The organism is Serratia sp. Res13-Sevr-LER1-36-b, from assembly GCF_015673035.1.
In the GTDB taxonomy this organism is placed as follows: domain Bacteria; phylum Pseudomonadota; class Gammaproteobacteria; order Enterobacterales; family Enterobacteriaceae; genus Chania; species Chania fonticola_C.
Genome location: NZ_JADACK010000011.1, coordinates 1 through 57,671, shown reverse-complemented (window position 1 = coordinate 57,671; position 57,671 = coordinate 1). Strand labels below are relative to the sequence as shown.

41 protein-coding genes and 2 pseudogenes (1 of these 43 running past the window's edge) are annotated in these 57,671 nt (G+C 51.1%); 13 read left to right on the top strand and 30 right to left on the bottom strand.

Translation table 11 applies throughout. The features are described 5' to 3' along the window. Positions 1–570, top strand: partial view of a DEAD/DEAH box helicase gene (locus IMQ33_RS07305; RefSeq protein ID WP_196061672.1) — the 3' portion only. It extends 5,751 nt beyond the left edge of the window; only the last 570 of its 6,321 coding nucleotides appear in the window; its start codon lies off the left edge, out of view; it ends in the stop codon at positions 568–570. Positions 571–641: 71 nt separating this feature from the next. Here the strand turns inward: IMQ33_RS07305 and IMQ33_RS07300 are convergent, their stop codons facing one another. The 4 genes and pseudogenes from IMQ33_RS07300 to IMQ33_RS07285 form a co-directional block, all read right to left on the bottom strand. Beyond that, a complete protein-coding gene (locus IMQ33_RS07300) occupies positions 642–2,015 on the bottom strand; it encodes a restriction endonuclease subunit S (protein ID WP_196061673.1) in 1,374 nt (457 codons plus the stop codon). Further along, positions 2,012–3,601 (bottom strand): N-6 DNA methylase, encoded by a 1,590-nt coding sequence (locus tag IMQ33_RS07295; protein WP_196061674.1) that lies wholly within the window; start codon positions 3,599–3,601, stop codon positions 2,012–2,014. The genes IMQ33_RS07300 and IMQ33_RS07295 overlap by 4 nt, the downstream gene beginning before the upstream one ends. A gap of 77 nt (positions 3,602–3,678) precedes the next feature. Continuing rightward, positions 3,679–7,191 carry a type I restriction-modification system endonuclease gene (gene hsdR / locus IMQ33_RS07290; RefSeq protein WP_196061675.1) on the bottom strand — a complete coding sequence of 1,171 codons (3,513 nt, stop codon included), beginning with the start codon at positions 7,189–7,191 and terminating at the stop codon, positions 3,679–3,681. A 117-nt stretch (positions 7,192–7,308) separates the two neighbouring features. After that, positions 7,309–7,599: pseudogene (locus tag IMQ33_RS07285) on the bottom strand (DNA-binding protein); the annotation flags it as partial. Between the two features lie 406 nt (positions 7,600–8,005). Here IMQ33_RS07285 and IMQ33_RS07280 point away from each other — a divergent pair. Next, a complete protein-coding gene (locus IMQ33_RS07280) occupies positions 8,006–8,776 on the top strand; it encodes a hypothetical protein (RefSeq protein ID WP_196061677.1) in 771 nt (256 codons plus the stop codon). 191 nt (positions 8,777–8,967) lie between these two features. Here the strand turns inward: IMQ33_RS07280 and IMQ33_RS07275 are convergent, their stop codons facing one another. The 3 genes from IMQ33_RS07275 to IMQ33_RS07265 form a co-directional block, all read right to left on the bottom strand. After that, positions 8,968–10,074, bottom strand: coding sequence for a GTPase (locus IMQ33_RS07275; protein ID WP_196061678.1), 1,107 nt, complete (start codon positions 10,072–10,074; stop codon positions 8,968–8,970). 136 nt (positions 10,075–10,210) lie between these two features. Further along, complete coding sequence (locus tag IMQ33_RS07270) at positions 10,211–10,387, bottom strand: hypothetical protein (RefSeq protein ID WP_196061679.1); 177 nt, start codon at positions 10,385–10,387, stop codon at positions 10,211–10,213. 188 nt (positions 10,388–10,575) lie between these two features. Beyond that, positions 10,576–11,127 (bottom strand): SH3 domain-containing protein, encoded by a 552-nt coding sequence (locus IMQ33_RS07265; protein ID WP_196061680.1) that lies wholly within the window; start codon positions 11,125–11,127, stop codon positions 10,576–10,578. Positions 11,128–11,333: 206 nt separating this feature from the next. Here IMQ33_RS07265 and IMQ33_RS07260 point away from each other — a divergent pair, with 206 nt between their 5' ends. The 6 genes from IMQ33_RS07260 to IMQ33_RS07235 all read left to right on the top strand — a co-directional run bounded on the left by IMQ33_RS07260 (position 11,334) and on the right by IMQ33_RS07235 (position 24,173). Next, positions 11,334–11,768 (top strand): DUF1795 domain-containing protein, encoded by a 435-nt coding sequence (locus tag IMQ33_RS07260; RefSeq protein WP_196061681.1) that lies wholly within the window; start codon positions 11,334–11,336, stop codon positions 11,766–11,768. Between the two features lie 36 nt (positions 11,769–11,804). Then, entirely contained in the window at positions 11,805–16,067 is a 4,263-nt protein-coding gene (locus IMQ33_RS07255; protein WP_196061682.1) for an RHS repeat-associated core domain-containing protein, read from the top strand. Beyond that, entirely contained in the window at positions 16,061–17,092 is a 1,032-nt protein-coding gene (locus IMQ33_RS07250; protein ID WP_196067755.1) for a hypothetical protein, read from the top strand. The genes IMQ33_RS07255 and IMQ33_RS07250 overlap by 7 nt, the downstream gene beginning before the upstream one ends. A 365-nt stretch (positions 17,093–17,457) precedes the next feature. After that, positions 17,458–21,300 (top strand): hypothetical protein, encoded by a 3,843-nt coding sequence (locus IMQ33_RS07245; RefSeq protein ID WP_196061420.1) that lies wholly within the window; start codon positions 17,458–17,460, stop codon positions 21,298–21,300. A gap of 480 nt (positions 21,301–21,780) precedes the next feature. Next, the gene (locus IMQ33_RS07240; RefSeq protein ID WP_230326614.1) at positions 21,781–23,421 is read left to right on the top strand and encodes an RNA-directed DNA polymerase; all 1,641 of its coding nucleotides are present in this window, start codon (positions 21,781–21,783) and stop codon (positions 23,419–23,421) included. Continuing rightward, entirely contained in the window at positions 23,418–24,173 is a 756-nt protein-coding gene (locus IMQ33_RS07235) for a hypothetical protein (protein ID WP_196061415.1), read from the top strand. The genes IMQ33_RS07240 and IMQ33_RS07235 overlap by 4 nt, the downstream gene beginning before the upstream one ends. 296 nt (positions 24,174–24,469) lie before the next feature. Here IMQ33_RS07235 and IMQ33_RS07230 read toward each other — a convergent pair whose 3' ends face one another. Then, the gene (locus IMQ33_RS07230; RefSeq protein ID WP_196061414.1) at positions 24,470–26,191 is read right to left on the bottom strand and encodes a hypothetical protein; all 1,722 of its coding nucleotides are present in this window, start codon (positions 26,189–26,191) and stop codon (positions 24,470–24,472) included. 358 nt (positions 26,192–26,549) lie between these two features. Between IMQ33_RS07230 and IMQ33_RS07225 the strand changes: the two genes are divergently transcribed. Further along, complete coding sequence (locus IMQ33_RS07225) at positions 26,550–26,969, top strand: hypothetical protein (protein ID WP_196061413.1); 420 nt, start codon at positions 26,550–26,552, stop codon at positions 26,967–26,969. A 280-nt stretch (positions 26,970–27,249) separates the two neighbouring features. Here the strand turns inward: IMQ33_RS07225 and IMQ33_RS07220 are convergent, their stop codons facing one another. Beyond that, entirely contained in the window at positions 27,250–27,876 is a 627-nt protein-coding gene (locus tag IMQ33_RS07220; RefSeq protein WP_196061412.1) for a DNA-binding protein, read from the bottom strand. A 269-nt stretch (positions 27,877–28,145) separates the two neighbouring features. Here IMQ33_RS07220 and IMQ33_RS07215 point away from each other — a divergent pair, with 269 nt between their 5' ends. After that, a complete protein-coding gene (locus IMQ33_RS07215) occupies positions 28,146–28,328 on the top strand; it encodes a hypothetical protein (protein WP_196061410.1) in 183 nt (60 codons plus the stop codon). A gap of 11 nt (positions 28,329–28,339) precedes the next feature. Here the strand turns inward: IMQ33_RS07215 and IMQ33_RS07210 are convergent, their stop codons facing one another. The 8 genes from IMQ33_RS07210 to IMQ33_RS07175 all read right to left on the bottom strand — a co-directional run bounded on the left by IMQ33_RS07210 (position 28,340) and on the right by IMQ33_RS07175 (position 41,205). Next, positions 28,340–29,458 carry a hypothetical protein gene (locus IMQ33_RS07210; RefSeq protein WP_196061409.1) on the bottom strand — a complete coding sequence of 373 codons (1,119 nt, stop codon included), beginning with the start codon at positions 29,456–29,458 and terminating at the stop codon, positions 28,340–28,342. Between the two features lie 19 nt (positions 29,459–29,477). Beyond that, positions 29,478–32,876: a lysozyme gene (locus IMQ33_RS07205; RefSeq protein ID WP_230326613.1), complete on the bottom strand. Its 3,399-nt coding sequence runs from the start codon at positions 32,874–32,876 to the stop codon at positions 29,478–29,480. Positions 32,877–32,909: 33 nt separating this feature from the next. Continuing rightward, complete coding sequence (gene tssI / locus IMQ33_RS07200) at positions 32,910–34,814, bottom strand: type VI secretion system tip protein TssI/VgrG (protein WP_196061408.1); 1,905 nt, start codon at positions 34,812–34,814, stop codon at positions 32,910–32,912. A gap of 20 nt (positions 34,815–34,834) precedes the next feature. After that, a complete protein-coding gene (locus tag IMQ33_RS07195; protein WP_196061407.1) occupies positions 34,835–36,580 on the bottom strand; it encodes a type VI secretion system baseplate subunit TssF in 1,746 nt (581 codons plus the stop codon). 18 nt (positions 36,581–36,598) lie between these two features. After that, on the bottom strand, positions 36,599–37,627 hold the full coding sequence (gene tssG / locus IMQ33_RS07190; protein WP_021807332.1) for a type VI secretion system baseplate subunit TssG: 1,029 nt from the start codon (positions 37,625–37,627) through the stop codon (positions 36,599–36,601). Beyond that, entirely contained in the window at positions 37,624–39,366 is a 1,743-nt protein-coding gene (gene tssF, locus IMQ33_RS07185) for a type VI secretion system baseplate subunit TssF (RefSeq protein WP_196061406.1), read from the bottom strand. The genes tssG and tssF overlap by 4 nt, the downstream gene beginning before the upstream one ends. A gap of 24 nt (positions 39,367–39,390) precedes the next feature. Further along, on the bottom strand, positions 39,391–40,851 hold the full coding sequence (gene tssC, locus IMQ33_RS07180; RefSeq protein ID WP_196061405.1) for a type VI secretion system contractile sheath large subunit: 1,461 nt from the start codon (positions 40,849–40,851) through the stop codon (positions 39,391–39,393). A 90-nt stretch (positions 40,852–40,941) separates the two neighbouring features. Then, positions 40,942–41,205, bottom strand: a complete 264-nt coding sequence (locus IMQ33_RS07175) for a PAAR domain-containing protein (RefSeq protein ID WP_071682755.1) — start codon at positions 41,203–41,205, stop codon at positions 40,942–40,944. Between the two features lie 297 nt (positions 41,206–41,502). Here IMQ33_RS07175 and rhuM point away from each other — a divergent pair. Then, positions 41,503–42,170, top strand: a pseudogene (rhuM, locus tag IMQ33_RS07170) (RhuM family protein); the annotation flags it as partial. Positions 42,171–42,254: 84 nt separating this feature from the next. On the opposite strand, the gene IMQ33_RS07165 reads toward rhuM, so the two are convergent. From IMQ33_RS07165 to IMQ33_RS07135, 7 genes are all read right to left on the bottom strand, one after another. Then, complete coding sequence (locus tag IMQ33_RS07165) at positions 42,255–43,358, bottom strand: hypothetical protein (RefSeq protein ID WP_230326612.1); 1,104 nt, start codon at positions 43,356–43,358, stop codon at positions 42,255–42,257. Continuing rightward, the gene (locus IMQ33_RS07160; RefSeq protein WP_196061404.1) at positions 43,358–45,949 is read right to left on the bottom strand and encodes a fimbria/pilus outer membrane usher protein; all 2,592 of its coding nucleotides are present in this window, start codon (positions 45,947–45,949) and stop codon (positions 43,358–43,360) included. Before IMQ33_RS07160 ends, IMQ33_RS07165 begins: the two co-directional genes overlap by 1 nt. A 61-nt stretch (positions 45,950–46,010) precedes the next feature. After that, on the bottom strand, positions 46,011–46,739 hold the full coding sequence (locus tag IMQ33_RS07155; RefSeq protein ID WP_186531631.1) for a molecular chaperone: 729 nt from the start codon (positions 46,737–46,739) through the stop codon (positions 46,011–46,013). Then, positions 46,736–47,455 carry a molecular chaperone gene (locus tag IMQ33_RS07150; protein WP_196061403.1) on the bottom strand — a complete coding sequence of 240 codons (720 nt, stop codon included), beginning with the start codon at positions 47,453–47,455 and terminating at the stop codon, positions 46,736–46,738. Before IMQ33_RS07150 ends, IMQ33_RS07155 begins: the two co-directional genes overlap by 4 nt. Before the next feature lie 7 nt (positions 47,456–47,462). Next, a complete protein-coding gene (locus IMQ33_RS07145) occupies positions 47,463–48,023 on the bottom strand; it encodes a fimbrial protein (protein ID WP_196061402.1) in 561 nt (186 codons plus the stop codon). Then, positions 47,998–48,723 carry a molecular chaperone gene (locus IMQ33_RS07140; RefSeq protein ID WP_098929226.1) on the bottom strand — a complete coding sequence of 242 codons (726 nt, stop codon included), beginning with the start codon at positions 48,721–48,723 and terminating at the stop codon, positions 47,998–48,000. Before IMQ33_RS07140 ends, IMQ33_RS07145 begins: the two co-directional genes overlap by 26 nt. A gap of 44 nt (positions 48,724–48,767) precedes the next feature. After that, the gene (locus IMQ33_RS07135; protein WP_065683502.1) at positions 48,768–49,316 is read right to left on the bottom strand and encodes a fimbrial protein; all 549 of its coding nucleotides are present in this window, start codon (positions 49,314–49,316) and stop codon (positions 48,768–48,770) included. Between the two features lie 772 nt (positions 49,317–50,088). Here IMQ33_RS07135 and IMQ33_RS07130 point away from each other — a divergent pair. Then, positions 50,089–50,370 carry a FaeA/PapI family transcriptional regulator gene (locus tag IMQ33_RS07130; protein WP_196061401.1) on the top strand — a complete coding sequence of 94 codons (282 nt, stop codon included), beginning with the start codon at positions 50,089–50,091 and terminating at the stop codon, positions 50,368–50,370. Positions 50,371–50,426: 56 nt separating this feature from the next. Next, positions 50,427–51,023, top strand: a complete 597-nt coding sequence (locus IMQ33_RS07125) for a LuxR C-terminal-related transcriptional regulator (protein ID WP_161712985.1) — start codon at positions 50,427–50,429, stop codon at positions 51,021–51,023. A gap of 101 nt (positions 51,024–51,124) precedes the next feature. On the opposite strand, the gene IMQ33_RS07120 is transcribed toward IMQ33_RS07125, so the two are convergent. The 6 genes from IMQ33_RS07120 to IMQ33_RS07095 form a co-directional block, all read right to left on the bottom strand. Further along, complete coding sequence (locus IMQ33_RS07120; RefSeq protein ID WP_196061400.1) at positions 51,125–52,624, bottom strand: helix-hairpin-helix domain-containing protein; 1,500 nt, start codon at positions 52,622–52,624, stop codon at positions 51,125–51,127. Between the two features lie 30 nt (positions 52,625–52,654). Beyond that, positions 52,655–54,256 carry a PP2C family serine/threonine-protein phosphatase gene (locus IMQ33_RS07115; protein WP_196061399.1) on the bottom strand — a complete coding sequence of 534 codons (1,602 nt, stop codon included), beginning with the start codon at positions 54,254–54,256 and terminating at the stop codon, positions 52,655–52,657. Beyond that, positions 54,256–55,296, bottom strand: a complete 1,041-nt coding sequence (locus IMQ33_RS07110) for a TerY-C metal binding domain-containing protein (RefSeq protein ID WP_065683507.1) — start codon at positions 55,294–55,296, stop codon at positions 54,256–54,258. The genes IMQ33_RS07115 and IMQ33_RS07110 overlap by 1 nt, the downstream gene beginning before the upstream one ends. Before the next feature lie 95 nt (positions 55,297–55,391). Further along, positions 55,392–56,030 (bottom strand): VWA domain-containing protein, encoded by a 639-nt coding sequence (locus IMQ33_RS07105; RefSeq protein WP_161738807.1) that lies wholly within the window; start codon positions 56,028–56,030, stop codon positions 55,392–55,394. Beyond that, positions 56,027–56,671 (bottom strand): TerD family protein, encoded by a 645-nt coding sequence (locus IMQ33_RS07100; RefSeq protein WP_024484436.1) that lies wholly within the window; start codon positions 56,669–56,671, stop codon positions 56,027–56,029. Before IMQ33_RS07100 ends, IMQ33_RS07105 begins: the two co-directional genes overlap by 4 nt. A 20-nt stretch (positions 56,672–56,691) precedes the next feature. After that, entirely contained in the window at positions 56,692–57,330 is a 639-nt protein-coding gene (locus IMQ33_RS07095; protein WP_021807361.1) for a VWA domain-containing protein, read from the bottom strand. Positions 57,331–57,671: the final 341 nt, after the last annotated feature.

Sequence of the window (57,671 nt, the reverse complement as noted above, 5' to 3'; positions counted from 1 at the left end):
CGCTTCTGGGACATGCTGTTTAACGGCCATGAAGAAGCGCAGTCTCTGATGAAAAACAAACGAGTAACCCGCGTTCACTATACCGATCGTTATCTGCAAAATCCGGTGGCGTTGGCGCTGCTAGGAACATTACTGAAACCGCTTAAGCCATTACTGACTGATGACGCAGAACTGACGCTTGATACGCTGTTTAAGCCCAAAGCCCGCCTCGGTAACCGGCCATCCCATGACTGGATGAGCGAAGCGGATTTTCAGGATTTCGCCGACCAGTGGCTTGCGGCAGCGATGGGAAGAGCAATAGAACTGACGGTGTTCGACTCCTCACGTAATATTCCGCATCATCGTAAGCTGACTGTAACCTTTGAGGATGGTCAGACGTTGAAGATCCGCTTCGATCAAGGAATGGGATACTGGCGTATCGACTTCCCTTATGTTTGGCGTAATTTTGACTTTGCTGATGACGTGACCTTTCAGCTTGGCAAAATGGCGCAAGCCTGCCAGGAGGGAAAGGTGCTTAATAGCGAGGAAAGCTGGGCAACGGATGTGTTGGTAGAGGTGATGGAGCCTTAATGGATTAACGCTCCCAATCGGATATTGGGAGCGCTAAACATGCACGGTTCAACGACGTCCGAAAATAACGACTATGCTTTTTTACGTGCGTTTTTTTTACTGCCACTGGCGGCGCGTTCGGCCTTGATTTTTTCCAACAAGGCAGTCGCGCTGTTTTCTCCGCTGATCAAGTCCGGGTTTTCTGCCCGCCATTGCGCGGTGAGTTCACCACGGAACGCCTTCGCCAGGATTGACTGAGTCAGCTTGTTGACGCGGGCTAAGGCGTTGTTAACCTGCTTTTCAATGGTGTCGGCGTAGGCGAAGAGTTGCTCGACACAGCGGACGATTTCGCGTTGTTCATGTATCGGAGGTAAAAGTACCGGATATGATTCTAAATGCTTTTTATTAACCCCTGATTGGCCCGCAGTTCGATCAGAACCTGCTTCGATAAAATTATATAATTTATAATTTTGTAGAAACCAGTAAAGATAATCATTGTCCAGCAATTCTTCTTTGGGTACAGCTTTCATAAGAGCAACATTATAAGCACCCTCTAAACCCTTTAAAATTTGGAAAATAGGAGGCCCATAACGTCCTATCATGACATCATTTTTTTTGACAAACCTTTTGGCTTTGTTTAGTGGAATAAATACTTTGTAACTATCATTCTTATAATCACGAATTTGTATTAAGCGAATGTAACCATCTTGCATTTGATATTTGAATTCAGATTTTGGTGGTTGACTTCCACCAACAATTTTCACTACCTCACTGAATTTAAACTCTTTCCAATGATCTAACCCAATAACATCATGTGACCAAAAATCTTCTACATGTATAGATTTATATTCTTGACCTTGTCCTGTTAGTTTTCCACTGATGGAAGCAGAAAGCACCGCCTGACGAAAACGTTTCAGGATTTTTGGGATTTGCTCAAGACGGGCTTTGGTGCTGTCTACCTGCGCCAGCAGCGTGTCGACTTTTTCAGCGATGAATTTTTGTTCGGCAAGTGGTGGCAGGGGTAATTCGAAGGATTGGACATCACTAGATTTTGCCGCAGGGTATAATGCTCCCTGGACTAATCCTGAAATTGAATCAATAAAATGACGTGAACGAACCAACGCAAAAATATAGCAACTTTCTACTAGGATTGGCCTAATGACCTCAAAGCCGGTTGAGGCGATTTGTTCATCATATTTTTCGTTAACTAAAGCGACAGCATTTAGATTAGGTCTTGTTAGTGAAACAATGATATCATCTTTTTTAATTTCTTTTCTTGCTCGGCTTGGGGCATCTTTACCAATAAGGTATTGAGGGTTTTCAATTATCTTGAGTTCGCGATTTATGCTGCCGATATCAACATAAATGAATTGTTCATTCTCGTCAGGCACTCGTTGTGAACATTTAACTGAGATATTTCCTATGGTGGTGTTTACCCACCCCTCCGGCAATTTCCCCGCACTCATTCCTTCACCTCACCAAATTCAGCATTCAGCAACTGGCGCTGCGCATCCGCTTCATCGCCCGCGCCAAGCTCGCGCATCAGCGCATCCAGTTCACCTAGCGCCTGCACCAGTTCACTCATCGCTTCTGCCGCTAATACATCCGGCTCTGGCAGGTTATCAGCATCAATGCTGTCTTTATCTTTCAGCCAGGATATATCCAGCGAATCGGATTTGGCCGTGCGGATCCACTCGCGGCTAAATTTGCGCCAGCGGCTGGTGGCCAGCTGCCGATCGGTGTTTTTATTCTCTTCGCTGTCGGCAATTTCCGTCTCTTCTGCGTTAAAGCTCCACTCGCCTTCGGTGCGCGGGCTTAAGCCGTGTGGATCCTCGCCATAGACAGTTTCAAACGGCTGCAAGTGCTGTTCGGTAAACGGCGTGCGCTTGCCAAAGCTCGGCATATTGGTGCGCAGGTCATACACCCACACATCGTCGGTGCAGTTCTTATCCTGATTGGGATTCACCAGCGTGCCTTTGGTAAAGAACAGCACGTTGGTTTTTACGCCCTGAGCGTAAAAGATGCCGGTTGGCAGACGGAGGATTGTGTGCAGATGGCACTTGTCCATCAGGTCGCGACGAATATCCGTACCCCTACCACCTTCGAACAACACGTTATCCGGTACTACCACCGCCGCACGACCGCCAGGATGCAGCGTTTCGATAATATGCTGCATAAAGCACAACTGTTTGTTGTTGGTCGGGTGAACGAAAGTACGGGTGATGTTGGTGCCCGCGGCGCTGCCAAACGGAGGGTTGGTGGCGACAATATGTGCCTGCGGCAGATTTTCGCCGTCGCTACCTAGGGTGTTACCCAGACGGATCGCGCCGCCGTGGTCGAGGTTGCCTTCAATATCGTGCAGTAGGCAGTTCATTAGCGCCAGACGGCGAGTGCCGGGTACCAGTTCTAGACCGATGAATGCACGATGGATCTGGAAATCCTGGGTGTCGCCATCAAGGTCATCGAGATCGTTGGTCTGCGATTTAATGTAGCGGTCGGCTTCAATCAAAAAGCCCGCTGTACCCGCTGCTGGGTCCTGTACCACTTCGCGCGGCTGCGGCTTCAACAGATGGATAATGGTTTTGATCAGCGGACGCGGGGTAAAGTACTGACCCGCGCCGGATTTGGTTTCGTTGGCGTTCTTCTGCAATAGCCCTTCGTACATATCACCGAAGTCGTCGCGGGATTTTCCATGGCTGCCGTTGTACCAGTCCAGTGAATCCATATTGCTCACCAACTCGGTCAACTGCTTTGGCTGAGTGATGGTGGTGTTGACGTTCTGGAATACCGCCTGCACCAGCTTTTTCTCGTCTGCGCCCAGATGCACCAGCAGATTACGGTAGAACTGCAACTGCTCCTGGCCGATGCGGGATTTCAGGTCATCCCAGCGATAGCCTTCTGGCAGGTAGTCCGCTTCCTGGCCAGTCTCTTTGCACATCTTCAAAAACAGCAGCGAGGCGAGTTCATTGACGTAGTTTTGATAGGAGACGCCGCCATCGCGCAGGTTGTCGCACAGCTTCCACAGCTTGGCGACCAGATCGTTATTGTTCATTGTGGGTTCCGTGAATTAAGCAGCGGCCCCCATTTACCGGGGCCACAGAAGAGGAAATTGCTGGGGATGATACCTTGTCAGGCTAGTTCATCCCATATGTAATCACTGAATTTATCGAGCAGGTTGTCGAGATTATCGTCGAAGGCCCTCTGTAGCATTGCCTTCCCGCCGCGACGGTGAAAATTGCCGGTTTTGAACACATCGTCGTCAAGCACCACTTTCTCTTTCAGCGCGGTGGCTAAACGGTCGAGCCAGCTAAGCTGTTCGCTGTTCCAGTCGTTTTCGCCTTGAATGCGCACCAGCGCGTGATCGACACGATTCTCAAACGGCTTCAGTGCATCGCCGACCGCCGCACGGCGAATATGTCCAATCAGACGGGCGGCGATATCTTCATTGCGCGTCTCTTTCCACGCTTTGCGCAGGGAAGATTCCTCAAAGTGCTGGCGGTCAAACCACTCCTGTAGCTCGACCAACCCTTTTCGGGTGAGATCGCGCGGGTGATTGATTACTGCCTGTAATGCAGGCTGTGCGTTCGGGGAACGTTGCACCAGCGAATCAAAGGCTTCGAGGAAATCCTGCGGCGTGTCGTAATCACCGTACAGCGATTTAACGCTCACCACTTCATCATCAATATCGAGGAAGATCGGCGCATCGTTGAGGCTGTTGATATCTGTTTTCAGCTTTTCCAAACGGTCAATAAAGCCTGGCAGTTTGTTAAAGACTTCAGCGCTCCAGTGCGGCCCTTTTTCCCGCAGGCGCGAGGCGAAGCCGTTGAAGTTAACGCCCGCCGCGTCCTGGCAGAGTTCATCCAGGCGACGCACTTGTTTATCTATTGTTTCGCTGCGGTCACGGTTAAACGTTGCCAGGCCAATAATGCGCTGGAGCTTCGCCACCAGTTGTTCATGACTGTGCTCGGCAAAACTGCGACCGTCCGCTTCGGTGATTTTGTAGGTTTCAGAGTCGGTGATTTCATTCACCAGCGTCTGCAGTTCCACTTTCGGGCGCACCACTACCGGACGCATGGTGTCGACGCTCTCCAGCGTGCTGTAGATATCGACACAGTCAAAAATCTTAAAGCTGGTTTTCGCCACCGCCGGACACAGACGCGTAGCACGGCCTTTCATCTGCTCGTAGAGAATGCGGCTGCGTACCTTGCGCAGGAAGACAATGTTACAGATCGACGGAATATCAACGCCGGTGGTCAGCAGGTCGACGGTAACCACGATATTGGGCAGCCGCTCTTTGTTAAAGCGGGTGATCATGGTTTGCACTTTCCGCGTGTCTTTATCGGCATCACCGGTGATCTTGATGATCGCGTCGTGCTCCAGTTGCGGATACTTTTTCTTAAACGCGGTACGCAGTTCTTCCACCACCATATCGGCATGGGCATTGGTGACGCAGAACACCAGCGTTTTTTGCTGTCCGGTGGGGTCAAGATAGTTGGTGAGTTCGTTACAGACGGCGCGGTTAAACGCCGGGATCACCAGGCCACGGTTAAAGTCGGCTACCTCAAAATCCTGATCGTCTTCCAGAGTATCGTTAATTACTTCACCCTGTGGGTTGATACGCTCTACCTGCTCGCCTTTAGAGAGATAAACGCCCTCTTGCGCGTTGCGGGTGGTGATCTGAATCGGCGGATCCTGGTCGTTCAGATAACCGTCGATTACCGCAGTACGGTAGGTGTAGCGGTAAACCGGTTCACCGAAAATCCCCACCGTATGCAGCGCTGGCGTAGCGGTCAGGGCAATTTTTACCGCATCGAAGTGGTCAAGAATACGGCGGTAAGCAGAGACGTAATCAAGTTGGCTGCGGAATTGCAACTCGCCCTCGGTCTGCTCTTTATCGAGAATATAGCCACGGTGCGCTTCGTCGACGACGATACAGTCGTAACGGGCAACTGGCATCGGTTCATCCGATTGCAAAGTGCGTTTGACCAGCGACTGAACCGTGGCGACGTGAATTTTGGTGCTATCTTCCGGGAATTTATCCGTCATCCCTTTGATATCAAAAATGCTGTTGAAGGTGTCCCCATTAATACGCGTATCTTCAAACGCCCCAAGTGCCTGCTCGCCGAGCGAACGGCGATCAACCAGGAACAGGATGCGTTTGAAACGCTGGGACTGGATCAGGCGGAACATCAGGCCAATCGCGGTGCGGGTTTTACCCGTACCGGTGGCCATAGCCAGCAGGATCTCTTGCTGGCCATTGACGATAGCCTTTTCCACCGCGCGAACGGCATCTTCCTGATAATAGCGCAGGCCCAGCTCGCTCATCCCGGAGTTATCGGCAAACCACTGATTTTGTTTCTGCGGGTCGCTGCCTAGCATATCCAGCAGCTCTTCCGGGCGATGCCACTCCGGCAGCGCTTTCGACATGTAGGTCGTATGTCGCACGTCTCGATACCAGATGCCGCTTTTGGTCTTCATCGCCGCACGGTATTCACGCCCGTTGGTGGAGTAGCAGAAGGGGATTTTAAAGCTCTGTTTGCCGCTGGTATCCTGCCAGCTGATTTCATAAGTCGGTACAGCTTCGTGTACTTCGTCGGGAGCGTAGTGCTCCAGCAACGTATCGCGTAAGAACGCGTTATCGAAGTATTTACTGTAGCGATAAGACTCATTGAGTTTGCCGGGAACGTCGATATTTTTACGTTTCGCTTCAACCACCGCGATGGGCTTGAGGCCGACGAACAGAACGTAATCCGCAAAGCCCTGCTTACCGGTTTCATCTTTGCCGGTTGGCCACTCAGCAATTGCTTTATTAACACCCGGCTCCGGGCGTGCACCTTTGGCGAAGCGCAGCGCTTTACTGTCCGCCTGCCAGCCCGCTTTGCGCAACTGCGCGTCAATCAGGAAGCGGCTCTCTTCTTCGCTAAGGTTGATAGTACGCTTGATGGCCTGATCGGTGATCTCTTTATGGTATGCCTTACGTTCCTGTTCGGTCTGTTTCGCTAGCTCAGAGTCTTTTGCCGCGAGCTGGGCTTCCAGCGCGGCAACGCGAGCTTTAGTTTGCGCGTCGGTTTCCTGCTGCTTACCTTCAAGAATAGCAATGTAGCCGTTGAGTGCGACTAACCTCTGCTGCTGCGCTTCCAGTTCGGCTTGGCTGTGGGCTTTCTCTTGTGTCTTTTGTTCCAGTTGCTGTTTGAGCGACAGGACTTCGGTGTGATAGCGATCCTCACCGGGTTCAGGTAAAACAAAAACCGGAACCGGGAAGTCGTAATCTTTGGTCACCAGACGGTAGTACCATATCCCCAAACGGAAACCGAGCCGCAGGCACATCTGGGCGTCGTCAAGATCGTTATGGTACTCGTGTACCGCCTGGTTCCCAATACGGCGCAATTTGTGGAATACAGAAAGGATGTTGTCATCAACGAAGGCAATTTTGCCCAGTTCACGCAGAAGATCGTGTTGATTCTCACAGAGGGGGATATCTAGCAGCAAGCCAAGATGTTTAGCCGTCGATTCGCCAAACATACGCATTTTAACCAGCGTGGTGTTGGGATCATCCGGGTAGTTATTTTCCGCCGCACAGGCGATGGCATAGGTGAAGTCGTTGACGCCCTTCAGGAACTCAAAATTGGATTTAGTCATCATTAAGTATTGATCCATCGCTGTGCAGGCCTATCCATACATTTAAGCCCATAACTTTTTATCTTAGCTTTCCGCATCTTCCCGGGCAATGACCAACGTCACAGCAACTGCTAATTCTTAAACGCAAACAAATCGCCTGCCGTTAAACACTGCGCTTTCTTGACTGAATGGCAATTCATCACGCAGATCGGTAATCAGTTGCGAAGCTCGCACCAACAGCAAACGAAAAGGCAGTTCAAAATTTGTGGCGTAATCCACATTCAGCAACGCGATACGCAGACGCTCGGCACCTCCGGCTTTTATCAGACGACATTCTTCGATGACTTCAGCCCACTGCTGAGTAATTCTTGGCATTTCATTAACTTCCGCGAAGCTATAATTTTCGATCTGGTAATCAATACCTTCGACTATGCTGGTTACCCGTCGGTCATTTTATCAATGGCCTACGATAACCGGAAGCCAATTTGATGTTGGTCTTGAGGTGGCGCACTGCGCCAGAGCCACCACTGCAAGCTACCGGTCTCACCGCTTTATTATGGTAATTCGTTCAATGAAGGCCATCGACAAAATACCCCGCACTACACCTAACGCTAATAAGGCGTTAGCAGAATACCAGCAACTGCTTACCTGGTTGCTGAACCACTAGAACTCAACGATACGCCGTACCACGATCCGCAAGCTATCACCCAACAAATTGAATACGGAATGACAGTACGGGAAACCATCAACGGGGAGCAGGTCATGGGTACTATAAGTTGTCAATCGACATCACTGTGTATAGCTTATGCACTATAAATTAAGTGATAGGCGTTATGACATGGACATTAATGAATTTCCACCGGGGGTAATCGAACATCTTGGCTGGTATGTATACCGTCTGATTGACCCAAGGGACGGCAGTACGTTCTACGTAGGAAAGGGGAAAGATAATCGTGTATTTGCTCATATGCGCGGTGAGGTCGTAGCAGTTGATGATGAGTTACTTAGTAACAAGCTCAAGCAACTTCGAGAGATCAGATTAGCAGGTCTTGAGGTTATTCATGTTATCCATCGACACGGTATGGCTGACGAAAAGACCGCTTACGAGGTTGAAGCAGCACTCATAGACGCTTACCCCGGTTTGACTAACATCATGAACGGTGCTGGCAGTAATGAATTCGGTGCTGCACACATCAAAGAGTTAATCGCTACGTATCAGCCTGAAACAATTGTTTTCCAACATAAGACCCTGATGATATCCGTTAACAGGAGTTCAAAGGATATTGATCTCTATGATGCTGTGCGTTTTAGCTGGCGTATCAGCGTTGAACGCGCCCGTAAAGCTGAGGTTATATTGGCTACAGTAAGGGGAATCGTGAGGGGAGTATATGTTGCTGATGAGTGGCTCAAGTCAACCCGTGAGAATTTCCCAGAGATGCCTTCATGGGACGCAGACGATGAGTTTGAAGCTACTCAACGTTCCCGTTTCGGGTTCCGAGGTAGGGTGGCATCTCCTAAGATCACTCAGCTTTATCTCGGCAAGAAGATACCTGATGACCTCAGAAAGAAAGGCGCTATGTCTCCTGTAAGATATTCACCAGGATTTTGATTTCTGAATGAAGCAGGATTTCAGGTCATAGCTCTTTCTCGCTCATGATGCCCCTTGGGTGACGTCATGATTGGCACCTCAGTGCCATAACCTGACATTGAATATTAAAGTACTATTCTTAGGAAAGAAGAAAATTAATTTAATTTTCATTTTTAAAAAAATACGGCGTAAAAATACACGCCGTTTCAAAATTAGAATGATACCTTCGATTTTAGCAATTTAGCAGCCAGTTCAAAATCTATTTCTCCTGTTTCTGACTCAGTTGCAAGTGTGTAAAGAACTAAAGTATATGTATCCCCTAGCATCTTAGTGATTGCACTCGCAGTTGTTGCAGATATTGCGCCTCCTACAACACTACCAACACCGGGAATCATCTTAAGTAAACCAGTAACAATAGCCCGTCCAACAAAAACTGCACCGCCAGCACCAACTAATGACGTAACCATTGTAGTAAGAGCGGCTCTGGATACATCCATCCCGAACGTGTAACTAATCTTAGCTATCATCCCTACTTGTATGGGCACTAATGTAAATGCGTCTGAGAATGGTACAGGTATTGCAGCTGCGGTTGCAGCTAGAGCTGTGGCCGCTAATACCTCTTTACTAGCTTGCTCTTTTTTTATATCCAATGCCTTTTTATTTTTAATTGACAAAGCATTGGAGAACGCCTTTTTTTGAGCTTCGGGGATAACCTCGTAAGATACTTGAATCAACTCATCAATGCCTTTAACCTTTCTGATTCCTATTATCTCGTCCGTGTCATCGTCATCATAAATAACTTCTTCTATGGCTCGTGTAGAACAGACTGCATGACTGTAGTTTTTAAATGCTTTTCTAACTTCGTCAGTGAATTCGTTATTTTTAAATGCATTGGTTTTTGTCAGAACGACAATTACTGGTATACCTTTGCTAACAAGATATTTAGCTATATCTATTTCAGCCTCTTCGTATCTTTTTCCTGTGTCATTTATACATAACCATGCAAGGTGAACATAGTTTTCTGATAGTTCACTGCTGTTATTTTCATTAATATATGACTCTATATTAAATCTTGTTTTTTCATAATCAGCGACCTCAAGCCCTTGGGTGTCAATAATTTGCAAAGGAACGCCAGCTTTCTTAATAACTTTAATGTTGTCTGTAACTGGTTTGCCAACACCTGTTCTAGCAAAATTCCCTCTAAACACACCATTTATAAGAGAACTTTTGCCAACGCCTGTTTTACCTATCACTATAATGTTAGCTACTGGCATATCTTTTACTGCATCATTCAAAATGTTATTTATATCTATATTCACGATTGTCATCCTTCATCCAAAACTTTCTCAATCTTATCGTGCAACCACCAGATTGTGAAAAGATAAATAGTATTAAGGCGAAAAAATGTACTGCTATGTTAGCGTGATCTGGTAGTGATCAATCATTGTTTAACTTTTATGTCCGCTCTTCGCTCACAGCCTCCAGTAGGTTGCTGTTGGCAACTCCTGTACCACCTGCAAAACCTTCAGTTATGCCAAGGGATTTTTTATTGAGCTCCATCAAAATGAATTCCACTTTTTCAGTTGCTTTCTTCCTAAGTTCTTCCACATCAATTTTTTCTTTAGTAGCCATAAGTAACCTCTGTAAAATCTGTCGCTAGTGGGATAGGTAAGCTAGCAACTAGCATATTAAATTTAAACACTTTACGATGTATGAATAACCAGTAAATTTTTATGTTTTGTAACCTTTTGAATTTACGCTTATTGAAAATCCCCTCAAAATGTCATGCCTCCTTTTAATTTGGTGCATCAAGTTACACTTCAAACACCATAGCGCTTATTTCCTCCAGATGTAATACAGTAACGTCCGCCTCTGGGGCCTATACATACGTTGCCTGATGAGCAAGAACAGGAAGAGCTATAATTCTGTGGCTGCTGATGCCGAGGCGTTCTTGGTTGTTCAATTCGTTGTTGCTTTGGAATAGGCGTTGGTTGGGATGGGACTATTTTTATGTAACATTCTGAGGTTTCACATAAATAGCTAGTAGATACCCAGCGTTCTTCCTCTTGATCTATGCTTATCCTGCTCCATGAAGAAACTTGTTCATACACTCTTACCTGGGCTCCTCGCTTTAGAGATTGAATCGTATTCCCGTTAGGAGCATTACGCACTTTCAATGTGTCGGCATTAATATAATATTTTTTCGATTTCTCATCAGTAAGTATATTTGATGTTGAATTATGGGTGGTAAGAGTTGACGGCGGGTTAGATTGTGAGAGTGGTGTGGCATTGTTTGTTTGTATTTTGTCATTTTTCGCAAAAAGCCAAAAGAGAAAAAGAATAACCATGAATCCTACAGTTTTATTTTTCATTCCACACCTATCCCTCGTATGTGAAAAAATAATATACCGCAAACAGGTGTGCTAAAAATGTGTCGTTTGTCATACATTTTGTACATCGGACATCAAGTGAAACCTAAAGGTTTTCTAACGTTTTTTCCTCGTTTGACTATCACTTACCACTCGCATTGTGATAAATGTATGAGTCATTAATCAGGATTTAGCCATGGAGTACAAGGATGACCCAGGTTTCAGAACCCCGCTGTGTTTTCACCGAAGGCAGCATTACCTTGCCTGCCGGATATCGTGAGCAGACCGTCAACATTCTGATCGCGCCATCCGGACCATCGCTTAACATCTCCCGTGACCAATTGCGCCCCGACGAAGACTTTGCCACCTACCTGGTCCGCCAGCGTGAGGTGTTGCAAAAAGGCTTGCGCAAGTACCAGGCTCTCGACGAACAGCCCGCCGTATTGGGCGATGGCCTGTTCCACGGCATTACGCTGCTTTCCCGCTATCATCCGCAAAAGGGTCAGACGCTGCACCAACGTCAGGCTGTATTCCCTGTTACGGCTTCTAACGTGTTGATTTTCACGCTGGCGAGCTCCCAAGCCTTGACCGAGCAGGATGAAGCTTTCTTCTCAGCCTGCCTGAGCAGTTACCAACACCCGTAACACCCCACATTTCGTACAAGGACAGGAGCGAATACCATGCTGGAAGCTGCACGCGTCGGTGATGCCATCGGCCATTCGGGGGCTCTCGCCGGGTTGATTGGCGGCACGATCCTAGGTGGCCTGATCAACGTGGCCGGGGGTATCCTGGGCGGCATGTTGATTGGTGCCGGGTGTGCGTCTGCCTGTCTTGGCGTGGGCTTTTTGCTGATTGGTGCCGGGATCGCGGTTGGTATGGCTGCCAATGCTCTGGGGGAAAAGGCGCGGGATGCATGTGTCGAGGCAGGGGCCAGTTCGATGAGCCCCAGCGGGGACATCCGAACCGGGTCGGGCAATGTCTTTATAAATGACAAGCCCGCCGCCGTCGCTACCTTGAGCACCGTAGCCTGTGACAAGGATAAGGTGCAGCAGGTGGCGCAGGGCTCTTCCTCGGTGTTCATCAACGGCCAGCCAGCCGCCCGCAAGAGCGATAAAACTACCTGCGATGCGACCATCCTGGCCGGTTCCTCCAACGTGTTTATCGGCGGTGGCACAACGACTACGGAAAACATCAGTCCGGAAATCCCCGAATGGGCCTACACCGTTTCCGACCTGACGATGCTTATCGCCGGTCTGGTCAGTGCGAAAGGGGCTGTGGGGCGTGGGCCAGGTGCTGTAGAGCGTCTGATGAGCAAAATTCCGGGGGCCAGCAAGGTAGCCAAAGTGCTCTGTTGGCTGGGGCCGCTGGCGATAGTCGTTCCAGTGATCGGTATTCTGGCCAACCCGGTAGATGTGACTAGCGGGCAAAAATTCCTCAATGACGACGATGACCTGGACTTCACTCTCGATGGTGAATTGCCGTTGTTCTGGCAGCGCAGTTATCTCAGCAGCCATGCAGCGGAGAGCGTATTGGGGTCGGGCTGGAGCCTGTTCTGGGAAAGTGAATTGCGGCAAGTGGAAGAGGGTATGTTGTGGCGTAACACCTACGGGGATTTTATTCCGTTCCCTGAGGTGCCGGTGGGTCATCGTACCTTCTGCCCCGACCAGCAGTGCTGGCTTACGCATAAGGAAGATGGCACGTGGTGTATCAGCGATGCCGGTGAACTGCGTTATCACTATCCGGCCTTTGACGCCGAGGGCCGAGCCCCCCTGAGTGCCATCAGCGACAACGTCGGCAACCAGCAGTCATTCCACTACAACGAACAACGGCAGATGGACATCATCACCCGTACCGGTGGCCAGGCCCTGCGTTGTGAATATCACCCTAAACTCAACCGTTTAATAGCCGTGTGGCAGCAAACTCTGGCGGGTGAGGTGCAGCGCGTTCGTTACCAGTATAACGAGGCGGGTCAACTGGTCGCGGTGCAACACCGAGGTGACGCAGTGATGCGTCGCTTTGGTTGGGATGAACAGAACGGTTTGCTGCTATGGCATGAGAATGCCACCGGGTTTCGCTGTGACTACCAGTGGCAGGAAATGGAAGATATCTGGTGCGTCACCGAACACCACACCAGCGAGGGTGATGGCTATCGGCTGGCCTATGAAGAAGAACGCAATCTACGCACCGCGACCTACCAGGATGGCAGTCAGGCGGTGTGGGAACTGGACGAACACCGTCGCGTCAGCCGTTACACCGACCGTACCGGCAACCAGCATCAGATGCTGTGGGATGAAGCCGGTCTCCCCGCCGGTTACCGCTCGCCGCTGGGCCATCTGCGCCAATGCCAGTGGGATGAACTGGGCAGGCTAGTGTCCGTCAGCGATGCCAACGGAGCCACTACGCGTTGGCAGTACCAACGCAACAGCGATCGGCAGACCTTTGTATTCTGGCCAGATGGCATTGCAGAAAGTACTGTCTGGGATGAACAAGGTCGGGTGGTACAGGAAACCGACCGGTTGCTGCAATCGACGCACTATCATTATCCACACATCCATACGCTGCTGCCAGATCGCGTCACCGATGCGCGGGGTGGCGAAAGCCAGTTAAGCTGGAATAGCCAGGGGCAACTGACAGGCTACACCGACTGTTCCGGCCAGCCCACTGCCTGGCGCTATGATACGCTGGGGCAGATGGTCTCCCGCCGCGATGCATTGCAGCAGGAAACTCACTACCAGTATAACGACGCAGGCCAACTGGTCACACTGACCCTGCCGGATGGTTCAACGGAGCAGTTTGACTGGTCTGATGCGGGGCTGCTGCTCAGCCATCAGCAGGGGCAAAACCTGCCGCGCCACTGGCATTACAACGCACGCGGGCAAACCCTGAGCGCTACCGACCGCCTGAACCGCACCCTGCGTTACGATTATGACGTGGAAGGCCACTTGCTCAGCCTGGATAACGCCAACGGCGGTATCTATCGCTTTACCCGTGATGCGGAAGGTCGCCTGCAAGAAGAGCACCGCCCGGACGATACCCGCTACGGTTACCGTTTTAATGCCGATGGGCAGGTTGCCGAAGTTGTGCAGCGTGGAACTGCAGACGACGAAGGGCACCACCCAGAGAAAGTCAGCCAACTAGCCTACGATGCGGCAGGCCAGGTTATTGCGCGCCAAACGCAGACCGAGCAGGTCATATACCAGTGGGATGTATTGGGCAGCCTGCTCAGTGCCAGCCGAATTCCGACCGAGCACGGTGAGAAGCTGGGTATCCAGCCCAATACCGTGAGTTTTGAACGGGATGCGTTAGGTCGGGTGACTCGAGAGCATAACGGCGTAGAAGCACTGAGCTATCAGTATGATGCGCTGGGTAACCTGACTACACTCGGCCTGCCGAACGATGACCAGTTCCAGTGGCTGCATTACGGTTCTGGGCACGTCACTGCCATCCGTTTCAATGACCAGATCATCAGCGAGTTTGAACGTGATGCACTGCACCGTGAGACAAGCCGTACTCAGGGGGCTTTGACGCAGCACCGGCAATATGACCGCCTGGGTCGTCGCCAGTGGCAGAGCAGTATCAGCAATCGCCTCACCGACGCACTTACATCCCCAGAGGAAGGGGTTCTGTGGCGAGCTTATCATTATGACGATATGCATGAACTGGCCGCCGTAGAGGACAGCAATCGGGGTATGCTGAGCTATGGCTATGATGTTGAAGGTCGGTTACGTAGCGTCTATTCGGCACAAAGCGATCAGACCTCTGTGCATTATGATCAGGCTGATAACGCCTTGCTACTGCCATTACTGACGCCAGAAAGTTCACCGTATGTCCGTGGTAGCCAACCTTATAGTGATAACCGTTTGACCCGATGGGAAGAATGGCAGTATCAGTATGATGCCTTCGGCAATATGTCGGTTAGGCAGAAAGGTCCCGGCAGCCAACACTATCGCTATGATGCCGATAACCGCTTGGTGGGGGCGAAAGGTGACGGGCCGAAGGGACTGTTTGAAGCGCAGTACCACTATGACGCGCTGGGTCGCCGGTCAAGCAAGGTGGTCACTCTTCGTCAGGAACGGCGTGAAACCCATTTCTTGTGGCAAGGATTGCGGTTGCTGCGAAGTCGTACTGACGATCACCAACAAACCTACTGCTATGACCCGAACGAAGCCTATACACCGCTGGCCTGCATTGAAAGGCACTACAGTGGAGACAAACTGTACTGGTATCACACCGACCTGAATGGTTCCCCACAGGAAGTGACCAACGCACAGGGTGAGATGGTGTGGTCAGGGCAGTATGGGGTATTTGGACAGGTGGCACGGCAGACCGATGCGATGTGGCGTAACTTCAGCCAGCCGTTGGGCCGGTTCCGCCAACCACTGCGTTATGCTGGGCAATATCTGGATGAAGAGACCGGGCTGCACTACAATACCTATCGGTATTATGCGCCGGAGGTAGGCAGATTCACGACGCCGGACCCGATCGGATTGGCGGGGGGGATGAACCTATATGCCTATGCACCGAATCCGTTAGGGTGGGTCGACCCACTTGGCTTAAATACCACTATTGTCAGATACATGAGTGAGGCTGAAGCTAGAGCTGTATCTGAAGCAAAAGGATTGGTTTTGAATAAAAACTCATCAAGAAAAGCAATATGGGTAAATACAGGAAATGCAGATTTCAACCCTAATGGAGAAAGATATCGGGTTACTTTAGAACTCGGGGATAAATCTGCGGGTCTGTTGAATGATCATATCGATATATCTAAATCACCTGTGGATTGGAAAGAGACGGGGCGTCCTAATGGTGTTCTATCTAAAACGAATGAGGTGGGCGCTAGGGGGATCGGCGTAAATGTACTTGATGACATCAATAGCGATATAAAGAAAATAACTATAGAAACGAAAGGAAAAAATGGGAAATGGGGGAGGTTTAAATGTTAGGCAAAAAAAACATGGCTGTTGAAAGTAACTTGTTTGATTTATTTAACTATAAGTTGAGTTGTTTTTTAAATACTAGAAATAAAGCAAGGCGTTGGAAGGATTTCTCTTATGTAAAGTGGGAGGAGGATGTTCTAGATTTGAATGTGGTCGTTAACAAAAGGAAATTAGACCTAATACGTTGGTATGATAACCTTTCCGATATTGAAGAGAGAAGGGTTGCTATACTAAAGAGTAAGTTTACTGATAATGATTTTGAATGTATAAAAACCGTACTGTCTAGATTTGGATATTTATTTAAGATACAAAAAAAACAATCAGATAAAGACTATCGCTTATTGTTTTTTGTAATACAATTAATTAATATGAAAAATAATAAAAGCATTGGAGAGAAACGAAATGAACTCATGACCTCCTTATGTCAACAACTCTTATGCGAGCTATTTCTGTGTTATGAAGATTTTTCTCGATTCAGTGTCGATAATGACAGAGTGTTTTTTGAAACCGAAAATATAGGGTCTGTTAATTTAGTTGATATGATCAACCTTCTTTTTTTAGAGAAAAAAACAGATGACTCATGTGCGTTTGGAATGTTTTATACATCACTAATAAGGTTTTTATTTGTAAGTGACAATGAAAAACACCATCTTAATTTTGATGATAAAAATGAGAAATTTATTTATCCGGATTTTTTCATTCATCATTTAAATGACGAAACCAAGAAGAGCAAAATCTTCAATATTATTCCTGATATGTTGGATTTATCTCAATCGTCCAATGAGATTTTTATTTCCAATATGTTGCTCATGAGTTTTATTTTTTACTTCTTAAAATGTGAGCGAAGAAATATATTGCAAATAAAAAAATATTTAAATGATGATGATGTTTTTTTACGTTTTTTTGAAGCGGTAATAAAACGGAGATTGATTATTGGTAAGGATCACTTTACTGATCTTGGCCTAGACGATTATTTGTCAAAAATAAAATTAAATGAGACTCATTTTTATAATATATTAAATGAGGCGTAGGTTAATACGTTAGTTTTTATTAAAGGAGTGCTGTCGTTTAGTTAATTTTATTTATACAGTGTACCAAGACGTTATGCTTTTATTTGCGGTGGTTTCTAAGATCTTGGATCTTGTTGGTTACGAGCAGATCGACTGAGCATTGTGCGAGCTGTTGAAAGAAGGCCTACTACTTTAAGTAGGCGACGGTGTCCACGCTTTGCTGGGAGCTAATCAGACCTGACAGTCCGCTCAGTACCAAAAGCGGACATTGCTAATCTACCAGTGTATTGAGCAATGGGAGTTGGTCACAGGACAATCTGTTTCAAATTGCTTAATATTCTGGTCATTGGTTGTGAAAAATTTCAGTTTTCTGTCAGGACTATGCCGTGGCGATCTTCGATATCGATAAAGATGAATTACTCGGACTCTCAGATACTCTTTTGGAAGAGTTAATTGCTCGCCTTGCTGAAGCCGAAGTGGCTGCCAGAGGTTACAGTCCGGCCTGGGTGCGCTGGTCGGGATCGATCAATGCACCAGATGGTGGAATTGATGTCCACGTGCAGGTGCCGGTCGAACAACTCAACAGCGGGTTTATTGAGCGACCAGATACCGTTTTCCAGGCCAAGAAACACAAGATGCGCAGGGCCGATATTCTGCGAGAGATGGCTCCTTCAGGCGTCCTTTCTCCCATGATATCCGGCCAGGCCAGAAATGGGGGAAGCTATATCATTGTCAGTCTGGGCGAGGATTGCACTCCCCCCATGCTTGCCGAACGCGTTGCTGCAATGCAGGAGTCTGTCAGACATGATCCCTGTCATCAGAACCTTCATCTAGCCTTCTATGATCGCTCTAAGTTAGCTCAGTGGATACAACAGCATCCGTCAGTGATGCTGTGGGTCAACAGAAAACTGGGGAGGGGATATTCCGGCTGGCAGCCTTACGGAGCATGGAGTTGTCCACCAGAGGGGGTGGCAGATATTCTGATTACTGCATCCGGTATCACGATTTCGCTCCCGTCTGAAAAAGGTCATCCCCTGAGTATTGAGGAAGCCATCGTACCGATACGCCAGCTTATCCGGGCCACCAGGAAAGCTGTTCGAATTACCGGTCTATCGGGTGTCGGTAAAACGAGGATCGTTCAGGCATTGTTTGATGAAACCGTTGGGTCCGATGCTCTGGAGCGCACCCTGGCGGTCTATGCCGATACCGGTGACGATCCGGCCCCTTCAGCAGCAGCCATGCTGGAACGACTCATCGCCGACCAGCGCAGCGCAATTATGGTTCTCGATAATTGTCCCTCTGAGCTCCATGCTTCCCTCGCGGCGAGAGTTACCTCTCAGGGGAGCAGGATAAAACTTATCACCGTTGAGTATGATATTCGGGAGGACAAACCTCAGACCACGGAGGTGATCCACATCGAGGCGGTAGGACCGGAAGTCGCAGAAAAACTTCTGTTGCGCCGTTTCCCCAGTATTGGACAGTTGAACGCCCGGCGGATCGCTGAATTCGCTGACGGAAATGCCAGAGTCTCGCTGGCTATCGCTGAGAGAGTGGATGAGGGGGAGTCGTTGGCCGTTCTGTCCGATGCACAACTCTTCGACAGACTTTTTGAACAACGTCATGAACGAGACGAGGGATTACGGGAGCAGGCCGAGATACTTTCGCTGGTGTACTCGTTTTCGAGTGACTTTTCTGAAAACGGCGACAGTGAATTGGAGATCCTTGGCACGCTCGCGGGCTATTCACATAACCAGTTGTACCGTACGCTCAAGAAGCTGACCGATCGCCACATGCTTCAGGCCAGATCGCACTGGCGAGCCATCTTACCCCATGCTATTGCGAACAAACTGGCCGCCTCCGCTCTGGATAGCTTCCCGGTTGCGTTTCTCAGGTCTACCTTTGAAGCGCCAGGACGGGATCGCCTTCTTATGTCGTTTGCTCACCGGCTGGGCCTTTTACACGATCATCCGGTGGCAAAGGAGATAGCTGCTACATGGCTTCAGCCGGAAGCCATACTGGGTAACCTGCTGGCGTTAGAGGATTTTCCGGTTCGTATGCTGGAATTCATTGCGCCGGTGGTGCCTGACGTTCTACTTAACCGGATTGACGAGGTCCTCAGGGCCGCAGACTTTAAAGGCCGGGAAAGACATTACGACCCACGCTGGAGTACCATCCTCAACCTTTTGCAGGCACTGGCCTGGGAACCTTCATACTTTGACCGTTGCGCCAGCCTTCTGCTGCAAATAGCGGATCATGAAACGGATAAGTATCGTCAGGAGAATACACGGGACAGACTCACATTGTTCTGTCAGCCCTATCTGTCAGGTACACACGCCTCTCTGGAGCAGCGGATTGCGCTTCTGGAGGCTTGTCTTACTTCTGGTTTATTACAGCGTCGCACGCTGGGGCTGAAAATGCTTTCTGCCGGACTTAGCGGTTCTATGTGGACAAGTTCGGGTATATATGAGTTTGGTGCCCGCCCGAGGGATTACGGGGCAGAGCCAGACTATGACGCGTTGATGGCGTGGCGACATGCGTTCATCGCGATTACCGTTCGCGTCGGGAACGCCGATGATATGCATCTTGCCAACGGTGCGCGGACAGTTCTTGCAAATGCACTCAGTGACCTGTGGAGTGACAAGAGGATGGGCTCCGTCCTCATTGATGCCGCACGTACATTGCATGCCCGTCTTCCCTGGGGGGAGGGCTGGAAGGCTATTCGGACAAAACTGTACTTTGTGCGGAAGGATCCTCAGGTATCGCCCGTGCTGCTTGAAACTCTTGATGCTCTGGAAAGGAAGCTCAGACCGAATGATTTGCTTTCCGGTATCCGGTTTTATGTCCTGAGCAAAGGCCACCACAACTGGGTGCTTGATGACGACTTTAACCGAAATGACCAGGACCGATACGCTGAAGCAGAAGAGCGACTGATGGCCAGAGCAGAGCAACTGGGGCGTGAGTTTGCCGCTTCAACACTTTGTCTTTCTGACCTGAGACCCAATCTGTTCTCTTCTGAGTGGATGCCTTACCGAAGCGTATTCGGACAGGGGCTTGCTCAGGGAACCGCGAGTCCTCGTGAAGTTTGGCAATTGCTTATAAAAGAACTGGAACAGGACTCTACTGAAAATAAAGATTTTTCGGTATTTCTAGGCTTTATCGAAGGCGTGGATCGTATTAATGAAGCGCTAGCCCATGAATTTCTGGATCACTGCGCTGTGCATCCTTCACTCTGCCGAGTTCTGGTTAATTTGCATCCCCATCGAGATTTTACAGAAACGGACCTCAATCGATGCATGTCGCTTCTGGATAAACTTGATACTCGTCCAGTTATGTTTGACGCCATTTTTTGGCAAAAAAAATGCCTGCATCTCCCAGTACCCCGAGTGCTCGAACTGGCCGAACAACTGTTAGCCAAAGAAAATGGCGCTGAGGTGATTCTGAATGGGCTAGGGATGAGGCTACATGGCAAAAAAGCGACAGAGGACATGCCTGATCCGGAACTCCTTCAAATCGGTCTCAGGGCAGCCATTCAGGCTTTACAGAAAGATACTGACGATCGGGGCGGTCTCTTTGATGACTTTATGGAATCTGTCGTAGCGGCAGCATTGCAATTTGGCAGCTATGAAGGGCGAAAAGAACACTGGCTGGATGCAATCTTCTCAGCGATTGATAAACACTATGGTTACATGAATGGTTACCGTAAAACCATTCAGACAACGGTGTCACTCATACCCGAAGCGTTTCTCTCCCGTCTCTTTGCGGATTCTGAAGATCAAAGATGCATGCGGCTGTTCTTCATGCGTAGCGGCATTTCGGATACTCCGCTGCTTTCATGTGTTGCCATCGAAACCTTGATTGACTGGTGCTCCAGGAGTGACGATCCCAAGGTATGGGCATATGTGCCACAAGGGTTAGAACTCTGGTCAAGTAGTAGTGACACAAGCAGCGTTACTTTGTGCGAGAACGCTATCAAATTCTTGGAAGCTGCACCTGAACCTTCAGTAGTTCTTGAGTCTTTTGCTGAATTAACGAGCCCATCAAGTTGGAGTGGGAGTCTTGCGAATATATTACGGTGCCGGACTGACGCTATTGGTGAACTCATTGAACACGAGCGGGACGACATTGCAAACGCTGCGAAAGAGATTCATGGGAAATTGATGCTTTTGATTGAACGTCAAAGGATTCGGGAACAGCAGAAAGATCGTGAAGGCGAACAGCGGTTCGAGTGATGGCTATCCGCAAGGATCTGCATCGTCACTGATCTTCAAGTGCTCTAGTTTCTTCATGCATCTCAATTCCAGGCATAACGTCTGCTTTGTGCCAGGAGCGGACATTGCTGACATCACAATGTGTTAATCAACCGGGAACAGGTCAGTCAGTTGGTGATGGGAGTGAGTTGCCAAAAGTTGTCGCCCGCCATCACCGCTAGCGGGGATTCTTGACTGTACGCGCTCTAAGATACAATTGCTTCATTCAGTGAGCTCTATACTTAAGTTTTAAAATGATTCCCTTTAGAAAATATATTTTAAAATAATATACAAAGTAAATCATTATCATTGAAACAATCAAGTTATTTGAAGTGGTATTGGATTTTAATCAGGAAAAGGAGTTTTTATTTTCAAGAAGAATAAGAGCTTGCCTATTTATGAATTTTGTCATAAGTTAACTTTTTATATCTGAATATAAATGAAATTAATGAGTCGGTGGGGATGATGAATACAGTGAAACTTGAACACTTTATAAGGGCTATTGAAGACGTTGGCGCTCATGGCGACAATGATATGTTGCCTTTTGATATCGATACAGTTTTCATTTCAGATTCAAAGACGCAGATAGCAAATATGGCTTTTGACTTCTTTGAAAGGCTTGAAAAAGATGGCAAAACGAACACAAGAAATACTTTGAATGGAATTCAGGTTTACTCGGAGAGATTGCTTTCACCAACTGGTGCAAGCGGCTTTAGAATTTCCACAAAGATACATCCATTTTGGAATATATATCTTAATGGTCTGGCTATCGCGATTGCAGAAATAAATGAATCAAAAAGAAGTCAAAATGTACACTCATATCGTTACGTAGAAACTGGTGAGAATTTATTTGATAGAGATAAGTCATGGAGGGCATATAAAGAAGCAACAATTAATGATCCGGCATTAGATAATGATGGAGCTGTTGTTATCCAAACGGATATATCAAGCTTTTACGAGCACATATATCATCATCGTATCGAGAATTGTATTAATGATTTATTTGGTGAAGGTTCTACAGTTGCAACTCAAATAGATAGATTGCTAAGTCAGTTGTCAGCTGGTAGATCATTTGGCTTGCCGGTCGGAGGGCAATGCTCAAGAGTTTTAGCAGAGTTGCTAATGACCTCAGTTGACCAACTTTTAACATCATCAAAACTTAATTGGCATAGGTATGTGGATGATTTTACTATTATTGCCAGTAATCAAGCTGAAGCGTACCGTGCTATTTCAATTCTGTCGAACGCTTTGGCAGATTATGGCTTGTCATTAAACAGAACTAAAACAACAATTTTAAAATCTCAACACTATAAAAACTTTGTTTATACACAATTGTTTGTTGATGATGATAAATCTAGTAAACTTAAAAAAATTGACTTACATTTTGACCCCTATTCAGACAATCCTGTTTCTGATTATGATGAACTAGTTGAAACTGTCGAAAAACTAAATGTACAAGCCTTACTTGATTTAGAGATCCATAAAAGTCAGCCAGACACTTTTTTAATTAATCAAATAAGTAGAACATTGAAACTTCATGAGCCAGCTTTAGCATTACAGTTATGTATAACATTACTCTCTCCAGAAAACTTACATTCCTTTAGAAGTTCTTTTTCTACAATTATTAAAGGTGTAATTTCTATTAGGAATGATGCGCGGTATTCTTCTATCTATCAAATACTTGATGGGATGGTAGATGATATTGTTGTGCACTCTGTGCATTTACTGCTACCAGAAGCGAACTGTTTGCATTATTTACGTTCTCTAAGAGTAATTCGAACAAATAATCGAGCTGCTTATGTTCATGGATTATTAAATGAAAGTTCATCTGAAACAATTAAAAGAGCGTGTCTTGATTGTATAAGAAATTGGAAAGATAGACCTTCATTCGTTTCCGAGAGAAATAAGTGGTCAAAATTGACACCGGAAGTACAAAGAATACTTTGGCTCGCATCCTATAAATTTGGTGATGACGGAAAACATTTTAGGGATCAAGTAAAAAAAGCAATACCTAACTCTTGGTCATTAGGAATTGAACAAAAAGGAAAAGCATCATTTTGTGAAATATTTATTAATTGGTGCCAAGGGGCGGAGAATAAATGAGATTTTTAAGATTACCTGTCAAAGATCCCAGAACTGTAGCGCGAGATATTCCGGGCATCTGTGATTTGTTATTTCCACAATTGCTACCGGCAATAGTTGCACATCTCAATCGCGAGGCACAACCTATACCCGACTGTACGATTATTGATGAAAGTATGTTGGTAGGAATAGATACAAATGCAGCTATGCTATTTGAAGTTGCCTATGTAAGAGCAGAGCAAATGCTTGAAGAAAAAAATGAAGATTGGAATGAGTGTTTGTCTATCGCCCTGAGTCGGCAATCAAGGTATTTTGATGCAGCTTTACCCGATAATTTATCAGATATTGAGATTAAAATAGCTAACCAAACTGCTATCAATCTAACAAAATCAATAACATATTTGAGTGAAAAATGGGGTGATGGTAATGTAGTTAGGTCTCCCATTATTCCTGGATTTCAATGGATAGCACAAGGTCAAGGAGATTTCTCTATCGACCAGCGGCTGATCGAAGTAAAATGCACAAATAGAAATTTTTCGTCTTCTGATTACCGGCAGATTTTAATTTATTGGCTATTGAGTTTCTCATCCTCAATTGAGGGTGGTACGGATGAATGGAAGACAGGTGTACTATTGAACCCTAGAGCAAACAAATACATTGAAATTGATTTCAATGAATTAGTTAGCATAGTAGCTTCAGGAAGAAATAAGTTAGAGTTGTTGGAGCTGTTTTCGTCAATTGTGGGTGATTATGCATACAAATTAGGAGAGTAAATTCTACGAAATGAGTATGAGTGCTATGCCTTCGCCACCATAGCACTTAATGTTGTAGTGGATAGCTAAATTTGGCCACTTTAACAGATATGTTAATTTCCGCTTGTCGCTCAGAGCAGACAGCAAGTTACATAGAACTGTCAGCTCCGTGCCAGAAGCGGATACTACTAATATAATGATGTGCCAATCAATATTAGACCGTTGGTGGTAACGGTAAGTGGATCACTTTTTACCCGTTGTTGACACTTATGTGTAAGTTCAGCCCTTAGAAAAGGCCGAACACCACCATTCTGAAATTACTCTTCTTCAGATTCTTCTCCCTCAATCTCTTGCGGCAAAGGCGGAAGGTTGTAGATATCCTCCGGTGTGAACCCTGCGATTTGCTCAAGCAGCCTTTCTGAGGAGAGGACGGGCTGTTTTTTACTCCGTTCAAATGCGTTGTAGGAATAACGTCCCTCATTTACCCAGTCGAAATAACGATTGATGCTACCAATGAGGGTATTGCAGGTGTGCCTATTACCATTTGTGCTGCCGATCGAGTGCTGCCCCGCAGTAAAGCGAATCGACGATCTGGCAATATAGGCTAGGTCTTTGCCACTGAGTATCGATTCAGTTATTCGTTCTGTTGTCGCCTCATTCAGGGCAAACTCTCTTGCCCAGAGCTCATTAACATTGCCAAGATAGTACTCAAACGCGTTGTAGAAATATCCTGTAGTGATGAGCCTACGGATCTGCCAGGCCACCTCTTTTTTATCATTGCGGCGATCTAGCTCTTCTAGCAATACCGGTAAGGCCATCAATCTGCTGTCTGCAATGCCGATGATGTTTAAATGGAATTTCTCAACCCACAGTATTTCATTAAAGTGGTCCAGTGCAGAATCGTCCAGCGCGTTGAAAGAGGCTGTGGACATTTTAATTAATCCGCCGATTGCCAGAGACTGGAAAAGCATCTCTGTCATTGCGTCTGAAGGGAATATGTACTTCCCTGAACGTTCTAGCGTTTTGAATCCCCAATCATCACCGCAGCCATCAACAAAAGCGCACAGTATCATCAGCATTCTGGTAGGAATTTTTTCAAGTGAGACGGGAGTAATATGTTCAGGATTTAAGGGGTGATCAGTCCTTGCTCCTATTTTCTCTTCTAACTTAGCGATTGAGCGCCTGAGAGTTGCAGCTTTGTCGTCGTCATCAACGTAGTCTATCCAGTAACAAGCTTCCTCGATATCAGCCAAAGCTATAGCGGCATGTGCCGTGTTGAATGCCAGTGAACTTTGATAGTTAGTGCGACCTGCCGAAAGGTTGGGGGCGCTGAGGAACTGCTTGGCAACCCCGATACTGTGTTTAGGGTTCCTATCGATACTAAAATAGGATTCCCAAAAGAGCAAACTCTGACAGGTATCTTCGCCCACTTGATGAGATATAAATTGAGTTAGCTTTTCAAGGGTACAGAGTTGGCGTGAGTTATCCAGCAGTACACGGTGTGTTGCTTCATAGAAAGTCAGCAACTGAGCGTTATTCAGATTGTTGATATCAAAAATGGGGGGTTCCTTGTTAAAAGATGCTGAAATTCCCATCAGACAGTTAAAATAGGTAACATACTGCTGCTTTGTACCCGAAAGAATAAACGCTCTGATGATTGCCATGTAGGGGCTGAGCGAGACATCACTTTTCGCTAGGGAAAACACCGTACAAATCTGCTCACTAAACTCATACCGTTCATCTTGGTCTAACGCTGATTGAATCAGTGGAGTCGCTGGAGTGCCAGAAAATGCTATCAGGTTCAGAACTGCCTGCCTTTCCGTCTGAAACACTTTTGCCTCCCTTGCTATCACCGCTTTACAGAAATAATAGTCTACAGAGGTTTCGTTAGTTTCTTCAGTATGCAGAATTACCTTTTCACAAACTGAAGAAAAAACCTCTTGTTTCTGAACTGGTATCTGTTTCTGAGGGGACTTAGCCTCACGAAGTTTACGAGTGGCTCTGACTTTAACTTGCTTCCCATTCCGCTTTTTCATCATTTAAGTCCATTAGATAGCCTTGGGAAAGTGTACTGCGAAGGAATTGCATGCTCAATGAAATGAACGATTTTTTGATCACTTGCGTTCATCTATTTTTATATTGTAATCGTTTTGTTAAAACAGACCGTTCGATTTTAGGAGTTTCCAGCAAACGCTTTAGCTTCCCTTTAAGGCTAATGTCCGCTTTTCGCTCATAGCGGACCTGACAGCCAAAGGTCTGACAGCTTCGTGCCAGGACCGGAAGTGGCTAACAACAACCAGTGTTGTTCAACGGGGAACGGGTCATTCAATTGACCTGATCATTTAGTACTGTAGGATTGCTAGTTATCTTTCTGATTCACCACTACAAGGAAAAGGCATGTTCGGATTCTTTAGAAAGAAAAGACCTGAAACTGAACCCGGGCAAGGTTCCTCAATAACGGCGAAACGGTTTATTGCGCTGACGCTGAGTGATGAAAAGCTGTGTATGCCCGTCTATCTTCCGGGGATCCATAACGAAGATGATTGCGAGGATATTGGGCTAGGTCCTCTCATTTATATCTGGAATGTGGATCGTGCCGCTGGCACATTCAGCCTCTCTGTTAACGGTAAAGCGATTGCCCACCTCCTTGAGCCATTTGTGCCCCGAGATAACCCTGCGTATGTTGAAATCCGTGATGAGGTGATGAAGGTTATCGCTGAAGTATCTACTCAATCCGTGCTGGCAACCATAGAGAAAACTGGCCTCATGCCCGATGTTTTGTTTGCTTACCACGCTGAGGATGCACATCAGGAGTGACCTGCTCCCCGTTGATTTAGTACACCGTGATGTTAATAATGTCTTCACGGGGGTTTCGATTGCGAGCCGTTATAACTAACTGTGAGGTAAGCGGTCGAGCTAGCCTTCAATACCTACCATTCCCCACAAGCAAAATCATTTGGGGGCACAATAGGGGGCATCAACCAAAATCCAACACGATAAAACTAAGTAAATTCAATAGCACTAACTATCAAATGCGACTCCTGTGATCGCCGAAAAAGCACACAAGGAAAAGATAACAACAATGACAATGAGCACATCAGACGCCGCGGTATACCGGTATGGGGCGGAGGGTCGCGGTGAGACTGTCCCACGCCTGAACCTCTGAGGTTGCAATACGCATCCCCTTTTTTCTGAGTATCGCCACGTCGGCTGCGATCCGCTGCATACCGAACCAAAACAGACCATCCAGTGCCGTTACCGCGAGTCCGTTCTCAAGCGCATTTTTAAGCCGCTCGCGAGGCATTTTTATTTCCCTGGCAATCTTCCGGTAAGGCTCTGCGGTTTCGCCTGATGATACTTCCCGGCGAATGCGGGTTGACAGACGGTATTGAAGTTCATCCGGTACCTTACTTAAATCAGACTTCACGCTGTAAACACAGCCAAAACGCTTGCCATTAAACACGGAGCTTTTTTGACTGAGTTGCAGTTCATCACGCAGCTCGGCAATCAGTTGTGGGGCACGCACCAAGAGCAAACGAAAAGGCAGTTCAAAGCTGGTGACATAATCCACATTCAGCAATGCGATGCGCAGACGCTCGATACTTCCAGCCCGCACCTGACGGCATTCTTTGAGGACTTCAGCCCATTGCTGCGCAATGCGCGGCGTTTCATTAACTTCCGCGAAGCTATATTTTTCAATTTGGTAATCAATACGTTCGACCATGCTGGTTTCCCTTCGCCTACCCGTCGGTCACTTTATCAACGCTCTAAGATAATCGAAAGCCAAATTATTGTTGGTATTGAGGTGGCGCACAGCGCCTGGCACATTTCCGGGTTCCAGCCGAAACTAGCAGGAAGCAAAATAGGCATGTTCGGATTCAGTATCAGGCCCAGCCGTAAATCGCTGCGGTGGATAGCCCTGTCCAGGCCGACCTTTTTCACCAGACGGCAGCAGCGGGTGTCATATTGCCAGGTCTTCTGTGAACTGTCCTGATGGACCACGGTGACAGCTCCGGGTTGCTCATCTCACAGAAAACGCTGGCCAAGGTTCGGCAGGTTGCTCCAGTGGCACACCGTGCAGGCTTGTCTGCCTTCCCTCTGTCATTCCCAGTAAAACTCAGCTCCACCGGCCAACTGCTGCAGGCTGAACACATGGTTGTCGCGATACTGGAATAGTCACCATCATATCATTTGCAATATTCAGCATACTTTTCGCCAAGGGATGCTTTTTTTTCGCAGTTAACTTCATCAACCAAATTAAATTTTGCGGTCTTATCATCTATATTATATTTCTTCCAGTATTTAAGTTTCGTGCCAGATTCGTCAGTAGTCACTAGCATTAACCAAATGTTGAAGTTTTCATCTATATAATAATATTGTGTTTTTTCTAACAAAGCGTCACCATCATTATCCTCTATATAGAGTGTCATTTTATCTTTTGGATGATTTTCCTTTTCCGTAACCAATGTAAAATCATAGGAGTAATGACTTCCGTTTGTTTCATGCTTGGTTTTATCTATATATATACTTACGTCACCGTTCTTAATGAGATACAATTTCTCATTACGGTCTAATTCAGATTGAGGGTAAATCTTACCAATGTTAGTTAACCTATCGTATTTAAACTTTATTTTAGAAATGACGCATTTATTTCTTTCCGCCGTTGCTTGATCTGGTGTTTGCTCAAATATATCTCCTGTCAAACAAGTCTCGTTTATTTTTTTCAAGAATGACTTATCACTAATCAGTATGTCACCTTTATATTCTTTCATGAAACTATCTCGTTGTGCTACAACAGCACTTTTAATACTACCCTCTTTATCATCACTTTTTCTGAATATCAACAAGTAACCTTCACTTGTTACTACTATCAAGGAGTTGTTTATCTCATATAGCTCATTAAATGGCGCAGGACAATCGTCTTGGGGGAAAAGAGCTGCAATAGAATATATTTCATTAGGTAGTGAAATATTTTCATTGCGAAGAGATTTTCTATAAAGTTCAACCGTTGATTTTGATAACCATATGTCTAATACGGTTCTCTTGTTTTTTACTGACGTCACGGAGCAAATGTTACCCACAGAGAGATGTTTATCACTAAGTGAAATTTTAATTGATGAGTATTTATCATAAAACCCTTTTCTAATATTCTCCTCGCTAGAGGAAAAAAGGTCATTTTGTGAAACACTATAAAACTCCCATATAGATAATACATGATCTAGCTCACTCTTTTCTTTTGAATGGGCGAAGCTTGTAGTAAATATAAAAACAAATATGAGTGTGAATGCTTTTTTTAAACTCCTCATAAAACCCTCTTATCTTAAATTAATGGGATGCATTATATATGTTATTCAGGAATAAATCGTTCTCCGATTTACGTCTAAGAACTAGCCCTTCGGTTCCATTGTTTGTTACATCTAACATTTCATGAGCAGCTCCTTCATAATCTTTAGAATTCAGTTTTCGAAGAAGTAATGGTGTTTTTAACGGTAAGCCTTCTGCTCCGATATTAAACAATAGAGAAACTAAAGCATCAAATTCATATTGATGCAATTTTACTGCGACGTACTTCTTAACACCTTTTTCATAGTCTGGGACTCTCTCTTCAAATAACTCACTTGCTCTTTCACGAGTTATTTCACCAACAAACTCACTCGGCAATGATATGTTTTCACATTTATTTCTAGCGATTAAATGTCCATAGCCGATAGTGCAGAATCCTTTGGAATCATTATATGCTGTAGGTTCGAATTTTTCCCATTCTTTTATAAATGCTCTTCCATTATTGGAGAGGGAAAGTTCATTAACGTCTACTCTTCCATCAGGGTTACTATTGTCACTATCTATGGCTGAATTATCAAAATTACCAGAATGCAAATGGCTATTGTGTAATTCCCCACCATTAGAGCAATCTCTAAATTGAGTGAAATAACTAGAGTTTCCAACAAGGATTTGTTTGAAGTGGAATTTTTTCATGGCGCTAATGAAAGTCTGATCCTTGCTGCTGTTGTGTAGATATAAAGTATCTACACTATCTCCATTCACATGAGCTGCACTTGGGAAGCAAGACGCTTCTTTGAAACAACTTCCTGTTGTGGTTATTTTTTCTTTAATTTCTGCTAATGCACCAATAAATCCAGCCAAGGGGCCTGGTCCTGTATATCTCCGTTTTGTATTAGAAAACTCATACTTAATCACAACACCATCTTTTTCATAGTCTAATGAATCTGGCATTTTAACAATATGAATATCTTCCCTCAATGCTTTATATAATCTCCATATGTGACCATGATCGCTGTGGCGACCATACTCGGCTATATCACCATTAGCATACTTCACTCTTCGTCTTGTATCTCCCTCAACAACATTTTCATCAGAAATGATTCCTGATGTCGATGGTATAGATGTATGAATTACACCTTTTGCTTTTTTCTTGGTTAAATTCCACTCTACTATACAAATTTCATGCTCTTTATTGCTTTCATCATGGTAGACATATTTATACTTTCTCTCATATCCTGATAATAATTTCACCGGTGATTTTTTAACGATCTTCCCTGTTGAATATATATGATAAGTAACAATATCTGCGTCATAAACACCAAAGTTCTCCACCATCCCTACTGGATGAAAATACCAGGCTTTGCCATCGACACTAATACCGTGTTTACCTGCTATCTCCTTCCACCAGAGCAGCTTTTTAATCCGTTGGTTTTTTTCCGCCTGCCAATAGGGTAATCCCTTTTCGCCGACATAATCATCCAACTCATCCCATTTTGTCATGCTGCCGTCAGTATACCATTCACTTTCGTAATTGATGATCAACCGTGATAGTTGCTGAGCTAGCCAAGGGCGATTAAACGCACCCTGCAATTGTGATAGGGTCAGATAGCGCTCGTCATTGTCGCCATTGTTGATGATGCTATAGAGCTTGGTCATCAACGGGGTATAGTCAGCTTTGTTCAGTTGCGCTTTACGGTTCATACGGTCCAGTGTCTGCGCTGGACTGGCCGTTTCCGATACTTTACTGAACAGGACCCACTCCCATGGCGAGTGACGGGTAATATCTGGTGCTTCTTCCAATACCCAGCCACTGAGATCATTCCCCGCGTCGTCGCCCACGGTAATAAACCACCAGACTTTCCCTGTTTCATCCGTCGCTCGTCGGATACCGTTCAGTTGCGTTGGCATCAGATAAGGGAAACCGACTTTGCCGTCGACAGGATTTACACCCTTTTTAAGTGGAAAAGTATTCCAAGCATCAATTGAGGATCTGGCTGCTTGCGTCCCCGTAGGGTTGAGATCACTGCCTTTGACCCAAAATGGCTCAGGGGCATTAGCCGGGGTAAATGAAATCCCCCGCCGGGTGTAGCCTTGTGCCTGCGCGGATGACTCACTTCGCGTGATTTGTCTGTCCAGCTCACCATAAAAATCGCCAGTAAACTGAACCTGATCTGGGATCTCTTCTAGCGGGATATCAAAATCTTGAGCCAACTTCGCCTTGTTTTTCAGGCGATATCGCTTATTGCTATAAGGCCCCAGATAGGTCTCCCTTTCTACAATCAGCTTCCGTTGTCGTACTACTCGCACCCATTCATCATCCGGACTTCCCTCAGCACTCTTGGCCAAGAACTCCCTTTGGGTGATTGCCGTATCACCACGGCGAGCGGTGTACAGATTGGTCCCCTGTGTCACCAGACGCAAGGGTTTGTCTTGTTCAGAAAGTTGGCTGGCCCGTGTTGCCATCTGTGCCATTAGCCCCGGTAAATCATCGCAGGTAAAAAGTTCAAAATGCAGTAAGGGTGAAGGAGGCGTTTCCACCTTCGCATCGCTACCAAGTTGGTTGGGGCCAGGATAACCGATCAGTTCACCGACCTTGATAGGACGCGGCGGATCGACTATCACCACCGAATTCAGTGCTTCAGGTGGGGGAGGAAGGGCATCAAGCTCTTTCAGAAAAACCCACCCCTTCAGCCCCCCATCAGGATGAGCCGGTATATCTGGGTAGAGCGCACCTCCCCATACCTCCTCTATTCGCCCCCAGGGATTGTTATTGACTATCTTCTGCTCGGCAATCCTGATGGTGCTGCCACGTGCCACTATACCGATCTTGCTCCCCCTTCTAGGTTTATCCCGAATATTCAGACCTACTATTTCTGCTTGAGGTTCAGAGGATGGTGGATCAAGCGTTAATGGCACCTTGAGGATGTCCCTGGCTTTTTCCCCTACCACAAATTCGTTTTGGGTCTGACTCCAATAAGCAGGCGCAGGCAGGGTGGTATCGTTCTGATACGCAGACCAGGGAGACAAGTGCATATACAGGCTATAAAGATTGAGTTTTATCGGCTGACTCCCCTCCTCGGTGGCGTCTGTCTCTGAATTTGCCGTTTTCAGTGGCATCTCCAGCACATGGTGTACCAGTGTAAATCCAGTCGAAAATTGCGCTTCCCCCTCAGGATATGTTGCTTTCGAAGGTCTGCTGTCTACCCGATAGGCAATCACCTCTCCGTCAGCCAAACAGGTAAGTGCCATCTCATTATTCAACTGCTGCCGTACTCCATCATCAATGTGGATCCCGCCATGCCAGAGTTGATTAGCCCCCATCGGATAGAATCCCCCTCCGGCTGATGCCAGGCGATGTAAATAATCTACAGGAGTGACCTCCCCTTCATCCATCGCGCTAAAAGGCAGTTGCCAGCGAGTAATTTTCACGTCATTGTTCATAATGTTCTCTTCCCTGTTCTATTATTCATCGCTTTAATCAGAAAAATTCAACACCGTAAAATCCACTTCACTCTCAGTCAATTCCCGTTGTTCTGGTAACTGCGGCGCTGCTGGCGTACCAAGATTGGGGCTGCCTGGCCCCACCTCCAATTTGGGTGCAATATGCACACCTGATTCGGTGATACTGATATAGCTGTTACCCACCTTCAAAACAATTTCTTTACCTGCATCAAGGATCAGCGTGTTTCCACTATTAATATGGATTTCTTGTTCAACCCGTAACAACGATTTACCCATAATCTTGACATGGTGATCTTTATTCAGCGTAACCGAATAATCGCCGAGGATCTCATCACGCTTTTCCCCTTCTACTCGCAGATCATCACGTTGTTTGATGTGGTTAAGGCGGTTTTGTCCCACGACTGTGGAGTACTGGTTTTTGATCTCGATATTCATGTCCTTTTCCGCATGAATATAAATCTCCTCGCTGCCCGCCTCATCCTCAAACGACAGTTCGTTAAAGCCCTCGGCCTTGTGCGATTTGGTGCGCCAGACCGATTTGGTCTTGTTGGCCGGTAACGGATACGGCGGTTTGTTCAGGCCGTTGTAGTAACGCCCGCTCACCACCGGGCGATCGATATCGCCGTTGAGGTAGCTGATCAGCACTTCCTGGCCAATCCTTGGCAGCGTCACCGAGCCAAAACCGTCCCCCGCCCACTGGTTGGAGACCGGCACCCAACAGGAGGCTTTTTCATCCGCCGGGTCATAACGGTTCCAGTGGAAATGCACCCGCACCCAGCCCAGTTCGTTGACGTACAGCTCTTCGCCTTTCGGCCCGACGATCGTGGCCACCTCGTCCCCGTCGGCCAACGGTTTGTAACGGTAGTTTGGCCGCCAGTCGATATTCCCCGGCGCAAAGGTCAGTGAGTTGGTGAAGGTGGTGCCGCTGCCGTTACTCTCTTCTTCCAGCGCGGCAGGTTGCTCCCCACGGTGGCTGACGGTGATCACCTGCCAGCGATCGTTACGCGCCTGCACCGGGTGGCCCTGCAGGGTAAAAATCGTGCCCGGCATCAGCCGGATGCTGTTGGTTTCTGCTGCGCCCTGTTGGGTGCCCGCTTGCATGGCCTCCAGCCGCACGGTGCTGAGCTGCGGCCCGGTCTGGTCATCCTGATAACGGCCATAGCTCTCAAAGACCGAGTACTGGGTGGCTTCACCGCCCAATGCCGGGTCGCTCTGTTTAAATTGCAGTGGATGGTCGGGCCGCCGGTGTTCGCGGTCCTTGAGCACGCTTTCCCGTGACTGCATGAACGCCCCCAGGGTCAGCCGATGGGCGATGTCGCCCTGGGTTGGCGACTGGATATGCGGGTTGAAGGTCAGCGGGATACCTTCCGTCATGCTCAGGTGCGAATCGCCATACACCAGTTCGTTATCTTCGAACCAGAAGCTGATCCCCACCTCGGCCATCAGCCGCAGGATGAAGTCCAGGTCGCTTTCGCGCTTCTGGGTCACGTACTCACGCGGTGGATAGGTTTGCTGGAGTTGGCTCTGGTAAGGGATGCGGTGTTCGTCCAATACCTGATTGACGATGTCCGGCACCGACAGGAAATGGAAGATCCGGCTGTCCTGTTTCAGGCTCAGTACCCAGACATCCGGGCGGATCACCGCCTGATAGTAGGTGCGGCGAAAACCGCTTTCGCCCTGAGTCAGGCTGGCGATCAGCCCTGGGATCGTGCGCTGTTCCTTGCCACTGACGGTGACGGTCAATGCCCCCGGCTGCAGCAACTGTGCTTCCAGTTCGATGTCTGATCGGGTGCTGACCAGGTTCACCGTCAGGGTAAACAGGGTCGACAACCCTTCTTCCAGGGTAAAACCGGCCACGTCAAAGGTGTCCGGAGGCAGTTCACCGAGTTGGCTGCTGAAAAATAATCCGCTGTCCATCGTTCACTCCTTGTGGTGTCTCACATCATGGCTCGTTGGCCGCGCGCCAGGGGCAATGCCCAGCGCCGCTGTGAAGGTTCGGTTATCACATCCAGCAGCAGGAAGCTGTTGGTGGTCAGGCAATGGGTAAAGAAGACGCTCAGCGCCGCCGCAAAGGTGTAGGCTTCGCCGGGGCTGTCGAACGCCTGATCGTCGAGCGTCAGGGTCATCTGCAAACCGCGCCGCAGCCGTTCCCCCATCAGGGTATTCACCGGTTCGGTCTTGACGGCGGTGATGCCCTCCACCGCCCGCCGAATGTGCCGGACCTGCGGCAGGTTATGTCGGGCGTGCAGGCAAAAATCGTCGATCGCCCGCTGCACCGTTTCCCGGTGGTTGAGGAGCGCGGGGCTGAACGACAGGCAGGCCATCAGCCGCCAATGGTGATGGCTGTCCACCACCGCCGGGTAAGGGGTCGAAAAGCGGGTGACGGTAGTAACATCCAAAGTGTCGGTCACCGCCATGCCGAGCAGGAAAGGGGAGCCAAGCGGTAACGTGGGCGAGTGCGCCGAGGTGGTGAGCAGATCGCAGACCACGGCCCGGCAAGGGGGATCGGTCAGCGGCTCCCCGGCACTGTTGCACAGCACCAGTTCATGCTGCATCCGCCCCAGGACATCACCGCTGACCCGGACGGTGTAAAACAGCGCCAACCCGGCGTCGGGTGCATAACGCGATTCCGGCGTCAGTTCGCTGTCGGGCTGGAATTGCACCCGTCGGCCCCGCCGCAGGGTATCCGGCTCTTCCAGCATGCTGACGCCGGTGATGGCATACACCCAGCGATCGTCGGCATACGGCAGCGGGTAAACGCTCTGCCCGGGTAGTAGCCGTAGGGGGGCGCTTTTCTGTGCCGCCAGGCTGATCACCGGGACGCAGTGCAGCATAAAGGCCGACGCCAGTTGGGCCTGGGTGAGCGGGATCTCCCCGTTGAACGTGAGGATGACGGTAAAGGTGCGGCTGTTCCCCAACGTCAGCCCTGAGTGCATCGGGCCAAAACCCAGCGTCAGGAAATCATTCACATGGGGCAGGTACAGGTATTCGGCCAGGCTCTGCAGCGCCCAGGTGGTTTCTCCTTCGTGGGGCAGGATGCGGTTATCCGCAGTGGGCCGTGGGGAGGACAACACCGTCTCCAGCACCCATTGTCGTCCTTCCACCTGTAGCACGGGCCGATCCTGATGCTGTTCACACCACAGGGTCAGCGTCGCCGCCACCTGCGGATCATCGCCTAGAAACAGCGACAGCGGGTGGGTTGGCCAGGTATTCCCTGGCCCCTGGTACTGAAACGTCAGGCGGATCTCGCTGTGGGCGTTGGTGACCAGCAACCGCCGGTCAATCAGGGCCAGCGGCTGTAGCGTCAAGGCATGGCAGGTCTGGAACACCTGCGTACGTCCGTCGGATAACAGGGAGAGCGATTCTCCGGCGGGCAAGGTTAACGGCGCATCCAGCGTGCTGGCTTTGGCGCTGACGTTCACCACGCCACAGGCCGGAATAGGCCGCAGGGGGAAGGGCCAGGTACGCGCAAGATGCCCCTGCGTGACTTCGGGGAAGCCGTCCTCCAGGCGTTGGCGCAGCCCGGCATTCAGCATTGCCGCCCCCTGGATCAGGCATTCCACATCCGGATCGCCCGCATGGCGGCCCAGTTGCGCGGCCAGTGCGGGTTTTTCCTGCCCCACCTTGTCCGCCAGTGCACGCAGGTAGGCATGTTCCTCTCTGAGATGATCGGTAAAGTTCATATCAATCCTTGACGTTGGCTACCTGCGCACAGGCAACAGGGTGTAGGGTTTCTCTTCGGGTTGCCCCACAAAGGTGGTCCACCCCAACTGGGTCCGCTGTGTGTCGCCGAGCTTCAGACCCCCGGCTTGATGCCGTGCCAGCGTCAGGCGCAGATCCCAGACCAGCGGTTCGCGCAGGATGTACTCGACAAAATTGACCAGCAGGCGATGCTGCTTACCGTCAGGTAAAAACGACAGGTACTGTTCCTGCGAGAGCTCATTGATCGACAGCTGAAATTTGACGCTGCGATCGCGCATCCGGCTACCGATGACAAAGTTGCCCCCCAGCAGCGAACGAGGTTGATGGCGTTGTCCGCGCACGGCGGTGACCTGCCCCAGGCGATTTTGCTGCTCGTCACTCAACGTCATGACGTGGGGCATACAAGACTGCACCGTCACATCAGGCAGCGAGAAGAAGTGGCCAACCAGGCGAGCGATCACCTCCGGCGAACGGCCCGGTGAGGCCAGCAGACCGGCGTAGGCCAGCATGGCTTCGGCATTGATACCCAATTGCTCTCGCGTCTGCGGATGGCCCAGGCCTATCAGGGCAAAAATACGCCCCGAGGTGGCATCGCGGCCCCCCGGTTTGAAGGTGATCTCATAGCGGTATTTGCGCCAAATCTGGTGCGCCAACGACAGGGGCCGATGGTTGAACACTGCCAGAAAATCGTTGAGCCGCGTCTCTCCCTGCGCCGTGCTCCCGGCAATGTCATCCAGGTAGTAATAGGGCAAGGGCGACTGGCTGCCTTGCAGGCCGAGAAAGCTCACCTCCAGGCGCAGCGGCCCACCTGGCTCATGTTGCAACGCCACCACATCGCTGGCGGCAAAGCCCAACCCGGCCGCAGCGGTAAAGCGCAACGCCTCACGGTTCGGCGGTAGGCCGAGTGTGCGGGCCGGATCGATGCCCGCCAACCGGTTCAACCCTTCCACCAGGCGGTAGAAGTCATACTGGCTAACGTTATCGGCGATAACCTGGAGCTGCTGCTCCTGCTCTGCACTGGGGATCATAGAAAGCGGTAAGACTCCTGATTATCTTGGTTAACCACGGTGAGGGTATGGAAATGGTTGACGCTGGCACGCTGGGCCAGGAACCGTGCCAGTACCCGGCCATACAGATAGAGCTCGCCTTCCGAGTCAAACGCCCCTTGGAGCCGCACCGTAAGCACCGAGGCCAGGCCATCGATCGGCACACTGTCGATATGGCGTTCAGCCGGGCGCACGGTCAGGCTGAGTAACCCCGCCATGCGCCGCCGGGAGACGCCTGCTGCCAGTTCACTGTGCCAGGCGGGCAGATCGCAGGCGCTCAGCACCTGCCGCAGCGCCGTCAGCGTCAGCAGTGAGCGGCTGTTCAACGAGAGATTACGCAGCAGGGCCGCCTGCAAGGTAGCATCCAACCTTGGGCTCAGGGGGACTGACGGGCGAGTGATATTGTGCACGCGGACCCCAGGCGGGCAGCCGGTGGCTGGTTGGCGGAGTTCTCCTACTTTCAGGTGCAACGGCAAGCGGCGGTGGCTGCACGTCAGCCGTACGGACACCGACTCCGGCGGCAGGTTGTCCAGGTTTTCACCGTGGCGGATCAACGCCAGGTGATGGTTCAAGCCCCCTGCGGGCGACGAGGTGACCCGCGCATGGTAATACCCCGCGTCTTGTTGCTGGCTGAAGCGTTCAAACGGCGCATAGTGGCGGGGGCTATCACTCAGGGCTGATACACCGGTCACTTCATCCACCGAGAACACGTCGTAGTCCTCAGGATGGCGCACGCTGGGGAATAACGGCAGCTCTGACTGCGTACCATCGAGGTTAACCCCGTCAGCGTAATGGCTAAACAGGTTGATGGCGGGCGTGCAATGCAGGCGAACCGTCTGGCGGTTGATAACCAGGGCGGACGGTAAAGGCCGGGAGAAGGTGAGCCGTAGGGTAAAGCCGTGAGAGGCCGATAGCGGAGGCAGGCTGGGGAACCCCGTCACGTCCATAAATAAAAAGGCGTTGGGGAAGCAGGCGTGTTCCTGCAACAGGCGATAGCCGGGGTCGGCATTCTGTGGCCAGGGCAGCAGGGCCTCTTCGTCGTTGAAACCGACCGGCGTGAGCGCCAGCTCAGGCAGCGGCCACGTCTTTCCCCCCACTTCTAGCGTGGCACGGCTCAGGTATTCGCTCAGCCACAAATGCAGCTGTTGCCCGGTGTGCAGGTCTTCCCCCAGATACAGCCGCAGGCCGTTCAGGGTAGTGAGGTCCAGCGGCCGGTCCGCCGTGGTGACCAGTTGCAGGCACAGGCTGTCATGGCTGTGCCGCTGCTCGCGGCTTACCGCCTGCACCTGTAACGGCCACAGCCGGGTATCACGGCAGGTGCGGAAATGGCACCGCAGCGTTTCCTTACCGGTCGTTACCGGCAGCGGGATACTGACCACCGTGGCCCCCTTGGCGATCTGGGGGCAAGCCTGCGCGGGATCCGACAGGTAATCCTGCTGCCATTCCAGCACGGTCATGCTCGGGGTGGGCCGCAGAAAATAGGGCCACAACAGGGCCAGCATATGGTGGGTGAGGTTCGGGAGCTGGTCTGCCAACTGCCCCTCTAACTGCCCGGTCATCCAGGCCATGCCCTCCAGTTGCCGCTCCACATCGGGGTCGTGGTTGGGGGCGGTCAGGAAGGAAACCAGCGGGGCATGTGTTTGTTGCAGCACCTCGGCAGCCTGGTGTAGCGCTTTGCGCCGACGGGCTGGAGGGAATGGCCGATGTTTATCCCGGTTCATGCTGAAGACATCCTGTCTTGGAGGTTATTTATCCAGACGCCCGGTCAAGGCGAGGACGAAGTTGGAGCCCATGTGTTTGAAATGCGGCTGCACATGCAGCTGTGTCAGATACCAGCCGGGATCATTCGCGACTTCCTGCACCTCAATGCGTGCAGCGCGTAACGGGCGGCGGCTGCGAACGCTGGCGGGTGGGTTCTCCTGATCGGAGACAAAGCGTTTTAACCAGTTGTTGAGCTGATGCTGCAGGTCGCCCCGATTGCGCCAGCTACCCAGCCGTTCACGCTGCAATACCTTGATGGTGTGCGCCAGCCGGGTGATGATAAACAGGTAAGGCAGTTGCGCCCCCAACTGGTCATTGACCCGAGCGTTCATCCCCTCAGGCGTGAGGTCGGTATATTGCGGCGACTGGATTGAGTTGGCCGAATAAAACACCACGTCCTGCCCTTGCTTGCGCACCCCAAGCGGAATAAACCCGGCCATCGACAAGCGGTACTGCCACTGGTCCGACAGCAGCGTCTCGGTTGGGATCTTTTCTTGCCAACGCCCCAGCGCCGCAGTGTAGCGCGCGGGTAGGTTACGGAACGCTCCGCCGCTCTCCGCCCCGATAATGTTCGGGCACCAGCGATAACGGGCAAAGCTGCCCGCCAGGCAGAGCGCCAGTAAAAAGGCGCTGTTGCCCCACAGCAGGTGCTGATGTGTTGCAATCTGTTCCTGATAGACAAATTGCCGGACCTGCTGTGACGCCGGGGTATAAGGCTCGCGCTGCAAGAAACGGCACACGGTCAGCCCCAGATAACGGGCATCCGGGGTAGCCCGGAGCGCCTGCCAGCGGATATGTGTCGGTGCAGCCATGACCGCGTCCAAATCAAGAATAGAGGGCAGATCGGCGAGTGAATCAACGCCGAAGAAGGTGGCGTTTGCCGCCGAAAGAAACGGCGCATGCGCCATGGCGCTGACCACGCTGAGGTAGTGCAGCAGTTTGATATCGGCGGCACCGGGGGTGAAGTCATAGCAGCCAATAACCGCCGCCACGGGTACCCCACCAAACTGGCCGTAGCCTGCCGAATAGACATGCTGGTAATAGCCCGAGGAGGTAATGTCTGGGGAGAATTCGAAATCTGCCAGCAGCTCTTCCTGGGTGGCATGGAGCAGCGTCAGCTGAATGTTCTCGTGAAACGGAATGTTATCGACCAGCAGGGCCAGCCCACGCCAGGTCGATTCCAGGCGCTGAAACGCCGGAGCATGCAGGAACGCATCCATCTGGGCACTCAAGCGCTGATCCAGTTCCCGCAGCAGGCGATCAATCAGCAGAATGCTGAGGGTGATGTCACGGCCTTGTTCCGGCAGGGTGCGCAGCAACAGCGCGATGTCCGCGTGGCTCACCGCATATTCACTGCCGTTCAGCGTGGCAAGCAGCCCTGCGGCCAGTGAGGTGCGCGGTGGGAAAATGTCTGAATCGATCTGTAGCGTATCTAACGTAGCCACGGCATCCTTGCTCCCTGGTGAAGAGTCTTGTCCATTATTTTGCGACTCTGCCGGTTCTGGCGGAGTGATTAGCGCTGAACGACGTTGCCGTCAGGCATTACATTCATGTTGTGAAGCAATCAGAGCGGCCCCGCAGGCGGTTTTCATGCCTTCCAGCGCCACAGGCACCCCACCGACCAGTGCAGTTTCTGCACCACTGACAATGGGGAAGACACCTTTGCATTGCGGGCAGGAAACCAAATGCCCCACCAGCGCTACGTTCGTCCCGCAGAACTGCATCACTGACGATCCCTGTAACACGACTCCACCATGAGAGGTTTTGTCGCCTTGTAAAATCACGGCCTTCCCTGCCATACGCCACCATAGTTAGTATTTTCTTAATAGATTACAGGATGTATACATTTGAAAGAAGTCGAAAGATAACAGCGAGTAATGAATCTGTGAGCGGCATAGGGATAAAGGGGATCTTTTAGCATCAATCTGGAGGCATTGATAAAGTGTTCATTGCATTGCCTTAACCAGGACGAGGTCGGCGGTTGTTTCTGCGTAACTGCACGCAAAATAAACGCCATTCGTGTAATGAGCTCCAACAGGTATCTCTGGCATACTAATCAGATACAGCATGGTAAGTCGGATTAAAGCGGAGGCGGCATGGCAGATGAACACTTAACTCAATCCCCGGCGGGCGAATTTGTGATGTTTGCCAGTGATGACGGCGAGGTGCGCGTTGAATGCCGCTTTGAGCACGAAACACTGTGGTTGCCTCAAGCGACCATTGCGAACCTTTACCAGGTCACTCCGCAAGCCATTACGCAACACATCAAAGCGATCTACGAAGAAGGTGAACTTGTACAAAACGCAACCTGTAAGTCTTACTTACAAGTTCAACAGGAAGGAAGCCGTAGGGTAAGCCGCAATATGCTTCACTATAGCCTGCCCGTGATCCTTGCGGTCGGTTATCGTGTTCGTTCTTCTCGAGGCACCCAATTCCGTCAGTGGGCCACCCAAACTCTCCAGGAATACCTGATCAAAGGCTTCGTGATGGATGACGAGCGGCTGGAAATCCACCCGTTGGAACATCGGCTGTACCTGACTATTTCGACGAGATGCTGGAACGCATCCGCGATATCCGCGCCAGCGAGCGCCGGGTTTATTTGCGGGTTCGGGAGATCTTTGCGTTAGCCGCCGACTACCAGCCCTCACTCAAAGAGACCACGCTGTTTTTTCAAACCATCCAGAACAAACTGCATTTTGCCTGTACCGGCCATACCGCTGCCGAACTCATCCATCAGCGTGCCGATGCCAGCCAGCCTCATATGCTGAATTTGAAAGGTAGACCCTGTTAAATCCGAACCGCTGGACGGCTGGAAACCAACCCAACCGTCAGCAGCGCCAAATGCGGCTCAGTTAAACGTTACCAGCATTTCCGTAGAGGCCGTGACCGCACCGATTGGCACGCTGCTGCCTCCCGAACACAGTCGCCAGGTGAGTTGATTGGTCAAGGTTTTGCTGCTTTCCGCACTGGTGATACTGCCCAGTTTTATGCGGGTGCCATCAAAGGGCAAGCCGGTTGTTGCCTTACAGTCGCCACTGCCTGTCACCCCGTTATCAATTTCTCCGGTGATATAGCCTCCCCCCTGATTTAATGCCAGCCGTGAAGCGGTACTGTCGTACTGACCACTGATGGCGCGGAACTGCAGATTGATATTGGCATTTATCTGGTTATTAGGCTGTCCGCAGGTGGCAACCAGTTGTACTGGCTTCACCGCCAGTTCTGCATTGGCCTGGGTATTGCGAATGACCGATCCGAAGTTAATGGCTGTCGGGGTATTCACGCTACATTCCAGCGTAGAGATGCGCAGGGAAATATTGGTGGGCAATATAGAGGTAATTCTATCCCCTGAGGCAGTGCCGGAAAAGCTGCCAAAATACATGGGTGGAACTGACCCTTCTCCATCTTGTTGGGTACCGTCCGCCACCAGTACCCAGGTGCCTGAGAGCGTTGCCGTACGAGCACCCGAACTCGAGTAAAATTCCGTATTTCTCGAACTAGCAGGGGGGAGGCACCATGCCAAGCCTGGCGGTGAGGTAATATTATTTTGTGACGTTGAGGAGCCTTCGGTTTCCGGCAGCCCAATGGTGCCAGTCAACCTCCCCTGTGAATTGTTACTTAGGGTATAAGTGGCGCTACCCGAGGCCCGAGGGATCAATCCGACTCCGGAGACCCCGGCCAGCGGGAAGGCTAGATAGCCACCAATGTTTTTCAATTTACTTGAGTCCATGCATCGGGTCGGTACCTCAGAGACTGACAAGAGTCCGTATTTGGGATCAAGTAACGCATAATCGAGAGAACCGCTTAATGTTGCGTTAAACGGCATGCCCTCCCATAGGATCCCCGTACCCTTGCCGATGGTGATGGTTTCCGCCAGAACAGGGGCCGCAAGGGGCATCATTAACGCCATGCTGGCGATACCGCATGATGCTGTCTTTATTAAACGCTGTTTCATCACTGTCCTTCCTCACATTGCACATTCAGCATGCGCACCGGATTGTTTGCTGATACTGCCGCCTTGCTCAGGTTGAAGTGGGCCAGGCACTGCTGTGCAGCCCCACGGCCCCACGCCGCGCGCAATTTTCCCTGTTCCGGCAATCCGCTCAGGTACACCTGGCCTGCATCACCCACGATGCCGCTGTTGATCTCCGCTCCTTCGCCGGCCAGTGTCACCAGCGTGCCGAAGGGGACTGTCACGCCAGACTGGGTCAGGGTTATCAGCGCCTGATAGCCGGTGCGTGGCGTAAACGTGGCCGCTACCACCGCCCCTTTGGTGGGGTAGACATTGGTACTGCTCTGCGGCAGGTCGACATCTTCCGGCAGCGTCGACGGGTTCAGGCTCACCGTGTTGTTTTGGTAAGGCGACAGGTACGGCACCACCGCATACCCGCGGCTGTCGGTACGGATCCCGCCGTTCATTACGCTCACCCCGGCAGCGCCCGGTGCGCGAACCACGGCCACCGAGGTGCCCAGTTGCTGGCTCAGCGTCACCCCGTTGGGGTGGACCACCAGACCCCCGTTACCACTCACATTCAGTGAGTTATAGCGGCTGCTGTGGCTGTACCCGGCGCTGACCATGCCCTGGCTCCCCTGCCAACCCAGATTCAGGTTGCTGGTGCTCCCCCCGTTGCCACTCTGGTTGTTGTTACTCCACCCCTGCATCAGGCTGTAGGACAGGCGGTCTTCCGCCGCCGAGCCGCTCACCCCCACCTGTTGCCGCACACGGCCTTCACTGTCGTGCGTCATCTGGTAACTGGCGTAGCTGCGGTTGAGGGCGGGCTGCGCGCTGAACAGGCTGAACGGTACCTGCATATTGAACGCCAACTGGCGATTCTGCGGCCAATCCCCGTCGGATTTTATCCGGTCAACGCTGTAGGCCAGGCCATAGCTCACGCCGTGCCAACTGCCGGTGTAACCTGCGGACAGGGTGTTGTTCACCTGCTCATCGCCCCAGTAATCACTGCGCGCACCCGACAGGTACAGCGATCCAAAATCCCCCAGTTGCTGGGTTACCCGCACCTGGAAATCCGAACGCTGTCGGGCCAGTGCCCAGGGCACCTGGCCTTCACTGAGCTGATAACCGCTGTTGTTGAAGTCGGCAAAGTTGTAATAGTGCCGGGTGGAGTAACGATAAGCCGTCAGATCCACCGAGGTGCCCGTGCTGAGCAGGCTTTTGGCATAACGTACCCGGTATGACTGGCCGCTCTGTCTTTCGTCATACATGCGGGCCGATGAGAGGGTCACGTCCGCCGACATGGCGCCGAAATCCCCCAGCGAAATCCCGCTGCCCGCCACCGCCGAGGCGTATTTCTCCGCTATCAGCCCGCCGCCGTACAGCGTGATGTCATGAGGCAGCCCGTAAATCAGGGTGCCCAACGCAAAATGGGCCTCTCTGGAGCCGGTGGTAATGCCGCCGTTGTAGCGCCCGGTGGTCAGTTCGTACTTCAACCCACCCGGGCGTTGCATCACCGGCAGCGCCGAGAAGGCCTGGGTCCAGGTACGTACGCTGCCATCCGCTTCGGTCACCGTGACCGTCAGGTCTCCCCCTTGGCCGGTCTGGTACAGGTCATTAATCCGAAATGGCCCTGGGGCGACATACGCCTGGTACACCACGTTACCGTTCTGGCTGACGGTAACCCGTGCGTTGCTCTGTGCAATGCCGCTGATCACCGGAGCAAATCCCCGCAGGCTGAGCGGCAGCATGTCTTCGCTGGAGCTCAATTTCACCCCGCGAAACGGAATGCTGTCGAAAACGTCATTGCCGGTGTTGTTTTCCCCAACCAGCACATCCGAACGCCAGGCCTGGATATCGCGTTGCAGATAGGTATTTGAGAAACGGGTTTGCTGGTTGCGTTGCGTGTCTCCATAGCCGCTGCGGCTGTTATTGTGGGTGTAGGTCATGTCACTGCGCAGGCGCCAGGCCTGCCAGTTCAATCCGCTGTGCAGCCCAAGGAACAGGTTGGTCTGTTCGCTGGTGGATTGGCCCCACTGTCCGTCCTGGCGGCTGCGCCCGCCGTTGAGGGTATAGTTGAGTAAAAACGCGGTCATGCCCTGGTCCCATAGCGCAGGGTTAACCACGCTGCTGGCGTCCGGCTTCATCGCCACCTGGGGAATGCTGAGTTCCAGGCGCTGCTGCTGAAAATCAAAGTGCACTCGGGCATCAGGGATCAGGGTGGCCAGATCACTGACGGGCTTGTCGACCGGCAACCCGCCAAAAGCGGGCAATGCGGGGGTATTGATCCCCATCTCCGCCAGGAAGGCCGGGGTCAGTTCCGGGCTGACCTGGCCCTTGTCACCCGGGGTGAACACGACGCGGTATTGGCCACGTTCGCTGCGGTTGACCAGCACCGTCACCAGATAGGTGCCCGGCGGGGTCTGTCCGGCGCTCTCAAACGCACTCAGGTCGGTGACGGCTTCCAGGCCACCACCCAGCGACAACAGCGCCGGGTCAAAGTAGTCGCGGCCCCAGGCTGGAGACGTGCCTGCAATCAATGCGCTGCCCACCAGGAGTGGGGAAAGAGCAAGGGCAAGAGGGTGAATTTTCATTGTTATCCTATCCGTCTGAAAGAACGTGGCTCTCCGTAACGAGCCAGGAAGGGCGAAATCGTCAATCCTGTTGGGCAACCGGGGTATCCCAGCCATCTTCATCAATCAGCTGCCAGCTGACTTTCCCGCTCGCGGTGGCGGGCAGGGTGTAAGACTGCTTGCCGAAAGGCGGTACCATCAGGCGCAGAGCCGGTTTGTCCAACGCCACATTCCCCACCGCCAGGCGGGAGAAGGTGAGCCAGTAGGGGGTCGGATTGGTTGCTGTCAGTTGGTCGCCTGCCCGGCTGAAGGTCAGCTTCGGGGCCATGTCTGCCACGGCGCGTTTCACCAATCCTGCCGGGCGGTAAAACAGTTTGATATTGCTCACGACCGTCATCACCATCTGCTCACCGTCGGGCTGCTGGGTGGGCAGTGCCTTCATGGAGATAAAAAACACCGACTCGCGGTCGTTAGGCAGCGGCATATCGTTGCGCCGGATACGCAGCGCCAGTTCACCGTTCGCTTCCAGGCGAGCCAGCGGCGGCGTGACAATAAATGGCATCACCGGGGTGCCATGCCAGCTCAGATCGACATCCCCGGTGGCTGGATCGACCGGGCGGATCCATGATTGCATCAGATACGGTGCCGGGCTTTTGTTGTAGGCGGTCAGCGTTACGCCCTGTTTTTCGCCCTCCGGGTAAATCACCCGCAGCACGTAAAAGGATATCCCCGGCGAGACGTTGTCCTGTGCCAGGCCCATTTTGTTGACCAACAGGCATAGGCCCATCAGAAGATAAATCGGGTATTTCATGGTGTGGTCTCCGTGGAGGCTGAACCTGTCTGCTGGCAGGACTGGGAGAGCCCGCCAAAGTCGGTGAGCGTCTGCCAGGCCACCTTATTCACCGGCCCGTTAACGGCCAGGGTGATACTGCTGTGCGGAGGCACCATCGCCGGTTGTTGGTCTAGCGCCACGGTATGCCCGTCAACGGCCAGCATCCCCAGGGTCTGAAAATAGCCGGTGGGATTGATGACCCGCACGCCGTGCGCTTCACGCTTGAACGTCAGCAGGCAAGGGGTGTTGTCCGCGGGTAACGCCAACCCTTGCGGGCGATAAAACAGCTTGATCACGAAACGTATCCCTACCGACAGCCGATCGGCCGCCGTTACGGGTTCAGCCTGTGCAGGAATGGCCGAGATAGAGAGATAAAACAGCGACTCCTGGTCGGTGGGCAGCGTGGCACCCTGCGGCAATAGCCTTAGCAGTTGGCGGCTATTGCCTTGCAGCGAGAACAGCGGTGGCGTAACGATAAACGGCGCAGGGGTCGTATCGTCCAGGCCGTTTTGTACTCGGGCCTGGACCAGATAAGCCTGTTGCCCGCTATTGCTGACGGTGAGGGTTTGCGCTTTGTCTGCTGAAGAAAAAATAACGCGTGTCTGTCCCAGGCTGATGCCGCCGCTCCCGGCCTGTGCAGACAGGCTGAAAGTGAGCAGCAGGCTTGATAGCACCTGATGAAATCGCTGTGTCATCGGGCCCTCACTGATAGAGAAACGTAAACATCAGCGTGGCCGTCACGTCACCGGTCGCGACTGCGGCACACCCGGTGCTGCCGCCACAACTGGCACCGGCATAAAAGGTGAACGTCTGGTTGACCGGTATCTGTCCGGGGTTCGCCAGTGAAATCACGCTGTTGTTTTTGACTTCGGGCTGGCTGTAATCCGGCACGGAGGCACTCTGGATCACCAAGATCCCGGTATTCGCCGCCGATCCGGCATTGCGAAACAGCCATTTACTGTCTTGGGTGGTGCCGGTGCCCGCGATAGTCACGACAGGCTTGAGGCTGCCGCCCGCAGAACCGGTGCAGTCCTGCACGGACAGGGTAAAGGGCTGTGGAGCAACCAGCTGGTTTGGACGCAACTGGGATTTCGCGATGACACCCAAAGGCAGCGTGCTTTTATCCAGGCTGAGCGTGCAGGTGCCATTGGTCAGCACGGCGGAGAAATCCAGCGTCACGGCCTGCACCGGGGCGGATACCGCTCCACCGCCTGCCAGCACGACAGCCAGCACGGTCTTAAGGTAACGTTGCGCTGAACGCATCGGTGCCTCCGGTATCATTAATGGTCTGCCACTGCACTCGCTTGCCGGTTGCCAACGGCGTTTTAACCGGCCAGATATGGTTGCCGAAAGGGGGGATCATGAGTGCAGCCGGCGTGTCCAAGGCCAGTTGTTGCCCATCTACCTTCAAGTCGGCCAGGCTGACAAAATAGGGAGAGGGATTGGTCACCTTCAGCCCCCCAGCCACGCGGGAGAACTGCAACTCTTTTTGGGCGGCGGCAGAGGAGCCGCTCAGGCTCGCAGGCCGATAGAACAGCTTGATAATGTTGCCCACACCGAAACGCAGTTGGGCCTGCACGTCATTACGCTGCTGAGCCGGATCCCTTTGCGTACTGGCCGGGATCGCGGTGGCATGCAAATAAAACACCGACTCCCGATCGCCGGGTAGCGGCTGGCCGGTAAAGGCGATACGTAACTGATTGGTGCTTTGAGGTTCCAGGCGGAACAGCGGCGGCGTCACGGTGAACGGGGCAGCGGTCTGTGCATCCTGCTTACTGCTGATCGCGGCTTGCACCAGATAAGGCTTATCGCTGAGGGTATTACGGACGGTTACGTTGATACTGCTGGCCCCTTCCGGGTAAATCAGGCGGGTGGCATTAATGCCAAACCCGGCGGACCAGCCAGCCAACGGCGCACCCAGCAGGGCCACTAGCAGCGAAAACAGGGAGATAAAGCGTGTCATATTGCGGCTCCTGAAAAGGCGGGCCATCGGCCCGCTGGAACACATCAGTTGTAGGCAAAGCTGAACAGGATTGGGGCGCTAACCATACCGATATCTGGCGTGAGAGACGTAGAGGCCAAACCAGCCTGCAGACTCAAGGATTTCGCGTTGAAATCGCCTGCTTCCGGGGTCTCACCTGCTTTGGCTACCAATAATTTTTGGCCGGCGGTAATGTAGGTGGTTGGTGAGGTCACTTCACTTAACATGACGCCGGTATTGGTGCCGGTGCTGTTAAAGATGTTCGGGTTACCCCCCAGCGTCTGGCCGCTTACAATCAGGCTTGCCTGATCGCCTGCTGCTGCAGGGGTTTCACAGTTGTTCAGACCCACGGTGAAGGTTTTCACACTGCTGGCAACCGGGGTTGCCACAGCGGTGAAGGCAGACTTGGAATAGTTACCCAGGTCCAGGCTAGCGTTGGAGAGAGAAACGTCGCAGGTCGCTGCCACAACGTTGGCGGTAATGGTCATCTGGGCGTTAGATGCGGCCTGAGCCACGCCAGATCCTGCCAACAGAGCTGCAACAACCGGGGCCAGAGTAAAAATAGACTTACGCATAATGAATTCCTTATTTACGTATTAAAAAAGTGAATAAAATCATTTCGTAGCGGATTATTAGCCACGAGCCATCATTTATCTGAACAGTCCGAGCAGACAAAGCACCTTCAATAAGATCATCACTACTGATACCGTCAGTTTTTTTAAGACGTGAGCAAAGCATCCTGATGCTATTTCCATGCGTTTTTTAAGCCAAGACTATGCCCTAATGGATTGAGAGAGGTTGGCTATCCATCAAGCATGAAAGACTTGTTGTGCTGCTGTCTTTCTATCACGGGATACACAGTTTGGCTGAGCTGGAAATGGAGGGGTTTCCGCACTCTATAATTATCTAAATCGAAAACAAAACCTTTCATTTTGATTTTTTATTCAGATTAATCTCTCGGTGGTAATGATATATGTTTAGGATACTTCCCGGCTGATCATTGAGGCCGGGATTATTACGGCCAACCTTATTTTTTTAAAGTTTTTTTTGATGAATAAAGAGATTTTGCAATAATTGCCTTGTCAGGTGGTTTTTATGGCTAAATTGCGAGTTATTATCGTATGTATCATTATGTTTCCGGTATATTATATCGCAAATTTAATTTAACCAGATTTAAAACTCGTTATTGTGCCGTTTATGAATGCTTTCATCCGATGTGGTATTAAATACACTCAGAAAGCCAAGCAAAGGGGACCTGCATGCCGTTTGCCGCTTTGATCAGTGGGCTTTGGCCTGTAACACGGGCTTATTCATCATGAAAGCTCGTAAGAGAAAAGGTTTAACCTAATGAAATATAAGAAACATAATGCAGCCTTCGACAAGGTCCTGACGGCGTTGCAGGTGTTGAGCCGTGTTGATTGCTGCCCTCCCGATACATTGCCACCTAGAGATAAATGGCCCAAGACCCGGGATATTGCCGATTACTGTGATACCAACATTTATGTATCCCGCTACTACCTGATGAAACTGGTAAAGAAAAAGAAGGCGCATGTCTCATCGGTGCCAGACCAAAAGAGCTTACGCTGGTGTATTGCAACACCTACCAGGGGTGAGGATTTATCCCAATGATGTATCACATAATCAATGGTGTCATTTAAAAAGAATCAGGCTGTTAAGGTGTCAATATGAACTCACGCATCGCTATTGCTCTGTGGGGCAAAAATTTCTATTTCTTACAAGGTATTCGCCACCTTTTTGAACGGTACTTTTATCTCCGGGGAGTATCCCCTCTATTTGTCCATGCAGATTGCAATGATATTATTCATCTGAAAGTTGCGGGTCTGATTGTCAGGAGCAACGCCAGTTGGAGGGGAGATGGATATCAACGGTACCAAATCCTCATACGGAAAAAAAATACAGAAGGGGTTACCTATCAACAGGGAGAAATCGACCTGAATGATAAACCCGAGGCGGTGATGCAACTGCTGGATAGGCTGTTCGACGTGCAGCTCAATAATAATGCCCCCTGCGTACCCGACTACGAAAAGATCACTCGGCGAGAGCGAGAGGTCTTGCAGGCGATAGCGGCAGGCTTATCGCCCACACAGATAGCCAGAAAGTTGCAGATCAGCACCAAGACCGTTAGCGCCCATAAGCAGGCATCCATGCGAAAATTGGGATTCCAACGCAGTCACGATCTGTACCACTGGTTGTGGCAAGGCAGCCCGGATATCTCGAGGGATACTGTGGAAGAGGATGCTGCGCCAAGGGTGAAAGGTTGAATGAAAGCACTCATGGTTGTTTTTTAAGGGGTACAGATGTGGGCCTTCCTTTCCTTCCATAACCCAGTGCGAGGTGGGCCACACCCCGCACTCACCAAAGCTTAGTTCTCCACCAACTGCACCACCACGAGCCTGCCGCCTTCCTCGGTGGAGAGCACAAACTGAACCCCATCGTTCAGCGCCAGCTTGTCACCGATCGCCACCAGAGTTTTATCCGGCAAGGAGAGCAACCCGCTGATGCCTTCATTCACCAGCCACCACTGATCGTTATGGAATACGAAATAGCCCACGCGTTTTTTCTGCGCGTCCGGCGTGCGTTCGTTGGGGGCGATCAGGCGGTTAACGTGCCAGGCATAAATCGATTGGCCGCTCCATACCATCAGGCGATGATCGTCGGGGCGGAAGCTCCCGGCTTTACGCGAGGAGTAAAGGTTCAGGATCGGCAGCTTACCCTTGAACGGCGTACCACAATACGGGCAGGCTGGGCGGTTTTTACCGGAAAACACGTACCATTTCTGTTCGCAGGCAGCGTTTTGACACGGTTGGATCAGATCGACCGTTTTTACCAAAGCCGTTTCCCACTCATCCGCCGTTGGCCGCCTGGTGGGTTCGTGCAGACCCTCGATAAACGCCCTTTCAAACAACGGCGTCAGGTAGGGGCCCATAATGGTGTAGGGCACTTTCTGCGGATCGGCCCAAGGTAGCGAAGAAGGGCTGACCTGGTTGAGTTTGACCGCGTTGCTGTGGTCCGTCGGGTGTTCAATAAACAGCGCCTTTTCACCCATGGCCAGCGATTCATCGCGCATCTCATCGTCCATGTCATGGATCTTGCCGCCGCGCAGCGGGTGACGGAAGAACAGGTACATGTAGATAAGGACGGATAATGCATGCCTGTCGGTGGCAATGCTTGGCAGAATGCGCTGCGGATCTTCCTTCGGCAGGTGGCTGGTTTTCACCACTTCCGGGGCAATAAAGTCCGGCGTGCCGACCACGTCTGGGGGATATTTGCCTGGCACCACTAGCCCATCGACGTCAATGATACAGGCGTGGCCCTGTTCGGGGTCGATCAGCACGTTTTTATAGCTCAGATCGCTATGGCACAGGCCAGCGGCGTGCATACGCCGGACGGCCCGGGTCAGCAGCAGGCACACCTTCAGGTAATTCAGGGTGTTGCCGCGTTCACGCGGATCCAGGAACTTGTTCTGGTTATTGGCGCTGGCAAACCATTTGCCTTCCTTCTCGCGGCCTTTAATCCCCAGGAAGTCGTTATTCTTGGAGCCGTACTTAAAAAAGAAGTGGCTCTGGTAGGTGGGCACCACGATGCCGATTTTGCCGTCGTGTTCCACTATGCTGGTGGGCCAACAAAACAGCCCTTGCCAGTAATCCCCACCGGCTTGTTCAAAGATGTTCTGCCGGTAGCGGCCAGTGATCATCTCGATGCGCTCTTTCGCCTGCTCGTTCTGCGGCTTTTTATAGAACGCTACCACGTATGACTTATCCGGCGAAAAGTAGACGTCTTTCATCGAGCCGGAGCCGATGATCTCATCGACGTACTGGATGGTTTCGCCATCCCTGGTAGTACAGGTAATAATATTTGCCATGTTACTCACCCGCTATGTAGTCCAATCCATTCACCACGCCACGATTAGGGTCCGATCGTCGTGATTGCCCGGGGAGAAGAAGTTCAGCCATTCGGCCAGCCGCTCTGCGGGCTGCGCAGGGTCGCTCAGGCAGGGTGTCAGCTCCGCGATCAGATCGTCCCACTTCTGGCTATTTTGTAGGCCATTATCCGTTTCAAACCGGGGATCGGAGACGCCGTCCGTCATCAGTACCAGATGAGAGACCTCGGTCCATTTACCGATGCTGATGCGCTTACTGAAGTTCGTATCGTTCACGGCATCTGCATCCAGGAAGCGCGTTTGGCCCGCATACTCACCGCTGTCTGGCGTGCCCAGTACGCGCACTTTGCCCACCGGCCCGTAGGCCGCAATGGCACCGTCGCCCAACCAGAAAGAGGCGGCGAACAGCTCGGCCCCGGTACGGAAGGAAACGGTGACCAGCAGCGTGGTCGAATAGGATTTGGCGCTCTCTTCGGCCCGGATGGATTCATTACTGATATTGTTAACGGCCATGATCGCGGCCTGGCGGAATAGGCGATTAAATGCCTCCCAGACTATACGCTGATCGTCAGTTCCCCAGTTTTCAACGCAGGCTTTGAGTTCCAGCCCTTTGTCGCTATTCAACAGGGTAGTCAGGTAGTCGCCCACGGTTTGAGTCGCGATACGCGAACCCTCGCGCGAGTTTTTAGCGCTACCGGCTCCGTCGGCCACCAGCATGACGTTCCAGCCGGTATCGCTATTGCTGGCGATGTAGAAGTCATCATCCCGGAAGGTGCCCGCATGCTCGTGTGAACGCCCTCTGCGGCTGGCCGCCACGATGTTTACGCCAGGCTCCAGGATATGCTGATGGGCGACATGCGGTTTGAAATAGCGCGAATCGGCAGGCGGCTCGAGGATTTTCCACAGGCTGCGCGGGTCGGGGTTAACGATAAAGGGCACTTGGGTGGTGCATTGCGGCGCAGCAGGGCAAGACCAGGTAACCGTGATGTCAAAGTCGCCGCTTTCGGTGGCGGTTCCTGCCAGTGAAGAGGTCGCCGGATCAAAGGTGATGCCGATATCTTTGGAGAACGTGACGGCCAGCACTTCGGCAGTCGTTCCATCATCCAGCACGATATCGATTTCAGAGTGGAAGGGGACGCCGGTACGAGCATTAGCCACGTTGATTTTTGCCTGCGGCTGATTGTTCTGCGGCGTGCTAATGGGGGTAGCGGTGCCGGACGGGATCTGGCCTGGCTTCAGGTTTTCTTTGGCGGTTTCTTCAGGCAATGTGGTATCTCCTTGCACTTCCAGCGGCTCAAACGGTGCTTTCTGCCCGTCGTCTGGTGTTGGCAGAACTGCGGTTTCTGGGGCGGCAACAGGGATGTCATCGCTTTTGGTGAGGACCACTTTAGGCTCGTCGGCCAAGGTATCGTCATTGGCAACCAACGGCGGAGCTTCTGTTGTCTCAACCGCTACGGGGGTCTTGGCCGTCACTTTCGTGATGAGGTTGGTCAGCAAGGTGCCGATCTCATCATCGGCTTGCAGGCTGGCAAGCTGGGCGTCATCCGTTGTTGCGCCCGTTTCTGCCAGGATCAGCATGAGTACGTTCTGGCGCAGTTTCTCCACGTCTTGCATCAGCCTTTCCCTCGCGTCACGTCGAAATCAGAGTCGCCGCCGTTTTCCCTGAACGTCAGCCCCTTATCGCACCATGGGCAAATAACGTCATCGGGTCCGTTGACGCACAACAGCTTGCCGCAGGTACACATCGCAAAGGCGCTGGCATTGCCGCAGTACGGGCAACCCGGTACGCCGTGCAGTTCGCTGGTATTGACCTGAATGGCAGACGCCGATTCATCGCTCCAGGCAAAATAATCCTCATCGATCGGGAAGCAACCGTTGAGATTGAAGCCGTTGATATTGAGCTTGAAATCCAGCGAGGAGAGGTTGATGGCCGGGCGTTCGTATTTCATCAGATAAGGGCGGCGTGACTTGCTGCAACGGCCCGTCAGGGTGACGCAGTTTTCGTCGTAGGCTCTGGCAATATCGTCTTTGGCCAGCCGCACAATGTGATCGGTGTGGGTGAGCAACGGAGGTGCATCTTCCCCCACACTGCGGCTGTGGGCTGAGACAGAAGCGGTGATCCACTTGATGAACTGGGCGAAATCCCCTTCCTGGCTGTCGGTGAACAGCAAGACGTTGTCGGTCAACTGCCGCAGGATGTTCATATCTGCAGACGGGCCAAGGCCAATGGCGATCAGGTTGACCTTATTGGCGTAGTTTTCTTTCCAGCGCTTGATTTCGGGGGCGGTATCATCCGTTGGGCGGCCATCGGTGAGCAGGTACACCACTGGTTTCCAGTCGCCTTTGCGTTCCTGGGTGGTTTTTCTGACCTGTTGATCCAACTGACGGGTCAGTTCCCGCAATGCCGCGCCCAGGTTGGTGCCACCGCCGATCGGCAGGCGAGGGGGATAAAACGACACCACCTCCACCAGCGGTACGATGGTTTTTGCCACCCCAGCGAAAGCAATCACCGATATCCAGGCGGTCTCAAGCGCGTGGGGGTCTTTTTTCAGGTCGCTGACGATCCTTTGCAGGCCATCATTCATTTTCTTCAGGCTTTCCCCGATCATGGACTCTGAGCAGTCCAAGACCAGGAAGATGGGCAGTCTTCTCATGGTTAAAAACCTCGTCAGGCGGATGCTTCTTGCAATGCGCGTCATGGGGCAATGAAAAAACAGGCAAAGCTCCGGGTAGAGGCTTTGCCTGTTGGCTACAGAACCAGCTGTATTTCCGGTGGTGGTGGTGGGAGGTTATCCTGCCCGGCGTTAACACCCGCACTGGAACTGCCTGACGCGACGCTGGCCGACACCCATTTGAAGAAGCCGGAAAAGGCCGTTGAATCCAGAGTTTCGAGGGCCACAACCTGAGAGGTCAGTTGCTTGAGGTGTTCATGCTTGGCCTTTGGCCCGACCGCACAGGCGATAATGGAACCGAAGGAACGTTTTTTGACTTCTTTGATCGCCTCGCCATAGGCATAACTGTCTGACGGGGTGCCATCGGTCATCAGGAATACCAGTGGCCGCCAATCGCCTTTCTGATCGCCATCGGAGCGGTGGATATCCCGATCCACGCACTGGATCAGGCACTCAAGCGCGGCCCCGGTGAAGGTGCCACCTGCGCTGGGGACAACAATATCGGTGAACTGGAACTCTTCCAATGAGGTTAACGGGATAAACTCCCGGGCTTCGTTATCAAAGGTAATGATGGAGATGTGCACGCTTTCCAGCGCATACGGATCCTGGCGCAGCGCGCTCATCATTGATTGAATGCCCACGTTAACGGCGTGGATAGATTCCCCGCGCATCGACCCGGAGGTATCAATTAGCAGGTAAACGGGTAATCTTCTCATTGCAGGTAGTTCTTCAAGTGGGACACGAAGGAGTCGGATTCGGAAGGTTCGCCAATGGCGTTCAGCTTCCAGCCGGTGCTTTCACGCACCAGCTCGGCAAACAGCATGGAACGCTGGCCATCAAAGGCGGCCCCGCCCGAAAGATCGAAACGCGCCATTTCCACGTTTTTGGCATCCACCGCACGGATAAAGGCGTTTTGTACCTTGCCGAAGTGCTGCTTCAGCTCCTGGCCGTTATAAATCTGCACGATGAAAACGATTTTTTCGTACTTGGGATCGAGGGAGTTCAACTGGGCGATAATCTGCTCGTCATCACCATCGCCCGCACCGGTGCGGTTATCGCCGGTCAGCCAGATGTGGCCAGACTTATGGCGCAGGCTGTTGAAGAAAATGATGTCCCCGTTAACCAGCGAAGGCCGGCCGTTTTCCACATCGCCCAGATCGGCGACTTTGCCTTGGGCATTACACAGGAAGGCGATGACGTCGAGATCATACTCCGGCTCTTTCTTGCCAAACAGACCACCCAGCAGGCCTTTCTTCTCTTCATTGATATCCCAGCCGAGCCCAATGGTGACTGAGGAAAGGTCGTGTTCGTTTTTACGCAGGCTGACGCTTTGTCCTTTACGCAAACTGACTGACATAAAATCTCCTTGAATATGTTTTATAGAACAACGTTAACTTCGGGTGGTGGTGGCGGTAAATCGTCCAGACCAATGACTTCCTTTTTACCTGACTCGACTTTCTGGCTGCCGACGGAAATGCTGGCCGACACCCATTTAAAGAAGGCTTTGATCGAGGTGGAGTCCGCCGTATCCAGCTGGAGCACGATCTCGGTGATTTCCTGGAGTACTTTGGTTTCGGCGCTGTGGCCAGCGGCACAGGCAACGACCACGCCGGTTCTGGCGGCTTTAAAGTCGCTGACGCCTTTACGCCAGTCATCCGTTGGTGAGCCATCGGTCATGATGAACACCAGCGGGCGCCAATCGCCTTTGGTCTCGGCGGTGGTTTTCTGCACTTCGTTGCTGATGCTGGTGGCGACCAGGGAGAGGGCCTCACCCAGTGCGGTGGTGCCGCTGGCCACCAGTTCTGGCAGCTTGAAGCTCAGCAGGTCGGTGAGGGGCACCGCTTGGCGTGCGGAAGAATCAAAGGTAATGACGGAAACATAGGCGGTTTCAAGGGCGTAGGGATCTTGTCGCAGGGTGGAGAGCAGCGTTTGCACTCCATTTTTGACCGCCTCAATGGGTTCGCCCGTCATGGAGCCCGAAGTATCAAGTAACAGATAGACCGGAAGTCTTCTCATCGTATTCCCTTATTGAGTGCCGAGTTTTACATAATAAGTGTTCTGGTCGTTATCTCAACAGAAATACCCACGTTTGCAGGAGTAGATTTGTTTATTTTGCGATCGCTTTCTCCCCTCACCCCGACCCTCTCCCAAAGGGAGAGGGAGCCAGCGCGGTGTTGTGGTCGGGTACTGGAATTGATCTGTAACAGAGCTGATGTAGAGGATGTCGTTGAGTTGTAGCACAGACAGTCCCCTTCATTTTGTATAGGAAGAGGGAGCTGCTAGCCCCTGCTCTTTTGGAAGTAAAGAGGAAACTCGATCGTCCCCTTATCCAAGGTGCGTTTCCGAGTTTTCAGACT

Excerpts from the sequence above, each read along its gene's own strand:
- IMQ33_RS07300 (WP_196061673.1), bottom strand. The coding sequence starts at position 2,015 with ATGAGTGCGGGGAAATTGCCGGAGGGGTGGGTAAACACCACCATAGGA.
- IMQ33_RS07295 (WP_196061674.1), bottom strand. The coding sequence starts at position 3,601 with ATGAACAATAACGATCTGGTCGCCAAGCTGTGGAAGCTGTGCGACAAC.
- hsdR (WP_196061675.1), bottom strand. The coding sequence starts at position 7,191 with ATGATGACTAAATCCAATTTTGAGTTCCTGAAGGGCGTCAACGACTTC.
- IMQ33_RS07280 (WP_196061677.1), top strand. The coding sequence starts at position 8,006 with ATGGACATTAATGAATTTCCACCGGGGGTAATCGAACATCTTGGCTGG.
- IMQ33_RS07270 (WP_196061679.1), bottom strand. The coding sequence starts at position 10,387 with ATGGCTACTAAAGAAAAAATTGATGTGGAAGAACTTAGGAAGAAAGCA.
- IMQ33_RS07265 (WP_196061680.1), bottom strand. The coding sequence starts at position 11,127 with ATGAAAAATAAAACTGTAGGATTCATGGTTATTCTTTTTCTCTTTTGG.
- IMQ33_RS07260 (WP_196061681.1), top strand. The coding sequence starts at position 11,334 with ATGACCCAGGTTTCAGAACCCCGCTGTGTTTTCACCGAAGGCAGCATT.
- IMQ33_RS07255 (WP_196061682.1), top strand. The coding sequence starts at position 11,805 with ATGCTGGAAGCTGCACGCGTCGGTGATGCCATCGGCCATTCGGGGGCT.
- IMQ33_RS07250 (WP_196067755.1), top strand. The coding sequence starts at position 16,061 with ATGTTAGGCAAAAAAAACATGGCTGTTGAAAGTAACTTGTTTGATTTA.
- IMQ33_RS07240 (WP_230326614.1), top strand. The coding sequence starts at position 21,781 with ATGATGAATACAGTGAAACTTGAACACTTTATAAGGGCTATTGAAGAC.
- IMQ33_RS07235 (WP_196061415.1), top strand. The coding sequence starts at position 23,418 with ATGAGATTTTTAAGATTACCTGTCAAAGATCCCAGAACTGTAGCGCGA.
- IMQ33_RS07230 (WP_196061414.1), bottom strand. The coding sequence starts at position 26,191 with ATGATGAAAAAGCGGAATGGGAAGCAAGTTAAAGTCAGAGCCACTCGT.
- IMQ33_RS07225 (WP_196061413.1), top strand. The coding sequence starts at position 26,550 with ATGTTCGGATTCTTTAGAAAGAAAAGACCTGAAACTGAACCCGGGCAA.
- IMQ33_RS07220 (WP_196061412.1), bottom strand. The coding sequence starts at position 27,876 with ATGGTCGAACGTATTGATTACCAAATTGAAAAATATAGCTTCGCGGAA.
- IMQ33_RS07215 (WP_196061410.1), top strand. The coding sequence starts at position 28,146 with ATGGACCACGGTGACAGCTCCGGGTTGCTCATCTCACAGAAAACGCTG.
- IMQ33_RS07210 (WP_196061409.1), bottom strand. The coding sequence starts at position 29,458 with ATGAGGAGTTTAAAAAAAGCATTCACACTCATATTTGTTTTTATATTT.
- IMQ33_RS07205 (WP_230326613.1), bottom strand. The coding sequence starts at position 32,876 with ATGAACAATGACGTGAAAATTACTCGCTGGCAACTGCCTTTTAGCGCG.
- tssI (WP_196061408.1), bottom strand. The coding sequence starts at position 34,814 with ATGGACAGCGGATTATTTTTCAGCAGCCAACTCGGTGAACTGCCTCCG.
- IMQ33_RS07195 (WP_196061407.1), bottom strand. The coding sequence starts at position 36,580 with ATGAACTTTACCGATCATCTCAGAGAGGAACATGCCTACCTGCGTGCA.
- tssG (WP_021807332.1), bottom strand. The coding sequence starts at position 37,627 with ATGATCCCCAGTGCAGAGCAGGAGCAGCAGCTCCAGGTTATCGCCGAT.
- tssF (WP_196061406.1), bottom strand. The coding sequence starts at position 39,366 with ATGAACCGGGATAAACATCGGCCATTCCCTCCAGCCCGTCGGCGCAAA.
- IMQ33_RS07175 (WP_071682755.1), bottom strand. The coding sequence starts at position 41,205 with ATGGCAGGGAAGGCCGTGATTTTACAAGGCGACAAAACCTCTCATGGT.
- IMQ33_RS07165 (WP_230326612.1), bottom strand. The coding sequence starts at position 43,358 with ATGAAACAGCGTTTAATAAAGACAGCATCATGCGGTATCGCCAGCATG.
- IMQ33_RS07160 (WP_196061404.1), bottom strand. The coding sequence starts at position 45,949 with ATGAAAATTCACCCTCTTGCCCTTGCTCTTTCCCCACTCCTGGTGGGC.
- IMQ33_RS07155 (WP_186531631.1), bottom strand. The coding sequence starts at position 46,739 with ATGAAATACCCGATTTATCTTCTGATGGGCCTATGCCTGTTGGTCAAC.
- IMQ33_RS07150 (WP_196061403.1), bottom strand. The coding sequence starts at position 47,455 with ATGACACAGCGATTTCATCAGGTGCTATCAAGCCTGCTGCTCACTTTC.
- IMQ33_RS07145 (WP_196061402.1), bottom strand. The coding sequence starts at position 48,023 with ATGCGTTCAGCGCAACGTTACCTTAAGACCGTGCTGGCTGTCGTGCTG.
- IMQ33_RS07140 (WP_098929226.1), bottom strand. The coding sequence starts at position 48,723 with ATGACACGCTTTATCTCCCTGTTTTCGCTGCTAGTGGCCCTGCTGGGT.
- IMQ33_RS07135 (WP_065683502.1), bottom strand. The coding sequence starts at position 49,316 with ATGCGTAAGTCTATTTTTACTCTGGCCCCGGTTGTTGCAGCTCTGTTG.
- IMQ33_RS07130 (WP_196061401.1), top strand. The coding sequence starts at position 50,089 with ATGAAATATAAGAAACATAATGCAGCCTTCGACAAGGTCCTGACGGCG.
- IMQ33_RS07125 (WP_161712985.1), top strand. The coding sequence starts at position 50,427 with ATGAACTCACGCATCGCTATTGCTCTGTGGGGCAAAAATTTCTATTTC.
- IMQ33_RS07120 (WP_196061400.1), bottom strand. The coding sequence starts at position 52,624 with ATGGCAAATATTATTACCTGTACTACCAGGGATGGCGAAACCATCCAG.
- IMQ33_RS07115 (WP_196061399.1), bottom strand. The coding sequence starts at position 54,256 with ATGCAAGACGTGGAGAAACTGCGCCAGAACGTACTCATGCTGATCCTG.
- IMQ33_RS07110 (WP_065683507.1), bottom strand. The coding sequence starts at position 55,296 with ATGAGAAGACTGCCCATCTTCCTGGTCTTGGACTGCTCAGAGTCCATG.
- IMQ33_RS07105 (WP_161738807.1), bottom strand. The coding sequence starts at position 56,030 with ATGAGAAGATTACCCGTTTACCTGCTAATTGATACCTCCGGGTCGATG.
- IMQ33_RS07100 (WP_024484436.1), bottom strand. The coding sequence starts at position 56,671 with ATGTCAGTCAGTTTGCGTAAAGGACAAAGCGTCAGCCTGCGTAAAAAC.
- IMQ33_RS07095 (WP_021807361.1), bottom strand. The coding sequence starts at position 57,330 with ATGAGAAGACTTCCGGTCTATCTGTTACTTGATACTTCGGGCTCCATG.